We start from the raw sequence: 54652 nt of genomic DNA on the forward strand, positions 1-54652 counted from the left end.
GGCCCGGCGGGGGTGGTGTGCGTGTGGACGCTCAGGGGGTGCACGGCGGCTCTTCACTGGTGGGTCGGGGCACGTGGATGGCCAGGACGGCCGTGTCGTCGTCCACGCCCGTGCCGAAGGTGTCGAGCAGGCGGCGGATCGCCGTGACCGCTGCGTCGGCGGTGGTCGGGGACAGTTCCGCGGCGAAGTCCAGGAGGGCCTCGTCGCCGTAGCGGCCGCCCGCCGCCGCGGTGTGGGCCTCGGTCAGGCCGTCGGTGTAGAGCAGGAGGGTGTCCCCGGGCGCCAGGCGGACGGTGGTCGTGGAGATCTGCGCGTCCTGCAGGACGCCGATGAGCTGCCCGCCGGGCGTGGGCAGGTAGGCGGCCGTGCCGTCGGCCCGCATCAGCAGGGCCGGGGGGTGTCCGCCGCCGGCGAGGGTGATGCGGAAGCCTCCCCGGTCGCCGTCGGGGGTGAGCAGGCCGAAGACGACGGTGCAGAAGCGGGGGTCGCTCTGGTTGTACTCGTGCGTCAGGACGGTGTTGAGGTTGCCGAGCACCGCCGCCGGTTCGGGGTCGTAGACGGCGGCCGCGCGCAGGGTGTAGCGCGTGAGGGAGGTGACGGCAGCGGCTCTGGCGCCCTTTCCGCAGACGTCGCCGAGGAACAGGCCCCAGCGGTCGCGGGCGAGCGGGAAGAGGTCGTAGAAATCACCGCCGACCTCGTCGGCGGAGGCCACGTGGTAGTGGGCGGCGACGTCCAGTCCGGGCACGTTCGACAGGGCCGGGGGCAGCAGGGTCTGCTGGAGGATGACGTTGAGGCGCTTGAGGCGTTCGCGTTCGCCCTCGGCCTCCTGGCGGGCCCGCAGCAGTTCGCTCTCGTAGGCGCGCCGGTCGCGGGCGTCGAAGACGGTGGTGCGGATGAGCAGCGGTGCTCCGTCGCCGCCGGTCTTGACGGTGGAGGTGACCAGGACCGGCAGGCGGCTGCCGTCGGCGGCCTTGAGTTCGAGGGCGATCCCGCTGATCTCGCCCTGCATCGCGAGGAGCGGCGCGAAGTGCGTCTCGTGGTAGATGCGGCCGCCGACCGTGAGCAGGTCGGAGAAGGTCCGCCGGCCCACGAGGTCCTCGCGGCGGTAGCCCAGCCAGCCCAGGAGCCGGGCGTTGATCTTGGCGATCCGGCCGTCGAGGAGGGTGGAGAGGTAGCCGCACGGGGCGTTCTCGTACAGGTCCTCGGCGCTGTCCTCCAGCAGTGCGGAGAAGCGGGCGGAGTCGGGAGTTCCGTCCTGCTGGGGTTCCGGCTCCAGGGCGCCTTCCCGGGGCATCAGGCGACCGAACGCGCAAACGCTCCGATGACCCCGGCGGTCTCGTCGGGGGCGCTGAGCTGGGGGCAGTGTCCCGTCGCGGCCAGCGTGACCAGGCGGCTGCCGGGGATCTGGTCGCGGACGTACGCGCCCACCTCCGGCGGGGCGATGGCGTCGTGCGAGCACTGGGCGACGAGCGTGGGGACGGTCACCTTCGCGAGGTCGGCGCGGTTGTCGGAGAGGAAGGTGACCCGGGCGAAGACGCGGGCGATCTCCGGGTCGGTGCGGCAGAAGCTGTTGGCCAGCTCCTCACCGAGCTCGGGGCGTTCCGGGTTGCCCATGATGACCGGGGCCATCGCGCCCGACCAGCCGAGGTAGTTGGCGTCCAGCGACTCCAGCAGTTCCTCGATGTCCGCGGCGCTGAAGCCGCCCCGGTAGCCGGTGGCGGGGTCGTCGACGAAGCAGGGCGAGGGCGCGAGCAGCAGCAGCCCCGCGAAGAGCTCCGGTTCCCGGGCCGCGGCCAGTACGCCCATCGTCGCGCTCACCGAATGCCCGACGAAGACCACCGGGCCCGGGGCGGCCTCGCGGCAGACCTCCAGCACGTCCTCGACGTACCCGTCCAGCGTCGCGTAGCGCTCGGGGCTCCACGCCGACAGGTCGGACCGGCCGGCCCCCACGTGGTCGAAGAGCACCACCGTGTGGTCGCGTTCCAGGGCCGGGAGGACCGCGCGCCACAGGTTCTGGTCGCAGCCGAAGCCGTGGGCCAGCACCAGCACCGGTCCCCCGGTGCGGCCGGTCACCCTCACGTGGTTCCTGCTCCGGACGTCCATGCGGCTCATCTTCGCAGACGGCGGGCACGCGCGGTCAGCCGAGCCGGAGCGCCACCAGGCAGGTGTCGTCCTCGGCGTCCGCGACGGCGAAGCCCTCCATGACGCGGTCGAGGGTCTCCTGCGCGGTGAGCCCGTCGCAGGAGGCGAGGGCGGCGGTCAGGGCGTCGATGCCCTCGGTGATGTCCTCGCCCCGCCGCTCGACCATGCCGTCGGTGTAGAGGAGCAGGAGGTCCCCGGGCCGAAGCCGTTCGGTCGCGGTGGCGTAGGCGTGTCCGGGGACCAGGCCGAAGAGGGGGCCCCGGTGGGCGGTGCCGAGCGGGCGGGCCCGGCCGTCGCGCAGCAGCAGGGGCGCGGGGTGGCCCGCGCACGCCCAGCGCAGGGTGTGCTCGGCGTCGATGTGCCCGATGATCGCGGTGGCCGTCTGCGACGCCGGGTCGGCGCACAGCAGCTCGTTGAGCCAGGTGGTCAGCTGTCCGGCGTCGGTACCGGGGGCGTGGGCGAGTCCGGCGAGGGCGTGCCGTTGCTGTGCCATGCGGGCCACGGCGTTCAGTCCGTGTCCGCAGGCGTCCCCCACGGCGAGCAGGATCCGGCCGTCGGGCAGCCGGCGGCACTTGTACCAGTCGCCGCCGACGGCTTCGGACTCGGCGGGCAGGTACGCCGTCGCGACGGAGAGCCCGGACTCGGCGAGTTCCGCGGAGAGCGTGGGCAGCAGGGCCTCGCGCAGGACCGTGGCCACCCGGCGCTCCGCGGCGGCCTCCTCCTCCAGCCGCTCCCGCTGGCGGCGGCTGGACGCCAGCCGCTGGCGGCTGCGCACCTGGGCCGTCAGGTCGCGGGCGATGAGGTGCAGGGCCCACGGGAGGCCGTCCGAGGCCGTGACGGGATGGCCCACGAGGTGCAGGGTGCGGATCTCGCCCAGTACGTCGAAGCGGATCTCGACGCCGGGCGGTTCCTCCCCGTCGAGCAGGCCGGTCAGCAGCCGGCCGAAGCGCCAGACGTCCTCCAGGAGCACCGCGTCGCACAGCTCGGTCAGGGACAGGGCCAGCCCGGCCTCCGTCCGGAAGATCGCGGCGAGCCCCTCCGACCAGGTGACGGCTCCGGAGAGCAGGTCCCAGGTGCCCCATCCCATCGAGGCGATGTACTGGGCGTCGAGCGAGAGCAGTTCCGTTCGGTTGCGGGCGGGCCGCCACGTGGCGAGGACGTTGCCCCCGCAGGACGCCGCGTCGTAGAGGAGCTGGGTGCGGTGGAGGCCGTCCGTGCGGTGCTCCGTGTAGTCCAGCACGTAGGCCTTCAGCGCGCGGCCGCTGTCGAGCACCCCCGAGAGCGCGTCGACCAGCCCGCCCGCCGCGGCGCCGGGCTGGACCTCCAGGAGACGGCGTCCGGCGTGCCGGTCGGGGGCTTCGAGCCAGTCGGCGGCCCGGACGTGGTTCCCGGCGCGGACGGTGAAGTCGACGGTGCGGCCCGTGCCGTCCTCCCGTACGGGGACGAGCAGGGCCGCGGAGACCGGGATGGCGGGCAGCGTCGCGCACACGCAGGCCCACGGGTCGTGCTCCTCGCCGGCGTCCGCGCCGCAGGAGTGTGCGTGGTCCCGGCCGCCGTCACAGGCACGGGCCCCGCCGGACGGCCCGGTGTCGTCGGCCGGGTCGGCGCTCGGCACTCCGGCGCTGCGCCGCGCGGCGCTGCGCAGGCCCTCCACCTCACGGGCGATCAGCAGTTTCAGCGTATCGGGGTCCCGCGGGGTGAAGGGCATCGTCCGTCCTCGGCGTCGCGATGGCCCGGGCCCGTGTCGCGGCCACAGGTCCGCCGCGGCCGTGCCCGGTCCCCCCAGGATGGGGGCACCTGCCCGAGATGTTCGGATTTGGGGCGGTTGTCGTTCCGCGCCGGTCGGCGGGACCGGCGCCGCGCCCGAGGTGCAGGCTCGGCCGGAGTGGGCAGGCGGGCAGATGACCTGGCAGCCCTGGGAAAGGACGGACACCGTGGCACGACCGAGGATCCTCGTGGTGGGCGCGGGCTTCGCCGGAGTGGAGTGCGTGCGCCGTCTGGAGCGCAGGCTGCCACCCGGCGAGGCCGACATCAGCGTGGTCACGCCGAACGCCTACCAGCTGTACCTGCCCCTGCTCCCCCAGGTGGCCTCGGGGGTGCTGACGCCCCAGTCCATCGCCGTCTCCCTGCGCCGCAGCAGCCGTCACCGCACCCGGATCGTCCCCGGTACGGCCATCGGCATCGACACCCGGGCGAAGGTCTGCGTCATCCGCAAGATCACCGGCGAGGTGACCGACCAGGCCTACGACCACCTCGTCCTGGCCCCCGGCAGCATCACGCGCACCTTCGACATCCCCGGTCTCCTGGAACACGCGCGGGGCATGAAGACCCTGGCGGAGGCCGCTTACCTGCGCGACCACGTCATCGCCCAGCTCGACCTCGCCGACGCCAGCCACGACGAGGCCGAACGCGCCGCCCGGCTGTGCTTCGTCGTGGTGGGCGGCGGCTACGCGGGCACCGAGACGGCGGCGTGCCTCCAGCGGCTCACCGATCACGCCGTCAAGCGCTACCCCCGGCTGGACCGCCGCCAGATCAGCTGGCACCTGCTGGACATGGCGCCCAAGCTGATGCCCGAACTGGGCGACTCGCTGGGCCGCGCGGCCCTCGACATCCTGCGGCGCCGCGGCATCCAGGTGTCGCTGGGGGTGAGCGTCGCCAAGGCCGGTCCGCGGGAGGTGACGCTGACCGACGGGCGGGTGCTGCCCAGCCGGACGCTGATCTGGACGGCCGGGGTGGCGGCGAGCCCGCTGATCGCCACGATGGACGCGGAGACGGAGCGGGGGCGCCTGGTGGTCACCCCCGAGATGACGGTGCCGGACGCGCCCGGGGTCTTCGCCCTCGGGGACGCGGCGGCCGTACCCGACCTGGCCAAGGGCGGGAGCGGCGCGATCTGCCCGCCGACCGCGCAGCACGCCCTGCGCCAGGGCCGGACCCTGGCCGACAACGTGATCGCCTCGCTGCGCGGCGAGCCCCTGCGGCCGTACGTGCACAAGGACCTCGGCCTCGTGGTCGACCTCGGGGGCACCGACGCCGTGTCGAAGCCGCTGGGCATCCCGCTGCGCGGCCTGCCGGCGCAGGCCGTGGCGCGCGGCTACCACTGGACGGCGCTGCGCACGAACGTCGCCAAGACGCGGGTCATGACCAACTGGCTGCTGAACGCGGTGGCCGGGGACGATTTCGTCCGCACCGGCTTCCAGATGGCGAAGCCGCCCGCACTGCGGGAGTTCGAGCACACCGACGCCTACCTGACGCCGGAGCAGGTACGGGAGCGCACGCGCGGGCTGGACACCACCGGCTGAGGATCCGGCCGTCCGGGGGCGCGGCGGCAGAGGGGCGCCCGGCCGGGGCGGCCGCGCGTGACGGGACCCGGCCGGGGTGCTCCCCCGGCCGGGTCCCGTCGCCGCGGCGGGCGCGCCGCCCGCGCCGCTCAGGCGCCTTCGGCCAGGACGGCCGAGATCAGCTCGCGCTGGTCGCGGGTCAGGGCGCTCTCGTCGAGGTCGATCACGTGGTCGTCGACCGTGATGCGGTAGTGGAAGCCGTCCGCCGTCGCCGGTTCCACGACCCGCCGGGCGAGCCCCTCCCATTGCGCGGCGTCGGGCCGGACCGTGGTGTCGACCTCGCGCGCCTTCTCCACACCGGTGAAGCCGCCCGAGCGGGTGACGCTGATCAGCATGACCGTTCTCCTTCGGAAGCCGGATTCGCGTGCGGGCCGGTTGCCCGGGGCGCGTCTGCCCCGGATCCCGCCGCCGTCCCCGCGCGGCGGCGGCGGCCCGGCGAATGGGCTTGATTGCACCGGCTCTTGGCCGACGGCCGTCGCCCCGCGGCCACCCGTCCGGACCGTTTGCCGCCGGACGGAGCGGGCAGACAGCGGTGCATGGCCGAACCCCCCGCAACGAAGTCAGGCACCGTCACCACCAAGGTGCCCGCCCGCCTGGACCGGCTGCCGTGGTCCCGCTGGCACTGGATGATCGTGATCGGGCTGGGGACCGTATGGATCCTGGACGGCCTCGAGGTCACCATCGTCGGCAACATCGCCAGCCGCCTCTCCGAGGACGACAGCGGCCTGGCCATCTCCGACGCCCAGGTCACGGGCCTGGCCGCCGCCCTCTACGTGGCGGGTGCCTGCTCCGGCGCGCTGTTCTTCGGGCGGCTCACCGACCTCTACGGGCGCAAGCGGCTCTTCCTGGTCACCCTCGCCGTCTACCTCGCGGCGACCGCGCTGACCGCGGTGTCCTTCTCCGCCTGGTGGTTCTTCCTGTTCCGCTTCCTCACCGGCTTCGGCATCGGCGGTGAATACGCCGCCATCAACTCGGCCATCGACGAGCTGATCCCGAGCAAGTACCGCGGCCGCGTCGACCTCGTCATCAACGGCAGCTTCTGGCTGGGCGCCGTCGCCGGGGCCCTGCTCTCCGTCGTCGCCCTGAACACCGACCTCTTCCCGGCGTCGGTGGGCTGGCGCCTGACCTTCGCCCTCGGCGTGGTCCTCGGGCTGGTCATCCTCGTCGTACGGCGCCACGTGCCGGAGAGCCCGCGGTGGATGCTGATCCACGGACGGGCGCAGGAGGCGGAGGAACTGGTCGCGGACGTCGAGCGGCGGGTGGAGGCGGAGAAGGGCCGGCCGCTGCCCGAGGCGGAGCGGTCGATGACGGTGACCCAGCGCGACGGCATCGGCTTCGGCGAGATCGCCCGGACCGTCTTCCGCTCCTACCCGCGCCGGGCCGTCCTCGGCCTCTCCCTCTTCGTGGGCCAGGCCTTCCTCTACAACGCGATCACCTTCGGCTTCGGTTCCATCCTCGTCGCCTTCTTCGACGTGCCCAGCGGCATGACCGGCTACTACTTCGCCGTCATCGCCTTCGGGAACCTGCTCGGCCCGCTGGTCCTCGGCCGCTTCTTCGACACGCTGGGCCGGCGCCCGATGATCGCGGGCACCTACATCCTCTCCGGCCTGCTGCTGTTCGTCACCGCCTGGCTCTTCGGCGCCGGTGTGCTCAGCGCGACGACGATGACCGCCTGCTGGTGCGTGGTGCTGTTCTTCGCCTCCGCCGGGGCCAGTTCGGCCTACCTGACGGTCAGCGAGATCTTCCCGATGGAGACCCGCGCGATGGCCATCGCCTTCTTCTACGCCATCGGCACGGCGGCCGGCGGCATCTCCGGCCCGCTGCTCTTCGCCGGGCTGACCTCCAGCGGGGTCGTCTCCGACGCCGTGATCGCCTTCTGCGTCGGAGCCGGGCTGATGGTCGCGGCCGGGCTGGTCGCCGTCTTCTTCGCCGTCGCCGCGGAGGGCAGGTCCCTGGAGGACATCGCGACCCCGCTCTCCGCCACCCCGGCCGCCGGCGACGCGCCCGCCTGATCCTCTGATCGCCCGGCCGCGCCGCCCGTGTCCGTACGGGGGCTCACGCCCCGGCGCGGGCGGCGAGCACCGTCGGGGACCTGCGCATCAGGACGGCGTAGAGGGCGGCCGCCACGGTCATGCCGGCGGGCAGCGAGAGGTCCACGCCGCCCAGGGCGGAGGCGACGGGGCCCGTGTAGAGGGTGTCGACGCAGAGGGCGGCCGCGCCCACCCCGACCAGGGCCGCGAGGGCGCCGGAGCCGTTGAATCCGCCGGTGTACCAGAAGGGGCCGCCCGGCGTCTCGTCCGCGAGGGCCGCGGCGTCGTAGCGGCCCCGGCGCAAGGCGACGTCGGTGGCGTACACGGCCATCAGGGGACCGAGCAGGACGACGGTCAGCTGGAGGGCGTTGCTGACGGTGTCGAGGAGGCTGGAGGCCAGCAGACCGTACAGGGTCAGGGCGACGGCCGCGGCCCCGTCGACCAGCACGCTGACCGAGCGGCGCACCCGCAGCCCGACCGCCTGGAGGGCGAGGCCCGCGCTGTAGGCGGTCAGGGCGTTGACGGCGATCGTGCCGAGGACGAGGGAGAGCAGGAAGAGCGGGTAGAACCAGCCGGGCAGCAGCTCTTCCAGGCCGGTCTGCGGGTCGGTCATGTCGACGGCGGTCGCGGCGAACGCGCCCAGGGAGCAGACGGCGACGCCCGCCAGGAAGCCGCCGGAGGCGGTCCACCCGACGACGGCCCTGCGGGAGGCCGTGCGGGGCAGGTAGCGGGAGAAGTCGGCGCTGGTGGTGTAGGACAGCGGGCCCGCGGCGATCAGGGTGGTCCCGGCGATCAGCACGGCCCACAGGGCCCGGCCGGACAGCGGTTCGGCGGGGCGGTAGGCGAAGTCGGTCCGCCCGGCCACGCAGACGGCCACGACGGCGAAGGCGGCGGTGAGCACCAGCGTGATCGGCAGGTAGAGCCGCACGATGGCGGCGTGGCCGTAGACGCTGATGGCGAGCGTGAGGACGGCGATGAGCACGACGACGGCCACCTTGACGCCGGTGTTCGCCGTGATGCCCGCCTTCTCGACGAGGGCGAAGGCGGCCGCCGCCGCGGCGGCCAGGTTGAGGGCGAAGTAGCAGACGGAGAGCAGCCAGCCGCCGATCGCGTTGTTCACCCGGTTGCCGATGATCCCGTACATCGTCCGCGTGATCACCTCGCTGGGCGTGCCGGAGGCCGGTCCGGAGACCGCGACGAGGCCGGTGAACAGCCAGAACAGATTGCCCACGACGATCACCGCGAGGGCTTGCCGGAGGGTCAGGCCCATCAGGACCAGGGCGCCGCCGATGACGAGGCTGAGGTAATTGACGTTCGCGGCCGCCCAGACGGAGAACAGCTGGCGGGGACGGCCGTGGCGTTCCCCGTCGGGGACGTGGTCGATGCCGTGGGCCTCGATGCGGGGCGGGCGCGGCGGGGCGGGCTCGGTGGCCCCGGTCGCGGCGACGGCCGCCGGCCGCGGGTCGGGATTCGTGGACGCCATGGGGCCCTCCGGTGCTGGTCGTACCCACCTGCTTGCTTATTGGTCGCACACTCAATAGCATCCTTCCCATGCCGTCAAGCACTGAGCGCACACGTATCCGGAAGTCTCCCGAGGCCCGTCGGGCGGAGATCGTCGGCGCGGCGGCCGCCGTCGCCCTGGCCGAGGGGCTGGAGTGCGTCACGCTGCGCCGGATCGCCGACGAGCTCGCCGTCCGGCCCGGTCTGATCAGCCATTACTTCCCGGTGGTGGAGGACTTGGTGGCGGAGGCGTTCGGCAGCGCCGCGGGCGCGGAACTCGACGCCCTGCTGCCCGATCCGCCGCCCCCGGGCACCGCCACGGAGCACCTCGCCCGGTTCCTCGCCCGCACCTCGGGCACCGCGTACGACACCATCAGCCGGCTCTGGATCAACGCGCGCCACCTCAGCCGCTACCGGCCCGTCCTGCGCGAGCGGGTCGCCGCCCAGGAAGCCGCCTGGCGCGGACGGCTGGAGGCGCTGCTGTCGCGGGGGGTGGCCGGGGGCGAGTTCCGCACGCCGGACCCGTACGTCACCACCATCCAGATCCTGGTCGTCCTCGACGGACTCGGCGCGCACGCCAACACGGACACGCGGGACCGCCCGGCGGCGGTGACCGCCATGGCCGTCTCCACGGCGGAGAACCTGCTCGGCCTGGCGGCCGGCACCCTCACCCGGGCCGCCGGCACTCCTGCCGGGACTCCTGCCGACACCCCTGCCGACGGCGCGGCCTCCCCCGGCGGCGACGGCGGCTCCTCCGCCGGATCGTCCGGCCTCCCCGACTGACCCTCCCGTTCCCCCTTGGAGCCGCCGTGCACCCCCGTCTCGTCCTGCTCTCCGCCCGCCTCCTGGACCCGGCCACCGGCGCCTTCCTGCCGGAGACCGCCCTCGCCGCCTCCGGCGGACGGATCCGCGCCCTGGGCGACGACCGCCGGATCCGCGCCCTCGCGGACCCCTCGACGACGGTGATCGACCTCAAGGGTGCGGTGGTGACCCCCGGCCTGGTCGACGGCCACCTCCACCCCGTGTCGGGCGCCGAACTGACCCACGGCCTCGACCTGTCCGCGTGCACCGGCCTGGAAGAGGTCCGCGCCGCCCTCGCCCGGGCGGTACGGGAGCTCGCGCCCGGCGCGTGGCTGCACGGCTGGGGCCTCGACCCGAACGTGTTCGGCGACCGGCCCGTCGAGACCGCGCCCTTCGACACCGTGCTCGACGGCGTCCCCGCGCTCCTGCTGCTCTTCGACGCCCACTCCATGCTGGCCAGCCGGCGGGCCCTGCAACTGGCCGGCGTGGACGGACCGCGCACCTTCGACCAGGCTTCGTCCGAGGTGGTCTGCGACGCCGACGGCCGTCCCACCGGGCTGCTGCTGGAGGACGCCGCCTGCGCCCTCGTGGAGCGCGCCGCCCCGCAGCCCACCCGGCAGGAGCGGCTCGACCGGCTCGCCGCCACCCTGGACGCCATGGCCGCCGCCGGACTGACCGGCGCGCACGTCATGGACGCGAACGGCGACAGCAGCGCCTTCTTCTCCGAACTCGACGCGGCCGGCGCACTGCCGATGCGGCTGCGGGTGGCGCCCTGGTGCCAGCCCGGCACCGACGCGGAGGGGGTGCGCGCGCTCATCGAGCGGCAAGGCACCGGCGGCATCCTGTGGCGGACCGACGGCATCAAGATCTTCATGGACGGCACCGTCGACAACGGCACCGCCTGGCTGGAACGCCCGGACTGCCACGGCGAGTCCACGCACGCGTTCTGGCCCGACCCCGAGGTCTACACCCGGACCGTCGGCGCGTTCCACCGGGCCGGCGTGCCCACCGCGACCCATGCGATCGGCGACGCGGCCGTCCGCCACGCCCTCGACGCCGTCGAGCGGGCCCGGGCCGGCGGCGGACCCGGAGTGCGGCACCGGATCGAGCACATCGAGACCGTGCCGGACGACACCCTGCGCCGGTTCGCGGAGCTGGACGTCATCGCGTCCATGCAGCCCACCCACTGCTGCGACTTCACCCGGGCGGACCACACCGACAACTGGTCGCGCCGCCTGGGCGAGGAGCGCGCCGCCCGCGCCTGGCGCTGCCGCGACCTGTGGGACTCCGGCGCCACCGTGGTCCTCGGCTCCGACTGGCCCATCGCCCCCTATCCGCCCCTCGGCGTGATGGCGGGCGCCCGTCACCGCCGGCCCTCCCGCGACCTCACGCAGCCGCCGCACGGCCCCGGGCAGGCGCTCACCGCCCTGGAGGCGCTGCAGGGCATCACCGTCAACGCGGCCCGGGCGGCGGGCGAGGAGGGGGTGGCCGGCCGGATCGCCGTCGGGTACCGCGCCGACCTCACGGTCCTCGCCGACAGCCCGCTGACCACGGCCGCCGCCGACCTGGCCGGGCTGCCCGTACTGCTCACCGTCCTCGACGGCCGTCCCACGTACCGCGCCCCGGGCGTGTGACCGGGCCCGGTGGTGGCCTTCCGCCCCTGCTGCTTTGCTGGTGACGTCCGCACCCCCACGAGCCCGAGGACGACTGATCATGAGCGGCGAGAACCAGCCGAGCGAGCGGGTCCGGCACCTGCGGGACAAGGCCCAGGGACTGGAGCAGGCGGCCCAGCACGCCGAGGATCCCGCGGACCGGCAGCGGCTGACGGACGAGGCCCTGCGCATCCGCCAGGAGCTCGAACGGGACGAAGGGCCGGGCACCGGGACCATGGACCCCATGTAGCCCGGCCGGCCGGACCGCGGGTGACGGGGACCCGAGTACCGCCGCCCCGGGGGGTTTACGCGGCGCCGGACCGGTCACACGAGCAGGGACGGGATCCGCGGCCGACGGCCGTACGGGAACCCGTCGAGGCCCCGGGCCGCACGACGCCTTCCCCGTACGGGGCGGCCCGGAGCACCGGCACCATCTGACTGCCGTCCGGGACCGCACGGCAGCCGGGCCGCCCGGACCGCGCCCCCGACGGGGCGGGTCTGCGGCGCCGGGCCCGGCAGACCCCCGGCGACGACGCTCGGACCGCCGCCCCCGGGCAGCGGTACCCGGCGGCAGCCGGCCGCCGGAAGGCCCCCGGGGAGCGGGGATTCAGGCAGTGAAGGGCAGCGCGGACCGCCCGTGGCCCCCGCCGATCAGCCGGCGCCGCTCCCGCTCGGTGAGCCCGCCCCAGACCCCGAACGCCTCCTCGGCCTTCAGCGCGTGCCGCAGGCAGTCGCGCTGGACGGGGCACAGCGCGCACACCTCCTTGGCCGCCGCGTCCCGCCGCGCCCGGTCGGGCCCCCGCTCCCCCGCCGGGTGGAAGAACAGCCGCGAGCCCAGTTCACGGCAGGCGGCCCCCTCCTGCCACAGCCAGTGATGCTCGGCACGACCCGGCAGGCGCGACACGTTTCCCACCTCTGAACCCCCATCGGCTCATCACATGTTCGGACATACGATCACTGCCCGTCTGGCCAGCCGGACGCTCTTGAAACCCCGGACCGCGAAAGTGACGGCCTGGGCCTAGAGCCAGCCGTTGCGGCGGAAGGCGCGGTAGAGGAGGCCGGAGGCGACCGCCATCAGGGCGACGGCGAGCGGATAGCCGTAGCTCCAGTGGAGTTCCGGCATGTGCTCGAAGTTCATTCCGTAGACGCCGGCGACCATCGTGGGGATCGCGAAGATCGCGGCCCAGGCCGAGATGCGCCGCATGTCGTCGTTCTGCCAGGTGCCCACCCGGGCCTGCTGGGCGTCGAGGACCGAATTCAGCAGCTCGTCGAGCGTGCGCACCTCGGTGTCGGTGCGGTGCAGGTGATCGGCGACGTCCCGGAAGTACGGGAGCACCTTCGCCGGCCGCTGCTCCTCGGCCACCCCGCCCAGCAGCCCGGGCAGGACGGGGACCAGCGGCTGCACGGCGTCCCGGAACTCGCGCACCTCCCGCTTGAGGGAGTAGATCTCCTCGGTGTGGTCGACGCGGGAGGAGGAGAAGACCCGGTCCTCCAGCCGGTCGAGCGCGGCGCGCACGGTCTCGGCGGCCTCTCCGTAGGCGTCGACGACGACGTCGAGGACGGCGTGCAGCACGGACAGCGGGCCGAAGCGCAGCATCGCCGGATCGGCGTCCAGGCGGCGGGCCGCCTCCGCGGCCGGGTCCACGGCGCCGTGGCGGACGGTGAGGACGTAGTGCGGCCCGACGAAGACCATCATCTCGCCGGTCTCCACCGCCGCGTCCTCCTCGACGTACCAGAGCGTCTTCAGCGCGATGGCCAGGACCTCGCCGAACCGCTCCCGCTTGGGACGCTGGCGCGCCTGGACGGCGTCCTCGACGGCCAGCGGGTGCAGACCCAGTTCCTGGGCCAGCGAAACGAGCTCGTCCTCGGCCGGGTCGACCAGCCGCACCCAGCCGAATTCGCCGTCGCCCAGCCCGCGCAGCCGCTTCAGCACGAGCCGGCACGCCTCGTCCTCCAGGCCGCACTGGACCGTCTCCGACCTGCCGGACCCCTCTTCGTACAGCACGCATTCCATGGGTCGCGCATGCTTCAAAGCCAGGCGTTCATGCCCCGGCCGCACGCCCCGGATCTCCGGTGGTTTCCGCGTAACGGGTGAAACCGGATATCGGGGGTACCCGCAGGACAGCCGGGACGGTCGTCGTGACGCAGCAGGGGACCTGCTCACCTCCAAGATCGACGGCCGTCCCGGTGCGCGCAGCGTCGATGGCCGCCACGACGGAGCGTGACGGCCCTCCGGACGGCCCTTGACCTCAAGTCCGCTTGAGATCCTACGGTTTCACCCATGACCACTTACGCAGCAGACCCGACCGTCGTCCCCGAGCGCTACCGCAGCGCGGTGGTGGCGCACATCATGGTGCCCGACGCCGACGCCGCGATCTCCTTCTACCGGCAGGCCTTCGGAGCGGTCGAGGAGTTCCGGCTGGCCGGACCCGACGGCCGGATCCCGCACGCCGAGATACGGATCGCCGGATCCGTCCTGATGCTCGGCGACATCTCGGAGGGCCCCTTCGCCGCCCCCGCCGAGCTGGCCGGAACCTCGGTGGCCCTGCACCTCTTCGTGCCCGACGTGGACTCCCTCGTCGAGCGGGCCGTCGCGGCCGGCGCCGAGCTGGTGCGGGAGCCCGCGGACCAGTTCCACGGCGACCGCAACGCCGTCCTCCGCGACCCCTTCGGACACCTGTGGGTCTTCCTGACGCACCTGAAGGACCTCTCCGAGGAGGAAGTGGTGCGCGGCTTCCACGCGGCGACGGCCCCGGAGTCACCCGCTGCATGACCCCGCTCGCGGCCGGGCGGGTCCAGCCTCCCTGGAGCACCGCTCGGCCGGCGGTCGGACCGCGGACACGGGGGTGACGCCCCGTGATCACCGGTTTCGGCCGGGGCCCGCCCCCGGGCGCCCGCCCCGCGTAGGCTTCGCCCAGCACGGACACGGCCGGGGGCGGAGCACATGACAGCAGGAACTGCACGGACGGCGGAGCGCTGGGAGGCGACCCTCGATTCGGTCGTCGTGTACGCGCAGGGCGCGGTCTGCCGGCGCCTGGCCCGGGGCAGCGTGCCGCCCGACGGCCGGGTACGGGTGACGGGCCTGCCGCGCTCACTGGACCCGGGCTCGTTGCGGGCCCGGGTCCTCGGCACGGCGGCCGTGCGCGTCACCGGGGTACGGGTGGAGGTCGAGGCGGCGCCGGCCGGTACGCCCGCGCCCGAGGGGCTGCGGCAGGAGGTGGAGCGGCTGGACGAGGCGTACGCGGCCGCGCAGGCCCGCCGCGCCCGTCAGCTGGGCCTGATCGAGGAGGTCTCCTCCCTCCAGCCGGTGCCTCCGGTCCGCAAACGCGACACGGAGCACCGCCGAACCCCGGCCGACGCCTGGCTGGAGCTCGCGGACTTCGTCGACGGGCGGCTGACCGCCCTCCACGCCCGGCTCGCCGAGCTGGAGGAGGCGCTCCGCGACATCGAGCACGAACGCGCCGTCGCCGCCGACCGGCTCGCCCGCGCCTCCACCGACGCGCCGCAGGCGCACGTACGGACCACGGTCTGCGCGGTCCTCACCCTCGAATCCCGCGGGACGGACGAAGAGCACGAAACGCACGGCGGCGCCGGGGACACGGAGGTGGAACTGGAGCTCGAGTACGGGGTGCCGGGCGCCGTCTGGGTGCCGACGTACCGGCTGGCACACCGTCAGGGCGAGGACGACGGCCGCCTGCTGCTGCGCGCCTCGGTCGCGCAGCGGACCGGTGAGGACTGGACCGGCGTACGCATCGCCCTGGCCACCGCCGATCTGCGGCGCCGCACCGGCCTGCCGGCGCTGCGCTCGGTCCGGATCGGGCGCCGTCAGCCCGCACCGCCGCCGTCCGGCTGGCGCGAGCCCCCGGCGGGGCTGGCCGGCCTGTTCGCCGGGTACGAGGCGGCCGGCCGGCCTCCCGGCGCCGCCCCCGCGCCCCCGGCCGCGGCGTCCGGTCCCGTGCCCCCGCCGCCTCCCCCGGCCGCGGCGGCGCCGCCGGCCCCGCAGGGCTACGGCGCCCCGCAGGGCTACGGAGCGCCCCCCGGTGGCCCGGCTTCCGACGGGTACGCGGGCGCGGTGCCCGCCCCCGCGCCCTCACTGCCGCGTGCCGCCGCCCGCCGCGACCGCTCCCCGTCCTTCGCGGCCGCTCCGGCCGGCGGGGCCCCGGCGCCCGCCCCGGCCGCCGCGCCCGTACCCGTACCCCTGCCCGAACCGGTGTCAGGGCCGCCACGGCCGAGCGGCGCCGAACTCGACTACGCCGGTCTCGTCCTGTCCGGCCCCGATGAGCAGGACGCCCGCCGGGGCCGGCTGTTCCCGGGCGCTCCCTTCGACCCGGCGGCGGCCGGGGAGCGCCGCCGCGCCGAGGCGGTCGCCGCGCTGCCGCCGCCGGCGCGGGCCGTACGGCCGCGCGAGTCGGCGGGTTCCTTCGACCACCGCTACGACGGCGCCGCCCGCGCCGACGTCCCTTCGGACGGCACCTGGCACACCGTCACCGTGGCCGAGGTCCCGGTCGGCCTGCGCACCGAGTACCTGTGCGTGCCCTCCGTGGAGCAGACCGTGTACGCGACGCTGGTGCTCTCCAACGCCACCGGCCAGGCGCTGTTGGCGGGGCCGGTGGAGGTCGTCGTCGACGACGAGTTCCTGCTCACCGCCGACCTGCCCACGCTCGCCCCCGGCGGGGTCCGCCGGGTGGGCCTGGGGCCCGCCGAGGGCATCCGGGTCACCCGCCGGACGAACCTGCACGAGTCGACCGCCGGGCTGCGGGGCAGCACCACCGTGCTCGACCACCGCGTCCACGTGGAGCTCGCCAACCGGCTGGCGCGGCCCGTCACCGTCGAGGTGCGCGAGCGGGTCCCGGTCGCCTCCGAGCCCGAGGTCCGGATCGAGGAGCGGGCGGACTGGACGGTGCCCGAGGAGGGCGCGGGACCCGAACACCCCGCCCCGGGCACCCGCCTGTGGCGGCTGGACCTGCCCGCGGGCGGCACGGCCGTCCTCGACGGCGGTTACGAGATCCGCATCCCGGCCGGCAAGGCCCTGGCCGGCGGCAACCGCAGGAGCTGACCCACCGATGTCCACGCACACCCCGCCGATCCCCTTCCCCGTCACCGCCGTCACCTGCCTGGAGGACCGCGCCCACGTCGAACGGACCCTCGTGCTGGACCTGGCGGCGGGTGTCCAGCGGCTGCGGCTCGGGCCGGTCAGCGCCCTCGCCGTCGACCGGACCCTGCACGCCGAAGTCAGCGCCGGGCACGCCGCGCGGGTGCTCGACGTACGGATCGTCCGGACGTGGACCCCGCGCGCTCCGCTGCCGTCGGCCGCGGACGATTCCGCCCTGCGCCGGCGCGCCCGCGCCGTCGAGGAGGAGCGGATCGCGGCCGGGCGGCAGCGCGACCGGCTGCACGCCCGCCTCGGCCTGCTGACCCGGCTCGCGGCCGACCTGCTGCGGGAGATCGGTGAGGGCGCGGGCCGAGGAGAGGCCGAACGGGAGCGCTGGACCGTCGAACTGGACCGGGTGGACGGCGAGCGGGACACCTGCGGGGAGCAACTGCGCACCGTGGAGGCGCGGCTGACCGCCCTCGCGGCCGAACTCGCCGAGATCCGGGCGGCCGTGCGGCTCTCGGAAGCGGAACCCGCCGAGCTCGTCGGGCACGTCGAACTGACGGTGGAGAGCGGGGCCGCCGGGCCGGCCACCCTGCGGCTGGGCCACCTCGTCCCGTGTGCGCTGTGGCGGCCCGCCTACCGGGCCGTGCTCGACGGCGACGCGCTGACCCTGGAGACCGACGCCGTGGTGTGGCAGCGCACCGGCGAGGACTGGCCGGACGTACGGCTGACGCTGTCGACCGCGCGATCCGCCCTGGCCGGCGATCCGCCCCGGCTGGCCGAGGACCGGCTGACGCTGCGGGACCGGTCCGCGGCGGAGCGGCACACGGTGGACGTCGAGCTGCGCGAGGAGGAGATCGCCGCCCTCGGTCCGGCCCCGGTCGTCGGGCTGCCGGGGGTGGACGACGGGGGCGAGGCGCGCGTGCTGCACGCGCCCGCACCGGTCTCGCTGCCCGGGGACGGGCGCGCCCACCGGGTGCCGCTGTCCGCCTTCAGCACGCCGGTGACCAGTGAGTACGCCTGTTCGCCCGAGCTGTCGCCGCTGGTCGGCCAGGTGGTGCGGGGCGAGAACCGTTCCGGGCACGCGCTGCTCGCCGGTCCGGTGGACCTGGTGCGCGGCAGCGGTTTCGCCGGCCGCGGCACGCTGGACTTCACCGCCCCGGGGGCCGTGGTGGAGCTCGGCTTCGGCAGCAGCGACGACCACCGTGTGGTGCGGGAGACCGAGGAGTCCCGCGAGACGACCGGACTGACCCGGCGGACCGTGGTCACCCGTACGGTCCGGTTGCACCTGTCGCGGTTCTCCGCCCCCGGGGAGCACGGCGAGCGGGTGGTGGTCCTGCGGGAACGGATCCCGGTCTCCGAGGTCTCGGCGGTGCAGGTGCGCCTGCGCGGGGACGCCTGCTCCCCGCCGCCGGGTGCGGTCGACGCCGAGGGGATCGCCCGCTGGGACGTCCCCCTGCCGCCCGGCGGCCGCCGCACGGTCACCCTGGTCTACGAGGTGTCGGCGAGCGACCGGGTCTCCGGGCTCTGAGCCGGGCGGTCCGCCGGCCCGCCCGGCACCGCCCGCCTTTGCGCTCCGCGCGCTTGTTGTGCGGCGGCGCCCTGCGTGTTCCCGTGCGGTGCGCTCCGCGGTGCGCGACCATACGGACGCAGCCAGCGGGGGGATCACCGACAGGAAAGAAGGACGGACGTGTCCGGCAGCGAGAGCGAGAACCCAGCAATCCCCGCCCCGGCCCCCGCGCCGGCCCGCCCCCGCACGAACCGGGACTGGTGGCCGAACCAACTGGACCTCCAGGTCCTCCATCAGCATTCGCCGCTGTCCGATCCGATGGACGCGGACTTCGACTACGCGCGGGAATTCGCCGGCCTGGACGTCGACGCGCTGAAGCGGGACGTCTTCGAGGTGATGACCGCCTCGCAGGACTGGTGGCCGGCCGACTACGGCCACTACGGGCCGCTCTTCATCCGGATGAGCTGGCATTCCGCCGGGACGTACCGCATCGAGGACGGCAGGGGCGGTGGCGGGGCGGGTGCCCAGCGGTTCGCCCCGCTCAACAGCTGGCCGGACAACGCGAGCCTCGACAAGGCCCGGCGCCTGCTGTGGCCGGTCAAGCAGAAGTACGGCCGGAAGATCTCGTGGGCCGACCTGCTGGTGTTCGCCGGGAACTGCGCCATCGAGTCCATGGGGCTCAAGACCTTCGGGTTCGGCTTCGGCCGCGAGGACGTCTGGGAGCCCGGGGAGATCTTCTGGGGACCCGAGGACACCTGGCTCGGGGACGAGCGCTACAGCGGCGACCGGGAGCTCACCGGTCCGTTCGGCGCCGTGCAGATGGGCCTGATCTACGTCAATCCCGAGGGGCCGAACGGCAACCCGGACCCGATCACCGCCGCCCGGGACATCCGCGAGACGTTCCGCCGCATGGCGATGAACGACGAGGAGACGGCCGCGCTGATCATCGGCGGCCACACCTTCGGCAAGTGCCACGGCGCGGTCGACCCCGACTGCATCGGTCCGGAGCCGGAGGCCGGGCCCATCGAGCAGCAGGGCCTGGGGTGGCGCAACACCTGCGGCAGCGGCAAGGGCGTCGACTCGCTCACCAGTGGGCTGGAGGGCGCCTGGACCGCCGAACCGACCACGTGGGACAACGGCTACCTCGACAACCTGTTCCGGTACGAGTGGGAGCTGACCCGCAGCCCCGCCGGGGCGCAGCAGTGGACGCCGACGGACCCGGCGGCGCGGGACACGGTGCCCGACGCCCACGACCCGGCGAAGCGGCACGCCCCCATGATGCTGACGACGGACCTGGCGCTGAAGCTGGATCCGGTCTACGGCCCGATCGCCAAGCGGTTCCACGAGAACCCGGACCAGCTCGCGGACGCCTTCGCCAAGGCCTGGTACAAGCTGCTGCACCGCGACATGGGGCCCCTGTCGCGCTACCTCGGGCCGTGGATCGCCGAGCCGCAGCTGTGGCAGGACCCGGTGCCCGCGGCCGAGGGGTCGCCGCTCTCGGACGCGGACGTCGCCGCCCTCAAGGAGAAGGTCCTCGCCTCGGGGCTGTCCGTGTCCCAACTGGTCACCACCGCCTGGGCGTCGGCGGCGAGCTTCCGGGGCACCGACAAGCGCGGCGGGGCCAACGGGGCCCGGATCCGGCTCGCGCCGCAGAAGGACTGGGAGGCCAACGACCTGCCCGAGGTGGCCGAGACGGTGCGCACCCTGGACGGGATCCGGCAGGACTTCAACAGCGGCCGGTCCGGTGGCGGGCCGGTCTCGCTGGCCGACCTGATCGTCCTGGGCGGGTGCGCGGCCGTCGAACGCGCCGCGAAGGACGCGGGGCACGCCGTCACGGTGCCGTTCGCGCCGGGCCGGACGGACGCCTCGCAGGAGCAGACCGACGTGGAGTCGTTCGCGGTGCTCGAACCGCGGGCGGACGGGTTCCGCAACTACCTGCGGGCGGGCGAGAAGCTCTCGCCGGAGACGCTCCTGCTGGACCGGGCGAACCTGTTGGACCTGACCGCGCCCGAGATGACGGTGCTGACCGGCGGCATGCGGGCCCTGGACACCGGCTTCAAGCAGTCCCCGCACGGGGTCTTCACCGACCGCCCGGGGACGCTGACCAACGACTTCTTCGTCAACCTGCTGGACATGAACACGCAGTGGAAGCCGTCGGCCACGACGGAGAACGTGTTCGAGGGCCGGGACCGGGCGACGGGCGAGGTCAAGTGGACGGCCACGGCCGTCGACCTCGTCTTCGGTTCGCACTCCCAGCTGCGCGCGCTCGCGGAGGTCTACGCGGCCCGGGACGCCGGGGAGAAGTTCGTGCGCGACTTCGTGGCGGCGTGGGACAAGGTGATGAACCTGGACCGGTTCGACCTCGTCTGACGCCGGTTGCGCAGGGTACCGGGGCCCCGCCGTCCCGGTACCCTGCTCCGGCCGGGGCCTCACCCCGGAGGCCGCGTCCGGAATGTGGAACAGAACGGTCCAAGATCCGGACCGTGGTTGCGCCCGCCCGAGGCGCGCGGACAGGATACGGCCATGGCCCCCGTACTCGTATCGCGTCGTCACGTGGATCTGCTGCGTGTCTCGACCATGCTGTGTCGGGCCGAATCCTCCCGTGCGCACGGCTGTTGATCCGCTGACCGGCTGATCCGCCGCTTCCGACACCGCACGGACATCCCCGGGGCGCCCGCCGCCCCCACCTCACCGCGCCGCACCGTTGCGCGGTGCACCGTTCCGTGATGCGCCGCGCCGCGTTCGCGCACGGTCGTCCGCTGCCGTGCTCCGCCGTCCGTCCTCCCGCTCCCCCGCCCGTGCACGCGTGCTCCGCCCGTCGGCGGTGGCACGTGTCATGCCGCTGCCCCGACGAGGTCCGCCCATGCCCGAAAGCCCCCTGCTCCTGCACTGGTTCCTGCCCACCGGCGGGGACGGCCGCGATCCCGGCGGCGTCACCGCCGTACAGGGCCGCACCGGCGCCGCCACCCGGCGGCCCGCCGACATCCCCTACCTGGCCCAGGTGGCCCGCGCGGCCGAGCAGGCCGGTTTCCACTCGCTGCTGACTCCCGTGGGGCTCGGCTGCGTCGACCCCTGGATCCTCAGCGCCGCACTGGCCCAGCACACCACCCGCATCGGCTTCCTCGTGGCGTTCCGGGCCGGTTTCGCCAGTGCGACCCTGATCGCCCAACAGGCCGACGCCTTCCGCCGGTTCGCGGGAGGCCGGATCGCCCTCAATGTGGTGACGGGCGGTGATCCCGCCGAACAGCGCGCCTACGGGGACCAGTTGGAGCACGATGACCGCTACGCCCGTACCGAGGAGGTGATGGCGGTCCTGCGGGCCCTCCTCGACGGGGCGACCGTCGACCACGCGGGAGCCCACCTGCGCGTCGAGGGCGCCCGCCTCACCGGCCCCGAACTGCGCCACCCCGTACCGCTGTACTTCGGCGGGGCCTCGCCCGCCGCCGAGGAGGTCGCCGCACGGCAGGCCGACGTCCAGCTCCTGTGGGGCGAGCCGCCGGCCGCCGTCGCCGTGCGCGTCGCCCGGCTGCGCGAGCGGGCCCGGGCGGCGGGCCGCCGCATGCGCTTCGGCCTGCGGCTGCACGTCATCAGCCGGGACACCGCCGCCGAGGCCTGGTCCGAGGCGGACCGCATCCTCGCCGGGATCGACCCGGAGGCCGTACGCGCGAGCCAGGAACGGTTCGCCGCCATGGACTCCACCGGGCAGGCCCGGATGACGGCCCTGCACGGCGGGGTCGCGGACGCCGCCCGCCTCACGGTGACGCCGAACCTGTGGGCGGGCATCGGCCTGGTCCGCGAGGGCGCCGGCACGGCGCTGGTCGGCTCGCACGACGAGGTGGCCGCCCGGCTGGCCGAGTACCGGGCCCTGGGCATCGACGAGTTCGTGCTCTCCGGCTACCCGCACCTGGAGGAGGCGTACCGGGTCGGCGAGGAAGTGGCCCCGCGGCTGCGCGCCCTGACCGGGGCGGCCGCCGCGTGAGCGCCGTGACCGCGACGGTGGCCGGGCCCGGCCACCGCCCGCCACCGGGCCCCCCGGATCCGGCCGGTTCCGCGTCCCCGGGGCGCCACAGGCTCCGCGAGGCGCTGCGCTGGGGCGCCCTGCGGGCCGTGGCCCTCGTGGTCCTCCTCGGCGGCTGGCAGGCGGTGGTGTCGGCGCAGTGGTGGCCGCGCGTGCTGGTGCCGTCCCCCGGTGACGTGTGGCGCCAGTTCGTCCTCGCCTCCACCGTGCACGACGGGGTCCGCGGCTACGGCGGCCACCTGCTGGTCGAGCACCTGGGCGTGAGCCTCGGCCGGATCGGCACGGGCTGCGCGTACGCCGTGCTCGCCGGGGTGCCGCTGGGCCTGCTGATCGGTACGGTCCGGCCGTTGGCCGTCGTACTGGAGCCCGCGGTGACCTTCCTGCGGACCCTGCCGCCGCTCGCGTACCTCTCGCTGCTCGTCATCTGGTTCGGCATCGACGAGGCCCCGAAGATCTGGCTGCTGGTGATCGCCGCGCTGCCGCCCGTCGCGGCGGCCACCGCGGCGGCCGTCCGCACCGTCCCCGGCCAACTCGTCGAAGCCGCCCGGGCCCTGGGCTCGGGTCCGGTCGCGCTGCTGCTGGCCGTACGGCTGCCGGCCGCCCTGCCGGAGATCCTCACCGGCGTCCGCATCGCCGTCGGGGTCGCGTACACCTCGGTCGTCGCGGCCGAGACCGTCAACGGCGTGCCCGGCATCGGCGGCATGATCCGCGACGCCCAGCGCTACAACCAGACCGCCCTGGTGATCGCGGGCATCCTCGCCATCGGACTGTCCGGCATCGTGCTGGACGCGCTGCTGCGCCTCGTCGAGCGGATCGCCGTGCCGTGGCGCGGCCGGGCCTGAGCCCCTACCGCCGTCCTCCTCCCCCCTCTCGTTCCCCTTCCCCCCTTCCAGACCGGAGACCAGCCATGCCCGCACCCCTGTCCCGCCGCACCCTGCTGCTCGCCGCGGCCCTCACCCTGACGGCCGCCGCGACGTCCGCCTGCGGGGGCGGCGGGGACGGCTCCGGCGGCGGCGCCGGACGGACCACCGTACGGATCGCCTACCAGGCGATACCCAACGCCGACCTGGTGGTGAAGAACCAGCGGCTGCTGGAGGAGTCCCTGCCCGACGTCGATGTGAAATGGGTGAAGTTCGAGTCCGGGGGCGACGTGAACACGGCCGTGATCGCCGGTGCCGTGGACCTCGGCCTGGCTGGGTCGAGCCCGGTCACCAAGGGACTGTCCGCACCGCTGGACATCCCCTACAAGGTGGTGTGGATCCACGACCTGATCGGGGACAACGAGGCGCTCGTCGCCAGGGCCGGGATCGGCTCGGTGAAGGACCTGGCGGGCAAGAAGGTGGCCACGCCCTTCGGTTCGACCGCCCACTACTCGCTGCTCGCCGCGCTGAGCGCCGCCGGGGTGGACCCGTCGGCCGTGCGGACCATCGACCTCCAGCCGCAGGACGCGCTCGCCGCCTGGAAGCGCGGGGACATCGACGCCGCGTACGTGTGGACACCGACCCTGGGCGAACTGGCCAAGGACGGCAAGGTGCTCGTCAGCAGCCGCGAACTGGCCGCGCAGGGCAAGCCGACCGCCGATCTGGGGGTGGTCACGAACGCGTTCGCGGCCCGGCACCCCGAGGTGGTCACCGCCTGGATCAAAGCGCAGGACCGGGCCGTGGCGCAGGCCCGCACCGCGCCGGACCAGGCCGCGCGGTCCATCGGAGCGGAGCTCGGACTGCCGGCCGAGGAGGCGAAGCGGCAGCTGTCGCAGCTGGTGCTGCTGAGCGCGAAGGAACAGACTGCTCCCGAGTACCTGGGTACGCCCGGCGCGCCCGGCAGGCTGGCGGCGAACCTGCACGACGCCGCCGTCTTCCTGAAGGGGCAGAAGGCGGTCGACGCGGTGCCGGACGAGGCCGTGTTCGGGCGGGCGCTCGCGGTGGAGGAGCTCGGCCGTGCCGCGAACTGACGCCCCCGGTACGGACGTCGCCGTCGTGGACCTGACAGGGGTGTCGGTCCGCTACGGCCCGGCCGGACAGCCGGTGACGGCGCTCGAAGGCGTGGACCTGCGGATCCGCGCGGGCGAGTTCGTCGTCCTGGTCGGGCCGTCCGGATGCGGCAAGACCAGCCTGCTGCGCGTGGTGGCGGGCTTCGAGCGGCCCGCCGCGGGCACCGCCCTGGTCCGGGGGGCGGTCCCGCGGCCGGGCGCGGCGGCCGGTGTGGTGTTCCAGCAGCCCCGGCTGTTCCCCTGGCGCACGGTCGGCGGGAACCTCGGCTTCGCGCTGGGCCGGCTCGGGGTGCCGCGCGCCGAGCGGGCGGACCGGATCGCGGAGCTCCTCGACCGGGTGGGGCTGCCGGGCACGGCGGACCGGCGGACGTGGGAGCTGTCGGGCGGTCAGCAGCAGCGGGTGGCGCTGGCCAGGGCGCTGGCGGCGGAACCGGGCCTGCTGCTCATGGACGAGCCGTTCGCCGCGCTCGACGCGCTCACCCGGGAGCGGCTCCAGGAAGAGGTACGGACCCTGGCCGGGCGGCTCGGCACGACGGTGCTGTTCGTGACCCATTCGGCGGAGGAGGCCGTCCTGCTGGGCTCCCGGGTCCTGGTCATGGCGGCGGATCCCGGCAGGGTGGTGGCGGAGCTGCCGATCGGCCTGGACCGTTCCCCGGACACGGACGTCTCCGCGCTGCGGGCCTCCCCCGAGTTCGCCCGGCTGCGCGGCCGGCTGACGCGGACCATGCGCGGCTGAGGCGTCCCACCCGGGGCACGCCGGATGGGCCGGCACGTGGTGCCGGCCCATCTCCCCCGTTCGCATCACCGGACGCGACACCTCCCCGCGGGGAACTGCGGGGAGGTTTGCCGAGGTCCGGGCCTTGCGGCAAGAACCACTCTCGTCGGGCCCGAAGTCTCGAACAAGACCGAGCTGGCCTACGATGCGGTGCGCGAAACTCACCGATCGCGGAGCCGAGGGGGACTGTCGTGGAGCGGCACGAGATGGAGGCGTTCCTGACGCTGGCCGAGGAACTGCACTTCCGGCGCACGTCCGAGCGGCTGGGTCTGGCGCAGGGCAGGGTGAGCCAGACGATCCGGAAACTGGAACGCCGCATCGGCGTACCGCTGTTCGAGCGGACCAGCCGCAAGGTCACGCTGACACCGGTCGGGGCGCGGCTGCGTGATGACCTGTTGCCCGCGTTCCAGCAGATGCAGCGGGCGCTGGCCGACGCCGCGGCCTCGGCCAACGAGATCAACGGCGTCCTGCGGGTGGGCTACTCCAGCCCCATGGCGGCCGCGCTGATCCTCGACGCCGCCGACCGGCTCGCCGCCCGCCACCCCGGCCTGGAGGTGCAGATCCAGGAGGTCCAGCTCGCGGACCCGTTCGGCCCGATCCGCAGCGAGCAGGTCCACGTACAGGTCACCGAACTGCCCGTCGACGAGAGCGACCTCGTCGTCGACCGGATCCTGTTCTCCGAGGAGCGCCGGATCCTGGTCAACCGGGACGACCCCCTCGCCCGGGCCGGTGAACTGACCCTGGAGGACCTCGCCTCCACCACCCTCATCTCCTTCGCGGGCATGCCCCCCTACATGCAGGACTACCACTACCCCCGCTTCACCCCGTCCGGGCGGACGGTTCCGCGCAGGGAGGCATCGTTCTGGCAGGAAGCGCTGGCCATGGTCGGCGCGGGAAGGGGCGTCACCTTCGCCTGCGCGCGCGCCGAGGAGTACTACGCCCGCCAGGACACCGTCTGGCTCCCCTTCCCGCACTTCCCGCGCATCGACTACGGGCTCATCTGGCCCCGCAACGCCCACACGGCCCGCGTCCAGGTGTTCGCCCGCACCATCACCGACGCCGCCGGCGGCTGAGCCCGGCGGGCCGGGCCCGCGTGCGGCGGCCGAACGGCTGAAACGCCCTCCGCGCCACGACCGGCCGCGCGCGGGGTCCGGGGGGCGGCGGGTAGAGCTTGCGTGCGGGGCGGCACCCGTCGTCCGGCGGACGCGGAGAGGACGCAGCCCATGTCGCGCAGTCGCGCCGATGCCCGCACGAGGCACCCCCGGCACGAACGCCGGGGCGAAGCCCGGCTGCCCGCGGTCATCGCGACGCTGGTGGCGATCGGGCTGTACCAGGTGCTGCCGCAGCAGCTGCTGGTGGGACCGCACTACGTCCTGCTCGGGCTGGAGCTGCTGCTCCTCGTTCCGTTGATCGCGATCAATCCGAAGCGGCTCACCCGCCAGACCAGGCTCTCCCGCACCCTGTCGCTGGCACTCGTCCTGATCATCGCCGCGAGCAACCTGGTCGCCCTGGGCATCCTGATCCACGACCTGGTCTCCGCCGGGGTGAAGGACGGGGGCTCCCTGCTGACGGCCGCGTTCCAGGTGTGGCTGACCAACATCATCGTCTTCGGCCTGGCGTACTGGGAGCTGGACCGGGGCGGTCCCGTCAGCCGGACCCAGACGCCTCGCGACGGGCTTCCGCTGGCGGACTTCCGCTTCTCCCAGGACGAGAACCACGACGCGGTCGAGGAGGTCGCGGACGGCTCCAGCGTCAGCTCCGACTGGGTGCCGACCCTGATGGACTACCTGTACGTGTCCGTCACCAATTCGACCGCCTTCAGCCCGACCGACACCATGCCGCTGTCCACCCGCGCCAAGCTGATGATGAGCGTGCAGAGCGTCGCCGCGCTGATGACCTCGCTCCTGGTCATCGCCCGCGCGGTGAGCATCCTGCACTAGCGCCGCTTCCCCCGCCTACTGCGCGTCCGGATCCCCGCCCGCCGGGGCCGACGCGAGGGCGATGCACTCCACGTCGATGCTGTCGGCGAGCTCGTCGAGGACCCCGGCGAGATTGTCCACCGTCTGACGGTCGACCCCCGGATCGGGGGCGTCCTCCGCCGCCCGCACCCAGTCCCCGGCGATGGTGCGCAGCAGGGCGGTGACCTGGGCGGCGGGGATCAGCGGGCCGTCCTGGCCCGCCGGGATCAGCGGAATGGTGACCTTGATCATGGAACCGCCTTCCGGAGTGCCCGTACGTGCGTGCTCGTGCGCTTACCCCGCACGGAGACGGGTAAGCGCCCCGGTGTGGGGCCGTACGGCAGCGGGAGGATCCATGACCCGACGCGTCCACGAGGTGATGACCGGGAACCCGGTGAGCGTGGAGCGGCTGACCACGCTGGCGGAGGCCGCCCGGGTGATGCGCGACGCCGACATCGGTGACGTCCTGGTCGTCGACGACGGGAAGCTCCGCGGGATCCTCACCGACCGGGACATCGTCGTCCGCGCGCTGGCGCAGGACCGTGACCCGGCGGACACGACGGTCCTCGCGGTGTGCACCACGGAGCCGGTCACGGTTCGCCGCGACGACGACGTCGACCTGGCGGTGGACCTCATGCGGCGGCACGCGCTGCGGCGGCTGCCCGTGGAGAGCGAGAACGGCGAGCTCGTCGGCATCGTCAGCCTCGGTGACCTGGAGGTCGAGCGCGATCCCGGCTCCCCGCTGTCGTCCATCGCCGCCGCGGAGCGCGGCTGCTGAGCCCCGGGGGGCGGGGCGTCCGAAGCCCGTGGGGGTGGGAGGTCAGGCGGGCTGCCACAGTTCGATCCGGTTGCCCTCGGGATCCGTGACCCAGCCGAAGCGGCCCACCCCCTCCATCTCCTGTGGTTCCCCGGCCACGTCCGCGCCCTTGGAGCGCAGCTGCGCGAGCATCGCGTCCAGGTCGCGGACGCGGAAGTTGAGCATCGTCTGCTGGGCGCGGGGCCCGAAGTAGTCGGTGCCGGACTCGAAGGCCGCGAACACCGTCGGCCCCGCCTCCTGCCGCCACAGCCCGTTGTCATCGGCGTCCAGCCCCAGGCAGTCGCGGTACCACGCGCCCAGGGCGGCGGGGTCGGCGGCCCGCAGGAAGTATCCGCCGATTCCGAGCACACGTTCCATGCCGCCATCATGCCAGGGCGCCGACCGGGTCGGACGCGGTCGGCGGAGCCGGGGACCGGCCCGCCACCCGCACGAGTGAGCATCCTTGCGCCCCGCCGGGGCAGACGGGTCCCATGTCCGGAGAACACGCACGCCCGACCAGCACGCTGTTCCCTTCCGCCCCGCAGGACGAGACCGCCGCGCCGGCCCATGCGGCGAGGCGTCGGCACGCCTTCAGGAGGCGGCTGCGGCGCCGGATCCTCGCCTACAGCGGCATCGAGTTCCTGGCCCCCGAGCCCTCGGCGCTCCCCGGTACCGGTACCGGAACCGGTCCCGGCGAGGAGTGCCTGCTCCTCCTGCACTCCGGCGGCGTCGTCGGCCGGGTGCGGTACCACCTGTGCGCCGCGTGCGCCGAGGGTGTGATCACCGGCGTCGAGATCGACGCGTCGTTCCGCTCCACCGGCCTCGACACCCGCGCCCTCTCGCACCTGCGCGCCAGCCACCCCGGCGTCGCCTGGCGCAGCACCCTGACCCGGCGCACGACCCGCGACCTGCTGCGCCGCATGCGCATCCCGGCGTCCGTCCCCGGCGCGCCCGGCTCCGTCTGCCCGCACCTGCCGGACACCGCCGCCGGGGCGGCCCGGGCCGCCCGCTGAGCGCTGCTCAGCCCCGTGGGGAGCTGATGCGGTCGGGCTGGATCACGTACAGCACGCGGACCTGGTCGCGTCCCCCGTACCAGGGGTAGGGGCCGCCGAGGTACTTCTGCGCGAGCGCCTCGATGTGGTCGACCGCGCCCTCGGTGGTTACGCGCACCACACGGCCGCGGATCTGGACGTAGGCGGCCGGTTCGGCGGGATCCGCGACGGCGACGGCCACCCGCGGATCGCGCGCGATGTTCCGGGTCTTCTGATGCGACGCGACGCTGTTGATCAGGACGTGCACGCCGTCGGTATCGACCCAGGTCTGGGTGAGCTGGGGCGATCCGTCGGGCATCGTCGTCGCGATGTAGCAGGTGCTGGGGCGGCGCAGCAGCGCCAGCACGTCCTCGCCGAGAGGCACGGGCACGCGGGTCTCCTGGGGGCGGTTCGCGGACGGCGGTGGCCGGGCCACCGTAGTCGCCGCGCGCGGCCGGACCCGCTCCGCCGCCCTGCGCGGCGCACCCCGTCAGCCGGACGGCGGCAGCGGCGCGGCAGGCTCGGCGCGGAGCCGCCGGGACACGACGCCGCCGTGGTCCGGAGCGGGCCCTGGGGCTGCTCCGGACCACGGCGGTCCGGGGAACCGGCTCGCGGACCGGCTCGCGGGTCAGCCCGGCCAGGTGCCCGTCACGCGGCGGGTCGCGACGGCGCCCGAGCGGTCGACCGCAGCCTTGACCACGGCGAAGATCGCGCCCTGGAGGGCGGCGGCTATCAGCACCTCCTGCCACGAGCGGTGCTCGTCCGTGGCGTTGGGCGCGTCACCCTCGCCCTCCACCGCCTTCCAGACCTGCTTGAAGGCGGCGCCCGCGATCATGCCGCTGACCGCGCCCAGGGCCAGCCCGACCGGCTTGTAGGCGATCTTCGCCGCGTTCATCGGCGCCCACGGCCGCGCCGGATCAGCAGGATGACGACGAGAGCGGCGCCGAAGGCGAGCAGCGGCCCCCGGTTCGAGCGGGCCAGCGTCGCGCCCCGGCCCGCGCTGTCGAGCAAGGGGTCCAGCACGGGGTCCGGCGTCCTGTCCTTGACCAGCCGAGCGGCCTGCTGGGCCTTCGTACGGATCTGACCGGCCACCAGAGCGGACTTCTGCGCCGCCTGTTCCTTGACGGCGGCCGTCTTCTCCTTCGCCCGTGCCTTCACGTCGGCCTTGCCGGCCAGTGCCTCGACGGTCGCGCCGAGCTCGTCACGAGTGCGTTCGACCTGCTCGCGCAGCTCCTCGGGGGTGGGGGTGCCGATATGGGTGTGCGGGTCGTCCGTCATCGGTGTGCCTTCTCCTTGATCTCGGCCAGATCGGCCTTGACGCTGTCGATGGTCTGCGCGGGGGCGGGGCCGCCCGCCTCCGCGAACTGCTTCTTCCCCGCCGTTGCCGCAATCGCGGCGGCGACGGCCAGCACCGCCGTGACGATGAGGGCCGAAGCCCACACCGGCAGCACCAGCGCGAGGGCGGCGATGCCCGTCGCGACCAGGGCCTGCGCCGCCAGGACCGCGATCAGGCCCGCCGCGCCGACCAGTCCGCCGCCCTTCCCGAAGCGTTTGCCCTTCCGGGTCATCTCGGCCCGGGCCAGGCTCATCTCCTCGCGGACCAGTTCCGAGATCTGCTGGGAAGCGCGCGAGACCAGCACGCTCACGGACTCATCCGTGCCGCGGGTCTCCTGTCCTACCGTGCTCATGACGTGTCACCTGCCTTCGTCCTCGCCGTCGTCCTCGTCGGCTCTTCGCGTGTCCTGCCCGTTCCGGCCGCCTGTCCCGCGGCTACCCAGCATTCGGGCGGGCACCCGCCGGGTGCCCCGGCGCTCGTGCGGGGGCGGCGGCCGTCACCGCTCCATGCGGTGGCGGTCCTCGTCGCTCCACGCGCGGGTGTCGCGGGGCCGGACGTAGGGCTCCTCGTCCTCGGGCATGCCGCCGGCGATCGCGCGCTGCCGGGCCATCTCGGCGTCGAACTCCAGGCCGAGGAGGATCGCGAGGTTGGTGATCCACAGCCAGACCAGGAAGACGATCACACCGGCGACCGTGCCGTACGTCTTGTTGTACGAGGCGAAGTTGGCCACGTAGAAGGCGAATCCGGCAGAGGCGGCCAGCCAGATCACCACGGCCAGGACGCAGCCCGGCGTCACCCACGCGAACCCGCGGCCCTTGGCGTTCGGCGCGGCCCAGTACAGCAGTGCGATCATGACCGTGACGAGGAGCACCAGGACCGGCCACTTCGCGACCGACCACACCGTGAGGGCGCTGTCCCCGATCCCGAGGGCCTGTCCCGCCTCCCGGGCCAGGCCCCCGGTGAACACGACGATCAGCGCACTGGCGCACGCGAGGACCATCAGGGTCACGGTGAGCGCCAGGCGCAGCGGCAGCACCTTCCACACGGGCCGGCCCTCGGGGACGTCGTAGACGGCGTTCGCGGCGCGGATGAACGCGGCGATGTAGCCGGAGGCGGACCACAGGGCCACCACCAGTCCGACCACCGCCAGCAGCGATCCGACGCCGCTGCGGCCCTGGACCTGCCGCACCGCGTCGGTGATCACGTCCCTGGCGGAACCGGGCGCCAGCTTCCGTACGGTGTCCAGCACCTGTTCCGTCGCCGACTCGCCGGCGATGCCCAGCAGGGAGACGAGCACCAGCAGCGCGGGAAAGACCGCCAGTACGCCGTAGTAGGTCAGGGCCGCGGCGCGGTCGCCGAGCTCGTCGGTGCGGAACTCCCCGACCGTCCCCCGCAGCACGGCCCGCCAGGAACGCGCGGGCAGCTCCTTGAGCCGGTCGGGGGCCCGCTCCTCGACCTGCGCGTCAGGCCCCGCGACGGCCGTCCGCTCGGCGTCGGCACGGTCAGGGCCGCTTGCACGGCCTCGGTTCGGTGGGAGTGTCATACCCTGCGGCTTTCCAGCCTCGCGCCGGTCATGTCCCCGCGGACCGACGGAAACGCGCGGGGGTGCGCACGGCGCGGACGTCCGGCGTAATGGACGGACGGGCGGACGGGCGGACGGGCGGACGGGCGGACGGACCGGCGGACGGCGACGGCGGTCAGCGGGCGGATCGGGAGGGCGCGATGGGAACGAGCCTGGTCGTCGCGGCGATCGTGCTCGCGGCCCTGGTGGTCAGGGCGGCCCTCGCCGAGCTCCGGGAGCCCGGCACCGGCGGGCGCCGGTGGCAGTTCCTCACCGACCCCCGCGCCGTCTCGGCCGGGGCGGTCACCGCGCTCGTACTCGGCCCGCTGGGCTGGTGGCGGGCGGGCGGCGAAGGCGTCGTATGGGCGGCGCTCGCCGCGGTCCTCACCGCGTTCGCCGTGGGGCAGGGCCGCCGGCCCCTCTGATCCGCCGCGGGCGCGGCCGTCACTGCGCGGCGGCGCGGGCCCGCCTGCGCGCACGACGTGCCGCGCGCCGCCGGGGCGCCGACGCGTGCCACGTGCGGACGAGGAAGACCGCCGCGGAGGCGGCGAAGAGCGCGGCCGTGATCAGCAGCCAGCGCGGCAGGAACCCGCCGGCCGGGAGCGCCGTGGTGGCGGTGTAGTGACCGACCTGGCGCAGCACGAGCGGCCACCAGACCAGCAGCAGGAGCCCCGAGACGAACGCCGGGACCCGTACGTAGTTGACGCTCGGCCTCGGCGGCCCGGCGCCCGCGTCCCCGTCCCCGTCCGCGTCCGCATCCGTGTCCGCGGCGGGCCGTCCCCGGAACAGGCGCTGCGCGGCCCGGTCGGTCAGCGAGTAGAGGGGCAGGAGCACGAGGTCGTGCAGGAGCGCGGCACCGACGAACCACAGGGCCACGCCCACGGTGTCGCCGTCGAGCAGGCGCACGCCCGCGTAGGCGGCGAGGGCGAAGGAGGCGAGGACGAGGAGCAGGTGGAGCGGGGAGGCTCCGTAGCGCCTGCGGAAGGCGGCCGCGCCGCCCACGCCGCCCATGCCGCCCATGCCGCCCATGCCGCCCAGGCCCCGCATGCCCCTCATGCCGGTTCCCCGAAGGTGAGGCGGGTGACCCATTTGGTGTTGTGGACGCCGGGGGCGCCGGGGACGATGACGCGGGCCGGATAGCCGTGGTCGGGCGTGAGGACGGCCCCGTTGACGCGGACGGCCAGCAGGGAGCGGCGGTCACGCACCTGGTTGTCCCGCAGGACGACGGAACTGAACGATCCGCCCCGCTGCACCGATTCCACCAGGGCCCGCGGGGTGTCCGCGCCCGCTCCGACGAGGGCCGCCAGGGCCGTGAGCCGGACGCCGCTCCACAGCTGGTCGGGCGTCGACCAGCCCTCCACACAGGCGATGGGCAGGGCGGCCTCGTGCTGCTCCATGGCCAGCAGTTCCTCGCGGGTCAGGACGACCTGACGCCCCGCAGCGCGCACGGTCAGCCGCCAGGCGGCCCCGATGTCGCTCGGCCGGATCCCGACGGACGCCGCCGTCTTGTTGATCTGGAAGCCGTTGGGGCCGGAACCGGGGTCCTGCCCGTGCGGGGCGAGCAGCGCGGTCCGGCGCCACCAGCCGCCCACGCTCTGCCCGGCCGTCACCACGAACAGCGCCAGGGAGCCGAGCCCGACCATGCCGAGGGCGCCCCGGCGGGAGATGGTCGGGGCGGCCGGACGCGGCGAGACCAACCCGGCGGCCTCCGCCGTGCCCGCCGCCGGCTGCGCGGCTCCGGCCCGTACCGCCCGCAGGGCGCGGGGCAGTCGCGAGGCCACGTGGACGACGAAGGCGCCGATGAACACCCACGCCCCGTAGAAGTGCAGGACGTAGAACGAGCCCGGGAAGACGTAGTGCAGCTGGACGTTGAGGATGCCGGTGGCGAACTCGAAGCCGGCGCCGCCCACGAGCAGGAGCAGCGACAGGCGCTCGACGCCGTGGCTGACGGACCGTACGGGCGGCCACTCGAAGAGCTTGGGGATGACCGACCACAGCTTCGCCAGCAGCACGGGGACGAGGACGACGCCCAGGACGACGTGGACGCCCTGGGTCAGCCGGTAGAGCCAGTGCGGCGAGGTGGGCCAGGAGAACAGGTAGAAGCCGAGCCAGCCCTTGTCGGGCGTCTGGTCGTTGACCGGCGCCAGGTCCGGGTTGTAGGCCGCGTACGAGAGCAGGCCCGTGAGGAACAGCAGCGTGACACCGGCCAGCAGGACGAGCCCCAGTACGGCCGTCAGCCAGGGCCCCCGCAGCGGGCTGCGCCAGAACTCCGCGCGGGCCGGCCCCGGCGGGGGCCCGGTCGGCACGACGGAGCGCAGCGCACCGCGCACCCGCTCGACCGGACCCGGCTCGTTCTCACCCTCGGGCGCACCCACCGGAACACCTCCGTACGAAGCAGGCTTCTCGGACATCTTTCGCTGAGGAGAACATGCCGCACCGCGACGCCCGCCGTCCGCACGACACGCATCGAGGCCGGGACGGCGGAAACAGGCCCGAACGGCGCGGCTGGAACTGTGCGTAGCCGTACGCCCTTCGGGCAACGAAATCCGCACCTGACGGCCCGTTCGACCATCGAATCTTAAGTTACCTGCGGGTTGCGCCAATATAAAAGCTGGTCACCACTTGCGGAACCCAGGGTTCCTTCGACAGTATCGGCCGCGTTCCGCCTCGTCGCCCGGACGCGTACCGGTAATCCCGTGCCGTCTCACCCCGGTCTGTGCCGCCTGATCCTCGCGGCCGTCCGTTCGCGCCTTCCCGAGGCCTTCCCCCGCGCCGCCCCCGTGGCGGGGCGCGCGTTCTTCTCATTCACCTACCTCGAAGGCAAGGCAGAGATGGCACCCCGGTCCCCGCGCCGAAGAAGTCCCGTCGCCCCCCATCCCGTGGACGAGGTCCTCCCCCTCTCCCGGCTCTCGCTCTACGGCTTCCAGCACGTCCTGGCGTTCTACGCCGGCGCGGTCCTCGTCCCGATCATCCTGGGCAACAGCCTCGGCCTGTCGCCACAGGAGCTCGTCTACCTGATCAACGCCGACCTGTTCACGGCCGGCCTCGCCACGATCATCCAGGCCTGGGGCTTCTGGCGGATCGGAGCACGGCTCCCGCTCGTCCAGGGCGCGACGTTCACCGCAGTCTCCCCCATGATCGCCATAGGCCAGGGCGCGGGCGGCGGCACCGCCGGGCTGCTGGTGGTCTACGGCGCGGTCATCACCGGCGGCGTCGCCACCTTCCTGTTCGCGCCCTTCGTCGGACGGCTCTCCGCCTACTTCCCGCCGGTCGTCACCGGCACGCTCCTGACCGTCATCGGCATCACGCTGATCCCGGTGGCCCTCCAGGACGTCGGCGGCGGCTCCGACCTGGTGGGCCGGCCCGGCTACGGGGACCCCGTCCACCTCGGCTACGCCGCCGGAACCCTGGCGGTGATCCTGCTCGTGACCCGGTTCGGCGGCCCGTTCCTGCGCAGCATCGCGGTCCTGCTCGGGCTGGCCGGCGGCACGGCGGCCGCCTGGCTGCGGGGCGACGCCGGACTCGACGGGGTCGCGCAGGCGGACTGGATCGGCGTCAGCACCCCGTTCCACTACGGGGTGCCGGAGTTCTCCGTCTTCCCGATGCTGGCGATGGTCGTCGTCATGATGATCACGATGGTGGAGACCACCGGGGACGTGTACGCCATGGGCGAGATCACCGGCCGGGACGTGGACGGCGAGACGGTCGGCCGGGCCCTGCGCGCCGACGGCCTCGCCACCGTGCTCGGCGGGGTGTTCAACTCCTTCCCCTACGTGGCCTTCGCGGAGAACATCGGCCTGGTGCGCATCTCCCGGGTCACCAGCCGGTTCGTGGTGGTCGCCGCGGGCGTCTTCATGATCCTGCTGGGCCTGGTCCCCAAGGCCGGGGCCGTGGTGGCCTCCGTCCCGCATCCGGTGCTGGGCGGCGCGGCCGTCGCCATGTTCGGCATGGTCGCCACGGTCGGCGTGCAGATCCTCGCCAAGGTCGACCTGAAGGAGGAGCGCAACGCGCTGATCCTGGCGCTGAGTCTGGGCGCGGCCATGCTGCCGACCACGGTGCAGCCGCTGTTCGAGCGGATGCCGACCGAGATGCGGGCGGTGCTGGGCAGCGGCATCACCCTCGGCAGCCTCACGGCCGTGCTGCTGAACCTGTTCTTCCACGCCTTCGCCGACCGGCGTACGGGGGACGACATCGACTGGGACGGCCTCGCCGACGCGGACGGCACGACGGGTCCCCGCGGCGGCCCGGACGGCCCGGACGGCCCGGCGGGCTGGAACCCGTGGGAGACCCGGCCGGGGGCCGGAGCGGCGGCCGGGCCGGGGGGTGGGCCGGGGGGCGGCGGCCACGACGGCCGGGCCGGCTGGGACGGGTGGCAGGGCTGGGAGGGACCGGAAGGAGGCACCGGCCGGACGGCCGGGCCCGCCCGCTGATCCGCCCCTCGCCGCGCGGAGGCCACGGTCCCCGCGCGGCCGCTCCCTTGAGGTGATGCGCCCGTGTCCAGACTCCCCTTCTCCCCCTCCGAGGCGAAGGCCGCCCGCCTCCGCGTCGGCATGACGCCCTCCCAGGTCGTCGCCGCCATGGCCCAGTTGGGCATGCACCGGCCGCCCGAAGCGGTCCACGCCTGGGAGTCCGGGGGCGTGGCCCCGACCGAGACCGAACTCTTCGCCCTGGCCGACGCGTTGTGGTGCCCGGTGCCGGTGCTGATGGCCCGGCCGCCGGGCACCCTGTACGAACACCGGCTGGCCCGGCAGTTCACCGCCGAGCGGCTCGCCGAGCGCGCCGGCGTCGACCCGTACACGTACGCCCGGGCCGAGACCGGGCACGACTGGTCCGGCACCGACCACCAGACCCTGCTGCTGGCGGACGCGCTGGGCCTGCGCCCGGAGGAGCTGCTGGAGGTCATCGACCGGGCCGGCGCGTTCACCGGCCTGCTCCAGCAGGCGGTCGAGGGCCGCTGGAAGGCGTACGTCGCCCCCCTCGCGGAACTCGCCCGCGCCGACGAGCGGCGCGTCGCGCACGCCCTGCGGACCCTGCACCGGGAGTACGCGGGGTTCAACGAGCGGTACATGGGCCACCTCGTCGCCCGCAGCGGCGACGCCCGCCTCAAGGAGATCGCCGTCGAACGCGCCCACTGGCTGGCGGAGCTGCCGGAACGGTTCCGCCACCTGACGGGCCGCGTCTGACGGCGGTGCTAGATTGTGCGGCCGCCCGGCACGGGCGGCTCACCCCACGCCGCACGGACGGGCCGACCCGATGAACCTCCCTCCCCTGCCCGGTCCCGTCGCCGACGGGCCGGGGATCCCGGCGCCCGGACGCGGCGCCTGGCTGCGGCGCGGCATCAGCCGCGACGGCGGGCCCCTGGTGGAGGACCGCGAGGTGGTGTGGCTCCAGGCGGGTCCGTACTACGCCGACAGCCGGGGCTTCGCGGGCGTCACGTCCTTCGACGGCTCCCTCGTACGCTTCCACCACCTGGAGGGCGAGCCCGGCGAGGACACGGGCGCCCTGCGGTGGGAGGGCCCGCACCTAGTCGAACGGGGCACCAACACCGACGGCAGCACGTTCCTGGAGGTGTGGACCCCGCTGCCCGACGCCGAGGGCGACACCGGCTGCTGGGCCGGCCAGGGCTACCGCGTGGTGCGCGTGGGCCCGCACGTGGTGCACGTCGACGCGCGGGCGGGCACGTACTGGCGCCTGTGACGCGCCCCGCCCCGTCCACCGGCCCGGGCGGGCGGGGCGCACTGGCCGACGGGGGGCGGATCGTCATTTAAGATTCAAGGCGGCCGTGGGCCGTGGGCCGTCGCCGTGCGCGAGGGCCGCGGAGCGGTCGGGCCCGCCGTCCGGCGCGAGCGGCCCGTGTCGGGGCCCCGGTCCGGACGCGGCCGCAAGACGTCGATCATGAAGATCCCGGGGAATCGCGCCACCACCGGCGCGTGTCTCAGTGGTGTGGGACGCCCAGGCCACCCACCCACGAACAGAAGACCCCCAGGGAGAAGTGAGGTATGCCAGTGATCTGCGTCGGAGGCATGATCGGCATCGGCAAGACGAGCGTCGCCGAACTGCTCGCCAAGGAACTCGGCAGCGAGGTCTTCTACGAGAGCGTGGACGACAACCCGATCCTGCCGCTCTTCTACACGGCGAGCCCCGAAGAGATCCAGGCGAAGCGCTACCCCTTCCTGCTCCAGCTCTACTTCCTCCAGACGCGGTTCGCCGCGATCAAGGAGGCGTACAAGCAGGGCGACAACGTCCTCGACCGGTCCATCTACGAGGACTGGTACTTCGCCAAGGTCAACCACGACCTGGGCCGGATCAGCTCCCTCGAAATGCGGGTGTACGAGGGGCTGCTGGGCGAGATGATGCGCGAGATCGACGGCCTGCCGTACCGCAAGGCACCCGATCTCATGGTCTACCTCAAGGCGGACTTCGAGACGGTGCTGCACCGCATCGGACTGCGGGGCCGTGACTTCGAGCAGGACGAGGGCCTCATCGCGTACTACCGGACGCTGTGGTCCGGCTACGACGCATGGGTGCACGAGCACTACTCGGCGAGCGAGGTCCTCGTCATCGACATGAACCACACCGACGTGGTGCACGAGCCCGAGGACGCCGCCCGTGTGGTGCGGGAGGTCAAGGCCGCCCTCGCGGTGGCGCGCACCTGAGCCGGTGAGGTGAACCTGTCCGCCGGATGGCGGCCGGGCGGGCGACAGCGGTGGCCGTGCGGCGGGGCGCGACCGAGGCTCCTTTCCCGGGACGTCGTCGACGTCGGCTACGAGGAAGGGGCCCCAGCCCATGCCGCACGCCAACGAGGAGGGCGTCGCCGCGCGCCCGGTCGATACGGTGGATACGGTGGATCAGCGCCGGAGCCGGGCCGGCCAACTGCGGAGCACGATCAGACGTACCCATCTGGTGCCGGCCTTCTTGGTGCTCACGGCGATGATGGTGGCCCTGTGGCTGATGGGCATGCCGTTCCTCGAAGCCCTGACGATCTCCACCGGTGTGAAGGCCGCCCTGGCCCTCCTTGAGTTCCGCCGGGACGCCCGCCCCTAGGCCGTCTAGGTCTGCTGCGCCTCAGGCGATGCGCCGGGCCCCGGCGGACGGGGAGACGGGGAACAGGTGCGGAGCCTGGTACCCGGCGGCACCGAACGCGGCGGTGACGGCCGCTCCGAGCGTCCGCGTCGCGGACTCCTCCGCGAGCACGATCACGGACCCGCCGAATCCGCCGCCGGTCATCCGCGCTCCGAGCGCTCCGTGCGCCAGGGCCGTGTCCACCACGAGGTCGCTCTCCGCGCAGGAGATCCGGAAGTCGTCGCGCAGGGAGGCGTGCCCTCGCGAGAGGATCGGCCCGAGCGCCGCCGGATCCCCGGCCCGCAGGTGCGCGACGGCTTCGGCGACCCGCGCGTTCTCCGTCACCACGTGCTGTACCAGGGGCACGAGCCGCGCGGGCAAGGCCCGTGTGGCGCGGGGCAGTTCGGCGGGCGTCAGATCGCGCAGCGCGGCCAGGCCGAGCAGGGCGGCGGCGCGTTCGCACCCGGCGCGCAGGGCCGCGTACGCGCCGTCCCCGAGGTCGTGCTTGACCCGGGTGTCCACGACCAGCAGGGTCATTCCGCCCGCCTCGGGGGCGAACGGGACCTGCTCGTGCACCCCGGCGCGAACGTCCAGGTGCAGGGCCGCACCGACGGTGCAGCAGGCGGAGGCCATCTGGTCCATCACCCCGCACGGCACGCCGGCGAAGCCGTTCTCCGCCCGCTGGGCGAGCAGCGCGAGGGCGGGTGCGTCCAGGGCGAGCCCGTACAGGTCGGCGAGGGCGAAGGCGACCGCGCATTCGAGCGCGGCGGAGGAGGACAGGCCCGCCCCGGTGGGGACGGTGCTGTCGATGTGCAGGTCGGCGCCCCCGACCCGGTGTCCGGCTTCGCGCAGCGCCCAGAGGACCCCCGCCGGGTAGGCGCCCCAGGTGGTGGTGACTCCGGGGACCAGGTCCGCCGGCCGGAGGTCGATGACCGGGCCGCCGGCCTGGGCGCTGTGCAGCCGCAGCCGTCCGTCCCGCCGCCGCCGCGCCGCGACCAGGGTGCGCTGGGGGATGGCGATGGGCAGGGCGAAACCGTCGTTGTAGTCGGTGTGCTCCCCGATCAGGTTGACCCGGCCGGGCGCGGCCCAGATTCCGTCCGGGCGGGCTCCGTAGATCCGGTGGAACGCCTCGTTCACGTGGTCTCCCCGGTGGTGGGGACGGTGCCGGGGAGCCTGTTCATGACGCGACCTCCCGCAGCCGCCGGGCCGCCGCTTCCGGGGCGATGTCGTTGACGAAGGCCTCCATGCCGGATTCGACTCCGGCGAGGTACTTGAGCTTCTCCGCCGAGCGCCGCACGGTGAACAGCTCCAGGTGGAGGGCCAGTTCCCCGCCGCCGGTCGTCGGCGCCTGGTGCCAGGCGGCGATGTACGGGGTGGGGCCCGGCCGCGCGGTCCGCCCCTCGCCCCGGAACAGCCGGTCGAACCTGCGCAGCAGTTCCAGGTACGTGCCGGGCAGCTCGGCCCGCTCGGCCTCCGTCAGGCGGGTGAGGTCGGCCACCCGGCGGTGCGGGTAGAGGTGCACCTCGTAGGGCCAGCGGGCGGCGTAGGGGACGAAGGCCGTCCAGTGCTCCCCCACCAGGACCAGCCGTTCGGTGGCGGAGCGGGCACCGGCCAGCAGGTCCTCGAAGAGGTTCTCGCCGGTGGCCGCGCGGTGCCTGGCCGCGGCGGCGGCCATCTTCGCGGTGCGCGGCGTCACGAAGGGGAAGGCGTAGATCTGCCCGTGCGGATGGGCGAGGGTGACGCCGATCTCGGCGCCCCGGTTCTCGAAGCAGTACACCTGCTCGACCCCGGGCAGCGCCGACAGCTGCCGGGTGCGGTCCGTCCAGGCGTCGAGGACGAGGCGGGCCCGGTCCTCGCTCAGATCGGCGAAGCTCGCCCCGTGTTCGGGCGTGAAGCAGACGACCTCGCAGCGCCCCTCACGGCCCGCGAGGGAGGGGAACCGGTTCTCGAACACGGCCACTTCGTAGTCGGCCGCCGGGATCTCGCCGAGGTGGCCGTCCCGCGAGGGGCACAGCGGGCAGGCGTCCGTCGGCGGGAGGTGGACGCGCCCCTGCCGGTGCGAGGCGATCGTGACCCAGTCGCCGGTCGCCGGGTCCAGGCGCAGCTCGGGGCGGCTGTCGACGGGCTCCAGGGGGCGCGGGTCGGCCGCATCGCGCTCGGCGCCCTCGTCGAGGTCGTAGTAGATCAGCTCGCGGCCGTCCGCGAGCTTCGTCGTGGTTCTCTTCACGGAGCACGCCCGTCCTTGGAAGCCGTCCCTGGAAGCCATCCCTCAGCTCTCGACAAGAATAAACAGAAACCAACTTTAGTCAACGACGCCAGTGGGGCGGTCCGACGGCGCGCTCCCCGCTCCGGCGCTGCTGGATGACGACGACCGCGACCAGGCCGATGAGCGCGTACAGGGCGACCAGTCACCCTCATGGGCGAAGACTGGCCCGAACCGGGAATCGAATGATTTCCGCGCAACGACGGCACCCTCCACTTCTACAGCGGAGGCCGCACCGGGCTGACGGCCCGGCACATCAGCGGGCGGCGCAGGAGGGCCGGGACGGAACGGGTCGGGCACATAGGTCCGGAGGGAACTGTGGTGGTTTCCCACATGGCTGACCGACCTGGGGCTTTCTACGTTGTGGCGACACGGAATCGTCCCCGCAACCACCCCGGAGTGGTACTCATGGCCGCCTCTGCACCCGCTCCCTCCGTTCCCGCCGGCATCAGACGGGTCGTCGCCGCCAGCCTCATCGGCACGACCATCGAGTGGTACGACTTCTTCCTCTACGGCTCCGCCGCCGCGCTCGTGTTCAACAAGCTGTTCTTCCCCTCCAGCGACCCCCTCGTCGGGACCCTGCTGGCCTTCCTCACCTATGCCGTCGGCTTCGCCGCCCGCCCGCTCGGCGGGGTCGTCTTCGGGCACTACGGGGACCGGATCGGGCGCAAGCGGCTGCTGGTGCTCAGCCTGCTGATGATGGGCGGGGCCACCTTCGCGATCGGGCTGCTGCCGACCCACGCGAGCGTCGGGGTCGGGGCGCCCGTGCTGCTGACCGTGCTGCGGCTGGTGCAGGGGTTCGCGCTGGGCGGGGAGTGGGGCGGGGCGGTGCTGCTGGTCGCCGAGCACGGCGACGACCGCAACCGCGGGTTCTGGGCCTCGTGGCCGCAGGCCGGCGCCCCCGGCGGAAACCTGCTGGCCACCGGGGTGCTCGCGCTGCTCGCCGCCGTCCAGTCCGACGAGGCGTTCCTCGCCTGGGGCTGGCGGATCCCGTTCCTGCTGTCCGGGGTGCTGGTGGTGATCGGGCTGTGGATCCGGGTGTCGGTCTCGGAGTCGCCCGCGTTCCTGGAGGCGCGGGCCAGGGCCGAGGCGGAGGAGGCCGCGGGGGCGAAGGCGCGGCCGCCGGTGGTCGAGGTGCTCCGCAGCGGCCGGCGCGGCGTGCTGACGGCCATCGGCGTCCGGCTCGGCGAGAACGTCTCGTACTACATCCTCACCGCCTTCCTCCTGGTGTACGTCACCGCCCACCTCCACCTGCCGAAGTCCGACGCCCTGAACGCCGTACTGATCGGCTCGGCCGTGCACTTCGTGGCGATACCGCTGTGGGGCGCGCTCTCCGACCGGATCGGGCGGCGCGCGGTGACCCTCGTGGGCTCGGTCGGCATGGCGGGCTGGGCCTTCGCGTTCTTCGCCCTGCTCGATTCCCGCTCCTTCCCGGTCATCGCCGCGGCCGTGACCGCCGGACTGCTGCTGCACGGGGCGATGTACGGTCCGCAGGCCGCCTTCATCACGGAGATGTTCGACACCCGGGTGCGGTACTCGGGCGCGTCCATGGGATCGCAGCTCGCCTCCATCGTCGGCGGGGCGCTGGCCCCGATCATCGCCGTCGAGCTGCTGAAGGACTACGCGTCCTCCCTGCCGGTCTCGCTCTACCTGTGCGCGGCGGCCCTGGTGACCACGGTGACCGTGCTGTTCGCCCGGGAGACGCGGGGCCGCAGCCTCACCGGGGCCGGGCCGGCGCCGGCGCCCGTGCGGACGTCCGTCCGCGGCTGACGGCGCCCGTACGCGCGCACGTATGCTCACCCCCGTGACGGACCGCGCCGGCGAAGGGGCCGGCCTTCGGGAGCTGCTCGGCCTGCTCGCGCGGGGCGCGCCGGCCGAGGACTTCGCCCGGCCGGCCGCCGCCGCGCGCGCCGCCGGGGCTCCCGCCGGGGAGGTCGCGGCGCTGGAGGAGGCCGCGCGGGTGGCCCTGGAGGTGCACCGGACGCTGCTGCGCCACCGCTCGCGGGAGGCGGAGCTGACGGCGCTGTTCGACACGGCGGGCGACCTCGCGGCGCTGCGGGACCTCGACGCGGTGCTGCGGGCCATCACCCACCGGGCCAGGCAGCTGCTGCACACGGACGTCACGTACCTCTCCCTCAACGACGAGGTGGCCGGCGACACCTTCATGCGGGTCACCGAGGGGTCGGTGTCGGCCGCCTTCCAGCAGTTGCGGCTCGGCATGGGCGAGGGGCTGGGCGGGCTGGTGGCGCAGACCGCCCGCCCGTACGCGACCGGGGACTACCAGGGCGACCGGCGTTTCCGGCACACGCGCGCCATCGACGGCGCGGTGGCCGAGGAGGACCTGCACGCGATCCTGGGGGTGCCGCTGCGGCTGGGCGCTCGGGTGATCGGGGTGCTGTTCGCCGCCGACCGGCGCTCGCGCGCGTTCTCGGCGCGCGAGGTGGCGCTGCTGTCCTCGCTGGCCGACCACGCGGCCATCGCGATCGACGGGGCCCGGCTGCTGGAGGAGACGCGTCGGGCGCTCGCGGAGCTGAACGCCGCGTCGCGCACCATCCAGGAGAACAGCGACGCGCTGCGGCGGGCCGAGGAGGCGCACGACCGGCTGACCGGCCTCGTGCTGCGCGGCGGGGACATCACCGAGGTCGCCGCGGCGATCGGCACGCTCCTGGACGGCGGCACGCTGATCCACGACGCGGACGGCGTGGAGCTGGCCCGCGTACGATCGCACCCGCTGACGCCGGCCGCCCCGGCGGTGGCGGCGTCCCGGGGCAGCGGGCGGGCGGTGCCCCGGGAGGGGGCCTGGGTGTGCGCGGTGCTGGCCGGGCCAGAGTTGCTGGGCAGCGTCACCCTGACCGGCCGGGCGGACCTCGACGACGCGGGGCGGCGCCTGTTCGAGCGGGCGGCGACGGTGACGGCGCTGCTGTTGCTGCTGCGCCGGCAGGTCGCGGAGACCGAGGACCGGATACGCGGGGAGCTGCTGGGCGACCTGCTGAGCCCGTCGGCGGATCCCGCGGGGCTGGCGGTACGGGCCAGGCGGCTCGGCGTGGACCTGGGGCTGCCGCACGCCCTGTTCGTCCTGCACGGCGGGGGCGCCCCGCGCCCGCGGCTGCTCGCCGCGGCGGCGCACCAGGCCCGCGAGCGGGGTGGCCTGGCGGGGGTGCACCACGACCACGTCGTCCTGCTGGCCCCCTCGCGGTCCGCCGGCGCGGACGCGTCGGGTCTGGCCGGCGCGCTCGCCCGGGCGGTGGGCGGCCCGGTCACGGTCGGGGCGGCGGGCGCCGAGGGCAGTCCCGCCGTACTGCCGGGCGCGCACGCGGAGGCCCTGCGCTGCCTGTCCACGCTGCGTGCGCTGGGGCGGGACGGGGACGGCGGCACGCTCGCGGAACTCGGTTTCCTCGGGATGCTCCTGGGCGACCGGGCGGACCTGCCCGCGTACGTCCGGGAGACGCTCGGACCGCTGCTGGAGTACGACGAGCGGCGCGGCAGCGACCTCGTGGGCACGCTGCGCGCGTACTTCGCGTCGGGCATGAGCCAGGCCAGGGCCAAGGAGGCCCTGCACGTCCACGTGAACACGGTGGTGCAGCGGCTGGAGCGGATCGGGCGGCTGCTGGGGCCCGACTGGCAGTCGCCGGACCGGGCGCTGGAACTGCAACTGGCCCTGCGGCTGCACCGGGCGTCGGGCGGGGCCGCTCCGGGGCCCACCGCTCCCTGAACCCCGAACCCTGAACCCCGAACCCGAACCCCGAACCCATACCCCCCACCCCGCGGCCGCGCGTCGCCGGGGCGCGTTGACAGGGATCTCCGTCGAGTCCATGATTCCACTAGTCATCTAGTGGACTGATGGAAAGATCGACGGAAAGGAGGGCTGCCGTGCGAGACACGACCACCGCCGGCGCGGCGGACGACCGGTGGGCCCTGGAGGCTCGCGGGCTCGGCAGGAAGTACGGCCGGCGCTGGGCCCTGAAGGACTGTTCCTTCCGGATTCCGGCGGGCCGCATCGCCGCCCTCGTCGGACCGAACGGTGCCGGCAAGAGCACCCTGCTGAACCTGGCGACCCGCCTGACCGAGCCATCGGCCGGCGAGCTGCGGGTTTTCGGCGCTCCCGCCGACGACCCCGCCGCCATGACCCGCTGGGCCTATCTGGGCCAGGACAAGCCGCTGTTCAAGCGGTTCACCGTCGAGCAGACCCTGAGGATGGGCCGGGAGCTGAACCCGGGCTGGGACCAGGCGGCGGCCGAGCGGATCGTACGGGCCGGCCAGGTGCCGCTGCGGGCCAGGGCCGCCGACCTGTCGGGCGGCCAGCGCACCCGCCTGGCCCTCGCGCTCGCCTTCGGGAAGCGGCCCGAACTGCTCCTGCTGGACGAGCCGATGTCCGATCTGGACCCCGTCGCACGGGACGAGATCGGGGGGCTGCTGCTGTCCGAGGCCGCCGAACACGGCACCACCGTCCTGATGTCCTCCCACCTGCTCAGCGAGATCGAGGACATGTGCGACTACCTGCTCGTCCTCGCCGACGGCCGGGTTCGCATGGCCGGCGAGGCGGACGAGCTGGTCCCCATGCACACCCTGGTCACCGGCGTGTGCGCGGACGACGCCCTGCCCCCGGCGCTCGCCACCCACACGGTGGTCGAAGTGCGCACCTCGGGGCGCCACTTCACGGCCCTGGTGCGGCGCCAGGGACCGCTGGAGGGCGACTGGCAGCTCGCCGAGCCCAGCATGGAGGAAGTGCTGCTCGGCTACCTGCGCTCCCCCGGCGCCCCCGCCCTGCTCTCCCCGACCGCCGTCCCCGGCCACCGAGAGGAGCGCGCCGCATGAGCACGCTCACCCAGACCGGCCCCGGCCGGCGCACCGCCACCGTCCCGGCCCGCCGGCTGCGCGGACTCGCCTGGCTCATGGCCCGCCAGCACCGTACGGCCCTCATCGCCTGCGCCGCGGCCGTCGTGCTCGGCACGGCCTGGATCGCGTACCAGCGGGGTGCGATGCTCGACTCCCTGCACGCCGCCGGCTGGCCCGGGAAGAACGGCGCGGACCTCGACGGCAGCCTCACCAACAGGATCGCCAACGACCTGAACTCGGCCGGCGCCTCGCTGGCCTTCCTGCCGACGCTGCTGGGCGTCTTCCTGGGTGCCCCGCTGATCTCGGCCGACCTGGAGAACGGAACCGCCCGGCTCGCCACCACCCAGTCGGTGTCCCGCACCCGGTGGCTGGCGTGGAAGCTGGGCTTCGCGCTGGCGCTCGCCGCGGTGACGGCCGGCGTCCTCGGCCTCGCGTACGCCTGGTGGTGGCGCGCCGCCGGTCCGTTCACCGGCAGGGACTGGCTGACCGGCCCGGTGTTCGAGGTCACCGGCCCCACCGGAGTCGCCACGGCCCTGTTCACCACCTCCCTCGGCATCCTGGCCGGCGCGCTGCTGCGCCGCACGGTGGCGTCCATGGCCTGTACGTTCGTGGTCAGCGGTCTCGCCCTGATCGCGGCCGAGGAGTTCCGTACGCTGCTCGCCACCCCGAGGCGGCTCACCTACCCCTTCGGGGGCGTCCGGCCCGCCCTGCTCGACCAGGTGCCGGTGGTCGACGAGTGGATCGCCACCGCCTCCGGGAAGCTCTACGGCTGGGGCACCTGCGTGCACGACAGCGCGCCGGAGAGCTGCCGCGCCTCGCTCGGCATCGTCAACTCGGTCGCGGACTACTACGGCAAGGACCAGATGGCGGGGATGCAGTGGGGTGCCGCGGCGGTGTTCACGGCGCTCGCCGGCGCCCTGATCGGCCTGCTGCTGTGGCGGGCCCGGCGCCGGGCCCTGTAGCCATCGCGCTTCCGGCGTACCCCTAGGCTGAAACTCCCACCGAAGACCGAGGAGGCGGGCACCGTGGTCGTGTTTCGCATCGAACGCCGCAGCGGCATGCCCGCCTACCTCCAGATCGTCCACCAGGTGGAGCAGGCGCTCCGGATGGGCGCCCTGGAGGAGGGGGACAAGCTCCCGACGGCGGCTCAGGTCGCCGCCACCACCAAGGTGAACCCCAACACCACCCTCAAGGCGTACCGCGAACTGGAGCGGCTGGGGCTGGTGGAGGTCCGGCAGGGTTCGGGCACCTTCATCACCCGCACCCTGGCCACGGCGCAGACGGCGCCGGAGTCGCCGCTGCGGGGGCGCCTCGGGGAGTGGATGCGCGAGGCGCGGGAACAGGGGCTGAGCGTCGAGGACGTGACGACGCTGTTCGACGCGGCGCTGGGTGAGACCTACCCCGAACGCCCCGCAGACCTTTCATTCATTGCAAGATCGTGAATACGATCTTTCATATCAAGCCAAGACCGGGATGCATGCCTACTGTTCAGAGGTACCTCGCTTGACGCGTTCCTCTGATCACTGGATCCCACGATGATTGCCGCATCACCGCGCCGCCGCACCGCGCTCACCCTCGCCACCTCCCTCACCTCGCTCTGCGCCCTCACCCTGCTCGCCTCCGGCTGCGGGTTCGGCGGCGACGACGGCAAGCACATCCGGGTGGGCGTCTCGGGCGACTCCCCGGAGTGGGAGGTCCTCGCCAAGGAGGCGAAGAAGGAGGGCCTGACGGTGGAGACGGTCGTCTTCGACGACTACTCGCTGCCCAACAAGGCCCTCAGCGCGGGCGACATCGAGCTCAACGCGTTCCAGCACCTGGTCTTCCTCGCACAGTCCAACACCGAGAACAAGACCGACATCGCCCCCATCGCCGCCACCACGGTCGTACCGCTCGGCCTCTACTCCGCCAAGCACCAGCGGCTCGCGGACCTCCCCGACGGCGCCGAGATCACCCTGCCCAACGACCCCGCCAACCAGGGCCGCGGACTGCGCGTGCTGGAGCAGGCCAAGGTCATCGAACTGAAGAAGGAGGCGGGGCTGTTCGCCACCCCCGACGACATCACCGCCAATCCCCGGCACGTCAAGCTCACCCCGGTGAACGCCCAGCAGACGCCCCGCACCCTGAAGGACGCGGACGCCGCCGTCATCAACGACGGGGTCGCCGAACTCGCCGGCATCAAGGCCACAACCGCCCTGTTCAAGGACGATCCGGCCGCCCCGCAGGCCGTCCCCTACCTGAACGTCATCGCCGCCCGCGCGGACCACAAGGACGACCCCGACTACCAGAAGATCATCGAGCTGTACGCCTCCCGAGCCGTCCAGGACGAGGTCCGCCGCACCAGCAACGGCACCGCGCACCACGTCGAGCTGCCCGCCGCCGAGCTCCAGGCCGAACTGGCCCGCGTACAGAAGCAGCTGGCGCGATGACCGCCGCCGTCGAACTGCGCTCCGTGCGCAAGGAGTTCCCCGGCGGAGCCGTCGCCGTGGACGACGTCAGCCTGTCCGTCGCACCGGGCACCGTCTTCGGGGTCATCGGACACAGCGGCGCGGGCAAGTCCACCCTGCTGCGGCTGGTCAACGGACTGGAGGAACCGACCTCGGGCAGCGTCCTGCTCGACGGCCGGGACATCGCGGCGCTCGGCGAACGCCGCATGCGCCCGGTCCGCCGCGACATCGGCATGATCTTCCAGCAGTTCAACCTCTTCCGCTCGCGCACCGTCCTCGGCAACGTCCTGTACCCGCTGCGGCTGGCCGGTCTGGACCGCGCGGCCGCTCGGGCCCGGGCCGAGGAGACGCTCGACTTCGTCGGCCTGCGCGGCCACGGCGGGCGCTACCCGGAACAGCTCTCCGGCGGGCAGCGCCAGCGCGTCGGCATCGCCCGCGCCCTGGCCACCCGCCCGAAGGTGCTGCTGTGCGACGAGGCCACCTCCGCCCTCGATCCGCAGACCACCGGCGAGGTGCTGGCCCTGCTGCGCCGCGTCCACCGCGAGCTGGGCGTCACCATCCTGCTGATCACCCACGAGATGGAGGTCGTCCGCACCCTCTGCGACCGGGTGGCCGTCATGGAGGACGGCCGGGTGGTCGAGAGCGGAGAGGTCTACGAGGTCTTCGCGCGCCCGGCACACGCCACCACGGCCGCCTTCGTCCGCTCCGCCCTGCACGGCGCGCCCGACGGCCCGCTCCTGGAGCGGCTGCGGACCCGCCATCCGGGACGGCTGGTCACGGTGCCGGTCGTCGACGGGGCTCCGGCCCTGGAGACCCTCTCGCCGCTGCTGCGCGAGCACGGCGTCGACTTCGCCTTCGTCCACGGCGGAGTCGGCGAGGTGCACGGCCGGCCGCTCGGCAGCGTGACCCTGGCGCTGCGCGGGCGGGACGCGGCGGTCGAGGCGGTCGTGCGCGGCCTCGCCTCCCCCGCGGCGCGGGAAGCGGGCGTACGGTGAAGGCCGACTGGAGCACCTTCTGGCCCAAGGTCCTCGACGCCACCGGCGAGACCGTCTACATGGTCCTGGTGACGCTGGCCCTGTCCACCGTGCTGGGGCTCGCGACCGGCCTCGCCCTCTACGCCACCCGCAAGGGCGGCGTGCTGCCCAACCGGGCGGTGCACGCGGTCCTCGGAACGTTCATCAACGTCATCCGGCCCGTGCCGTTCATCATCGCGATCGTGGCCCTGGCCCCGGTCACCCGGGCGGTGGTGGGCACGATGATCGGTACCGACGCCGCGATCTTCCCGATGACGGTCGTGGCCACCTTCGGGATCGCGCGGATCGTGGAGTCGAACCTGCTCTCCGTCGAACCGGGCGTCATCGAGGCGGCCCGGTCCATGGGCGCCGGCCCGCTGCGCGTCCTGCTGACGGTCCTGGTGCCGGAGGCGCTCGGGCCGCTCGTCCTCGGCCTGACCTTCATGCTCGTCGCGCTGATCGACTTCTCCGCCGTCGCGGGCACCGTCGGCGGGGGCGGCGTCGGCAATCTGGCCATGACGTACGGGTACCTGCGCTTCGACACCTCCGTGATGGTGGTGACCGTACTCGTGCTGATCGTGCTGGTGCAGTCCGCGCAGTTCCTCGGCGACCGGGTCTCGCGCCGGATCCTCAGGCGCTGACCCCGGGGGCTCTGCCGCCCTGCGCCCCACCACCCCGGCGTGTCAGTAGGTGTAGCTCAGACCGGACTTGTACGGGGTGAGGGCCCGCTGGCCGACCACGCCGCGGTAGGTGTACCAGCCCCACTTCTTGCACATCGTCTGATAGCTCAGGGTGTTGTAGGACCCCGAACCCACCCGCACCCGGGGGTAGATGACGTTGTCGCCCCAGTCCCCTTCCGCCGGACCGCTGGAATAGGCGTCCACCGCCCAGTAGACGCCGACCACGGAACCTCCGCCCGGGCAGTTCCAACTGCCGAAGTTGACCCAGACGTTGCCCCCCGACCAGGCGCTGGCCGGCCCCGCGCCGAGCGCGACCGCGCTCAAGGTCAGGGCCGAACCCACCAGCACGGCACGGGACTTGCGGAGCAATGATCCACGCATGAGACCTCCCCGGTGACGACTGCGCGCACGTTCTCGTCGCGCGTGCGGAGCAGACTCCCACACGATCCGGCCGATTGTCTGACTTTCGACGGGATGACTCCGAAGTCGAACTATTGTGTGTCATGTATATGTTCGGGCGATCTGTGTTCCCCCTGGTCAGCGGAGCGTGAGCGGCGCCGCCCGGGTCACGGGGGCGCCCGCCCGACCTGCCGGAGCCGCCGTCCCGCGCGACCATGGATCCATGGAGGCCCCTCTGGGCGGGATCAGCACCCCGGGACGGATCGCGGCGCGGGGCGAGGACATCGGGACGCAGGAGCTGGCGCTCGCCGCCCGCAACCACGGGCTGCCCCTGGAGGCCCTGCGCTACGAGGTCACCCCGGCCGGGCTGCACTACGTACTGGTCCACTACGACATCCCCGCCGCCGACCCCGGAAGCTGGCGGCTGACCGTCGGCGGCCGGGTCCGCAGGCCCCTGACGCTGGACCTGGCTGCCCTGCGGGCCCTGCCCGCGGTCACCCGCCGGGTGACGATGGAGTGCGCGGGCAACGGACGGGCGCGGCTGACCCCCCGGCCGGTCAGCCAGCCCTGGCTGGTCGAGGCGGTGGGCACGGCCGACTGGACGGGGGCACCGCTGCGGGCGGTGCTCGCCGAGGCCGGACTGGCGCCGGAGGCCGTCGAGGCGGTGTTCACGGGCGCCGACCACGGGGTGGAGCGCGGGGTCGAGCAGGACTACCGGCGCAGCCTGCCGGTCACCGTCGCCACCGGCGCGGATCCGCAGGTGCTGATCGCCTACGCGATGAACGGAGAGCCACTGCCGCCGCAGCACGGGTTCCCGCTGCGGCTGGTGGTCCCGGGCTGGTACGGGATGGCGCACGTGAAGTGGCTGCGGGAGATCACGCTGACCGACGTCCCCTTCGACGGGTTCCAGCAGACGGTGGCCTACCGCTACCGGCTGACCCCGGACGACCCCGGCGAGCCGGTGACCCTGATCGCGCCGCGCGCCCTGATGGTTCCGCCGGGCTTCCCCGACTTCATGTCCCGGGTGCGCGTCGTGCGCGCGGGGGACGTGACGCTGGAGGGCAGGGCCTGGTCGGGCCGCGGGCCGGTGGTACGCGTCGAGGTGAGCGGCGACGACGGCCGGACCTGGACGGAGGCCGTGGTGGCGGCGCGGACGGGGGACGCCCTGGCCTGGCAGGCCTGGCACGGCACGTGGACGGCGACGCCGGGCCGGCACGTCCTGGTGGCGCGGGCCACGGACGCGACGGGTGGCACCCAGCCACTGGAACAGGCTTGGAACCGCGGGGGGTTCGGCAACAACGCGGTCCAGCGGGTGCCCGTCCTGTGCCGCGACTGACCGCGCCGCCCGGCGTTGCCCGGCCGGCGCCCGGGCCCGCGCTGCGGCCCGCGCGCGGTTCAGGCTCCGGGGCCGTCGAGCATCCAGGCGGAGTCGTGCGCGGTGAAACCGACCCGGGGGTAGTAGGCGCGGGCCTTCGGGGCGGCGAGCAGGACGATCGTGGCCTGCGGGGCCGCCTCCGCGGTGACGCGGATCAGCTCGCGGCCCACGCCCTCGCCCTGGTGGGCGGCGTCGACGGCCAGGTCGCTGAGGTAGGTCGCGTACGCACCGTCGGTGATCGACCGCGCGATGCCGATGAGGCGGCCGTCATCGTCCCGGGCGGTGACGACCAGGTTGGCACCGGACAGCATCCGGGCGAAACGCTCCGCGTCGTCCACGGGACGGCGCTCGGCGAGCGTGGAGGCGCGGTAGAGGGCGAGCACCTCCTCGACGTCGAGATCCGCTCCGACGACGCGTTCACAGGACCACATGCGGTGCCACTCTCCTCGGGCCCGGGCGGGAGGGGCCGCCCCGCCCGTCCGGCGGGCGCCCCACAGGTACCTGCCGGCTTTCGGCCATGATCGCACGGCAGGGGCGGCCTAGACCGGAGCCAGGAGTTCGGGACCGTTGTTGCGGACGCTGTTGACGGCGGTGCCAACCGCGCGGACCTCCAAGAGGCCCTCGGCGGGTGTCGCGAGCAGGGCGCGCAGGCCGTGCGGGTCCTGGTGCGCGGGATCCAGCCAGGCGTCGTAGTCGGCGGGGGCGAGCGCGAGGGGCATGCGGGGGTGGACGCGGCCGGCGGCGTCGGTGGCCTCGGTGGTGATCACCGTGCAGGTGGCCCACCAGGCGGCCGGGTCCTCGGGGTCGGCGACGGAGGGGTCGCGCCAGAACTCGTACAGGCCCGCCATCGCCAGCACCGTGCCGTCCCGGGGGGTGATGAAGTACGGCTGCTTGTAGGCCTTGGCGGTGGCGGTCGCGGGGACCGGTTCCCACTCGTAGAAGCCGTCGGCGGGCAACAGGCAGCGGCGCTTGGCGTAGGCGCGGCGGTAAGCGGGCTTCTCGGCCACCGTCTCGACGCGGGCGTTGATCATCTTGGCGCCGCCGCCGGGACCCTTCGACCAGGACGGCACCAGACCCCAGCGCAGGGCCCGCAACTGCCGCTCCACCGCCCCGCTCTCCCCGTCGACGCGCTCCAGCACCGCCCACACGGGGTCCGTCGGGGCGACGTTCCAGCTCGGCGGGACCAGCAGGCCGGGATCCGGGGGTTCGGCCCCGAAGAGACCGGTGAGGTCCTCGGGACTACGACTGGAGGCGTATCGACCGCACATGACCCCAGCGTGCCACGCTCCCCGGCGATACGGGGTCTGGCGCGGGCGGGGAAGGGAGGGCCGTCTACAGCGAACGGCAGGTGGCAGGGAGGTGGAACCACTCCTTGCCACTCTCAACTTATAGCGCACGGGGGGTCTTGCGGCAAGGCCCCGGGGGTGGGGCAGAATCGCGGGCCGAGGTCAGAAGCTGCTGGATTGGGTGATTCACGAAGTGTGTGCATTTTTGTCGGCAGAAGGAACCACGGACCGTCCCGCCACGAGCGCGTTCGACCTGCCCGAGCGTCTGTCCGCCAAGGCCGACCCGGCGCTGACCGGCCGCGACGAGCGGCACTTCGCGGCCATCGCGCGGAGCCTCGAGGAGTCCGTCGCCGAACTCTCCGGCCGTCTGGCCGCGGCGCGCAGGGCGCCCGGCGGCATCGGCCGGGAGGCGATGGACCGGGACGCGGAGATCCACCGCCTGACCGCCCGCCTGCGCACCCTGCGCCGCTTCGGACTGGACCTGTGCCTGGGACACGTCGTTCCCGCGGCCGGTTCCGAACCCCTCTACATCGGCCGCCTGGGCCTCACCGACAGCACGGGGCGGCGGCTCCTGCTCGACTGGCGCTCTCCCGCCGCCGAGCCGTTCTTCGCGGCGACCCACGCCGACCCGATGGGGCTCGCGAGCCGCCGCAGGTACCGCTGGAGCGGCGGCCGGATCGGGGACTACTGGGACGAGGTGTTCACGGCCGACGGCCTGGAGGGGCACGCCGCGCTCGACGACCAGTCCGCCTTCATCGCCAGCCTGGGCGGCAACCGGTCGGCCCGCATGCGCGACGTGCTCGCCACCATTCAGGCGGACCAGGACGCGATCATCCGCGCCGGCTCGCGCGGTTCCCTCGTCGTCGACGGCGGGCCCGGCACCGGCAAGACCGTCGTCGCCCTGCACCGCGCCGCCCACCTGCTGTACTCCGACCCGCGCCTGGGTCACCGTCGCGGGGGCGTGCTGTTCGTCGGCCCGCACCAGCCCTACCTGGCCTACGTCGCGGACGTGCTGCCGAGCCTCGGCGAGGAGGGCGTACAGACCTGCACCGTGCGCGACCTGGTCGCCGAGGGCGCCACGGCGCGGCCCGAGGCCGACCCGCGGGTGGCCCGGCTGAAGTCGTCCGCCGAGCTGGTGAAGGCGGTCGAGGCGGCCGTCGCCCTCTACGAGGAGCCGCCCACCGAGGCGCTGACGGTCACGACCCACTGGTCCGACCTCCGGCTGGGCCCCGAGGACTGGGCGGCCGCGTTCGACGCGGTGGAACCGGGAACCCCGCACAACGAGGCGCGCGAGCAGATCCTGGAGGAACTGCTCACGATCCTGATGGACCAGGACGACGGCGAAGCCCCCGCGCACCTGCTGCGCAGGTCACTGCTGCGCGACCGCGAGCTGATCGGCACGCTCGAACGGGCCTGGCCCATGCTGGAGGCGACCGACCTGGTGGGGGACCTGTGGTCAATGCCCGCCTACCTGCGCCGGTGCGCGCCCTGGCTCGGCCCCGAGGACGTCCGCGCGCTGCGGCGCGCGGACCCCCAGGCCTGGACGGTGTCCGACCTGCCGTTCCTGGACGCGGCGCGGCAGCGGCTCGGTGACCCGCGGGCGTCCGCGCGCGAGCGCCGCCGGGAGGCCGCCGTCGCCGCCGAGCGGGCCCGGCGGGCGGACGCCATCGAGAGCCTGCTGCAGAACGTCGTGATCGACGAGAGCGAAGGCGCGATGGGCATGCTGCGCGGTCAGGACCTGCAGGAATCCCTGATCGACGA

The 54652-nt window shown here is 74.0% G+C and carries 55 protein-coding genes (2 of these 55 only partly in view); 33 read left to right on the forward strand and 22 right to left on the reverse strand.

From position 1 onward, the window contains the following. The 4 genes in view from ACGFXC_RS06620 to ACGFXC_RS06635 are tightly spaced (at most 34 nt apart) and all read right to left on the reverse strand, a layout consistent with a single transcriptional unit that may run on beyond the window. Window positions 1–44, reverse strand: partial view of an STAS domain-containing protein gene (locus ACGFXC_RS06620; RefSeq protein WP_393710160.1) — the start only. The gene continues 316 nt to the left of window position 1, outside the view; only the first 44 of its 360 coding nucleotides appear in the window; it begins with the start codon at window positions 42–44; the stop codon falls past the left edge of the window. Then, window positions 32–1294, reverse strand: coding sequence for a PP2C family protein-serine/threonine phosphatase (locus ACGFXC_RS06625; protein ID WP_393710162.1), 1263 nt, complete (start codon window positions 1292–1294; stop codon window positions 32–34). The genes ACGFXC_RS06620 and ACGFXC_RS06625 overlap by 13 nt, the downstream gene beginning before the upstream one ends. After that, window positions 1294–2103 (reverse strand): alpha/beta fold hydrolase, encoded by an 810-nt coding sequence (locus ACGFXC_RS06630; RefSeq protein WP_393710164.1) that lies wholly within the window; start codon window positions 2101–2103, stop codon window positions 1294–1296. The genes ACGFXC_RS06625 and ACGFXC_RS06630 overlap by 1 nt, the downstream gene beginning before the upstream one ends. A 34-nt stretch (window positions 2104–2137) precedes the next feature. Further along, a complete protein-coding gene (locus ACGFXC_RS06635; RefSeq protein ID WP_393710166.1) occupies window positions 2138–3850 on the reverse strand; it encodes a PP2C family protein-serine/threonine phosphatase in 1713 nt (570 codons plus the stop codon). A 226-nt stretch (window positions 3851–4076) separates the two neighbouring features. Here ACGFXC_RS06635 and ACGFXC_RS06640 point away from each other — a divergent pair, with 226 nt between their 5' ends. Beyond that, window positions 4077–5441, forward strand: a complete 1365-nt coding sequence (locus ACGFXC_RS06640; protein WP_393710167.1) for an NAD(P)/FAD-dependent oxidoreductase — start codon at window positions 4077–4079, stop codon at window positions 5439–5441. A gap of 128 nt (window positions 5442–5569) precedes the next feature. Here ACGFXC_RS06640 and ACGFXC_RS06645 read toward each other — a convergent pair whose 3' ends face one another. Then, window positions 5570–5815 carry a protealysin inhibitor emfourin gene (locus ACGFXC_RS06645; protein ID WP_393710168.1) on the reverse strand — a complete coding sequence of 82 codons (246 nt, stop codon included), beginning with the start codon at window positions 5813–5815 and terminating at the stop codon, window positions 5570–5572. Between the two features lie 201 nt (window positions 5816–6016). Here ACGFXC_RS06645 and ACGFXC_RS06650 point away from each other — a divergent pair, with 201 nt between their 5' ends. Further along, entirely contained in the window at window positions 6017–7492 is a 1476-nt protein-coding gene (locus tag ACGFXC_RS06650; RefSeq protein ID WP_393710170.1) for an MFS transporter, read from the forward strand. Between the two features lie 43 nt (window positions 7493–7535). Here ACGFXC_RS06650 and ACGFXC_RS06655 read toward each other — a convergent pair whose 3' ends face one another. Beyond that, window positions 7536–8993 carry a purine-cytosine permease family protein gene (locus ACGFXC_RS06655; protein WP_393710172.1) on the reverse strand — a complete coding sequence of 486 codons (1458 nt, stop codon included), beginning with the start codon at window positions 8991–8993 and terminating at the stop codon, window positions 7536–7538. A 68-nt stretch (window positions 8994–9061) separates the two neighbouring features. On the opposite strand from ACGFXC_RS06655, the gene ACGFXC_RS06660 reads away from it, so the two are divergent. From ACGFXC_RS06660 to ACGFXC_RS06670, 3 genes are all read left to right on the forward strand, one after another. Further along, window positions 9062–9793, forward strand: a complete 732-nt coding sequence (locus tag ACGFXC_RS06660) for a TetR/AcrR family transcriptional regulator (protein WP_393710174.1) — start codon at window positions 9062–9064, stop codon at window positions 9791–9793. A 26-nt stretch (window positions 9794–9819) separates the two neighbouring features. Next, on the forward strand, window positions 9820–11445 hold the full coding sequence (locus ACGFXC_RS06665) for an amidohydrolase (RefSeq protein WP_393710176.1): 1626 nt from the start codon (window positions 9820–9822) through the stop codon (window positions 11443–11445). Window positions 11446–11524: 79 nt separating this feature from the next. Beyond that, on the forward strand, window positions 11525–11713 hold the full coding sequence (locus ACGFXC_RS06670) for a DUF6381 family protein (RefSeq protein ID WP_393710177.1): 189 nt from the start codon (window positions 11525–11527) through the stop codon (window positions 11711–11713). Between the two features lie 357 nt (window positions 11714–12070). On the opposite strand, the gene ACGFXC_RS06675 is transcribed toward ACGFXC_RS06670, so the two are convergent. Then, complete coding sequence (locus ACGFXC_RS06675) at window positions 12071–12367, reverse strand: WhiB family transcriptional regulator (RefSeq protein WP_393710179.1); 297 nt, start codon at window positions 12365–12367, stop codon at window positions 12071–12073. Window positions 12368–12481: 114 nt separating this feature from the next. Beyond that, window positions 12482–13477 (reverse strand): magnesium and cobalt transport protein CorA, encoded by a 996-nt coding sequence (locus tag ACGFXC_RS06680; RefSeq protein ID WP_393710181.1) that lies wholly within the window; start codon window positions 13475–13477, stop codon window positions 12482–12484. A gap of 267 nt (window positions 13478–13744) precedes the next feature. Here ACGFXC_RS06680 and ACGFXC_RS06685 point away from each other — a divergent pair, with 267 nt between their 5' ends. The 10 genes from ACGFXC_RS06685 (at window position 13745) to ACGFXC_RS06730 (ending at window position 26791) form a co-directional block, all read left to right on the forward strand. Then, window positions 13745–14236, forward strand: a complete 492-nt coding sequence (locus ACGFXC_RS06685; protein ID WP_393710183.1) for a VOC family protein — start codon at window positions 13745–13747, stop codon at window positions 14234–14236. 171 nt (window positions 14237–14407) lie between these two features. Continuing rightward, window positions 14408–16519: a DUF4139 domain-containing protein gene (locus tag ACGFXC_RS06690; RefSeq protein WP_393710185.1), complete on the forward strand. Its 2112-nt coding sequence runs from the start codon at window positions 14408–14410 to the stop codon at window positions 16517–16519. A 7-nt stretch (window positions 16520–16526) separates the two neighbouring features. Beyond that, a complete protein-coding gene (locus tag ACGFXC_RS06695; protein ID WP_393710187.1) occupies window positions 16527–18089 on the forward strand; it encodes a mucoidy inhibitor MuiA family protein in 1563 nt (520 codons plus the stop codon). Between the two features lie 159 nt (window positions 18090–18248). After that, complete coding sequence (gene katG / locus ACGFXC_RS06700; protein WP_393710189.1) at window positions 18249–20438, forward strand: catalase/peroxidase HPI; 2190 nt, start codon at window positions 18249–18251, stop codon at window positions 20436–20438. A gap of 493 nt (window positions 20439–20931) precedes the next feature. Beyond that, the gene (locus ACGFXC_RS06705; RefSeq protein WP_393710191.1) at window positions 20932–22047 is read left to right on the forward strand and encodes an LLM class flavin-dependent oxidoreductase; all 1116 of its coding nucleotides are present in this window, start codon (window positions 20932–20934) and stop codon (window positions 22045–22047) included. Continuing rightward, a complete protein-coding gene (locus ACGFXC_RS06710) occupies window positions 22044–22928 on the forward strand; it encodes an ABC transporter permease (protein WP_393710192.1) in 885 nt (294 codons plus the stop codon). Before ACGFXC_RS06705 ends, ACGFXC_RS06710 begins: the two co-directional genes overlap by 4 nt. A gap of 65 nt (window positions 22929–22993) precedes the next feature. Continuing rightward, window positions 22994–24037 carry an ABC transporter substrate-binding protein gene (locus tag ACGFXC_RS06715; protein WP_393710194.1) on the forward strand — a complete coding sequence of 348 codons (1044 nt, stop codon included), beginning with the start codon at window positions 22994–22996 and terminating at the stop codon, window positions 24035–24037. Beyond that, a complete protein-coding gene (locus ACGFXC_RS06720) occupies window positions 24024–24812 on the forward strand; it encodes an ABC transporter ATP-binding protein (RefSeq protein ID WP_393710196.1) in 789 nt (262 codons plus the stop codon). Before ACGFXC_RS06715 ends, ACGFXC_RS06720 begins: the two co-directional genes overlap by 14 nt. 230 nt (window positions 24813–25042) lie before the next feature. Further along, window positions 25043–25924 (forward strand): LysR family transcriptional regulator, encoded by an 882-nt coding sequence (locus ACGFXC_RS06725; protein WP_393710198.1) that lies wholly within the window; start codon window positions 25043–25045, stop codon window positions 25922–25924. A 150-nt stretch (window positions 25925–26074) separates the two neighbouring features. Beyond that, window positions 26075–26791 (forward strand): hypothetical protein, encoded by a 717-nt coding sequence (locus ACGFXC_RS06730; RefSeq protein WP_393710200.1) that lies wholly within the window; start codon window positions 26075–26077, stop codon window positions 26789–26791. Between the two features lie 15 nt (window positions 26792–26806). Here ACGFXC_RS06730 and ACGFXC_RS06735 read toward each other — a convergent pair whose 3' ends face one another. Next, window positions 26807–27061: a DUF6213 family protein gene (locus tag ACGFXC_RS06735; protein WP_393710202.1), complete on the reverse strand. Its 255-nt coding sequence runs from the start codon at window positions 27059–27061 to the stop codon at window positions 26807–26809. A gap of 103 nt (window positions 27062–27164) precedes the next feature. Between ACGFXC_RS06735 and ACGFXC_RS06740 the strand changes: the two genes are divergently transcribed. Further along, window positions 27165–27587, forward strand: a complete 423-nt coding sequence (locus tag ACGFXC_RS06740; RefSeq protein WP_393710204.1) for a CBS domain-containing protein — start codon at window positions 27165–27167, stop codon at window positions 27585–27587. A gap of 42 nt (window positions 27588–27629) precedes the next feature. Here the strand turns inward: ACGFXC_RS06740 and ACGFXC_RS06745 are convergent, their stop codons facing one another. Beyond that, entirely contained in the window at window positions 27630–27983 is a 354-nt protein-coding gene (locus ACGFXC_RS06745; protein ID WP_393710205.1) for a VOC family protein, read from the reverse strand. A 113-nt stretch (window positions 27984–28096) separates the two neighbouring features. Between ACGFXC_RS06745 and ACGFXC_RS06750 the strand changes: the two genes are divergently transcribed. Further along, the gene (locus ACGFXC_RS06750; RefSeq protein ID WP_393710207.1) at window positions 28097–28618 is read left to right on the forward strand and encodes a hypothetical protein; all 522 of its coding nucleotides are present in this window, start codon (window positions 28097–28099) and stop codon (window positions 28616–28618) included. Window positions 28619–28625: 7 nt separating this feature from the next. Here the strand turns inward: ACGFXC_RS06750 and ACGFXC_RS06755 are convergent, their stop codons facing one another. The 5 genes from ACGFXC_RS06755 to ACGFXC_RS06775 all read right to left on the reverse strand — a co-directional run bounded on the left by ACGFXC_RS06755 (window position 28626) and on the right by ACGFXC_RS06775 (window position 31515). Further along, window positions 28626–29027, reverse strand: coding sequence for a PPOX class F420-dependent oxidoreductase (locus ACGFXC_RS06755; protein WP_393710208.1), 402 nt, complete (start codon window positions 29025–29027; stop codon window positions 28626–28628). A 237-nt stretch (window positions 29028–29264) separates the two neighbouring features. Beyond that, on the reverse strand, window positions 29265–29531 hold the full coding sequence (locus ACGFXC_RS06760; RefSeq protein WP_393710210.1) for a DUF4235 domain-containing protein: 267 nt from the start codon (window positions 29529–29531) through the stop codon (window positions 29265–29267). Continuing rightward, window positions 29528–29914, reverse strand: coding sequence for a DUF3618 domain-containing protein (locus tag ACGFXC_RS06765; RefSeq protein WP_393710212.1), 387 nt, complete (start codon window positions 29912–29914; stop codon window positions 29528–29530). Before ACGFXC_RS06765 ends, ACGFXC_RS06760 begins: the two co-directional genes overlap by 4 nt. Next, window positions 29911–30324, reverse strand: a complete 414-nt coding sequence (locus ACGFXC_RS06770) for a phage holin family protein (protein WP_393710214.1) — start codon at window positions 30322–30324, stop codon at window positions 29911–29913. Before ACGFXC_RS06770 ends, ACGFXC_RS06765 begins: the two co-directional genes overlap by 4 nt. A gap of 144 nt (window positions 30325–30468) precedes the next feature. Beyond that, window positions 30469–31515 carry a YihY/virulence factor BrkB family protein gene (locus tag ACGFXC_RS06775; RefSeq protein ID WP_393710216.1) on the reverse strand — a complete coding sequence of 349 codons (1047 nt, stop codon included), beginning with the start codon at window positions 31513–31515 and terminating at the stop codon, window positions 30469–30471. Between the two features lie 179 nt (window positions 31516–31694). Between ACGFXC_RS06775 and ACGFXC_RS06780 the strand changes: the two genes are divergently transcribed. Beyond that, complete coding sequence (locus ACGFXC_RS06780; protein ID WP_393710218.1) at window positions 31695–31958, forward strand: hypothetical protein; 264 nt, start codon at window positions 31695–31697, stop codon at window positions 31956–31958. A 19-nt stretch (window positions 31959–31977) separates the two neighbouring features. On the opposite strand, the gene ACGFXC_RS06785 is transcribed toward ACGFXC_RS06780, so the two are convergent. Then, complete coding sequence (locus tag ACGFXC_RS06785; RefSeq protein ID WP_393710916.1) at window positions 31978–32580, reverse strand: hypothetical protein; 603 nt, start codon at window positions 32578–32580, stop codon at window positions 31978–31980. Between the two features lie 5 nt (window positions 32581–32585). After that, window positions 32586–33908 (reverse strand): molybdopterin-dependent oxidoreductase, encoded by a 1323-nt coding sequence (locus tag ACGFXC_RS06790; RefSeq protein ID WP_393710220.1) that lies wholly within the window; start codon window positions 33906–33908, stop codon window positions 32586–32588. Window positions 33909–34229: 321 nt separating this feature from the next. Between ACGFXC_RS06790 and ACGFXC_RS06795 the strand changes: the two genes are divergently transcribed. The 5 genes from ACGFXC_RS06795 to ACGFXC_RS06815 all read left to right on the forward strand — a co-directional run bounded on the left by ACGFXC_RS06795 (window position 34230) and on the right by ACGFXC_RS06815 (window position 38577). Continuing rightward, a complete protein-coding gene (locus tag ACGFXC_RS06795) occupies window positions 34230–35963 on the forward strand; it encodes a nucleobase:cation symporter-2 family protein (protein WP_393710222.1) in 1734 nt (577 codons plus the stop codon). Window positions 35964–36026: 63 nt separating this feature from the next. Further along, window positions 36027–36716: a helix-turn-helix transcriptional regulator gene (locus ACGFXC_RS06800; protein WP_393710224.1), complete on the forward strand. Its 690-nt coding sequence runs from the start codon at window positions 36027–36029 to the stop codon at window positions 36714–36716. A gap of 70 nt (window positions 36717–36786) precedes the next feature. Continuing rightward, the gene (locus ACGFXC_RS06805) at window positions 36787–37230 is read left to right on the forward strand and encodes a hypothetical protein (RefSeq protein ID WP_393710226.1); all 444 of its coding nucleotides are present in this window, start codon (window positions 36787–36789) and stop codon (window positions 37228–37230) included. 302 nt (window positions 37231–37532) lie between these two features. Then, window positions 37533–38189, forward strand: a complete 657-nt coding sequence (locus tag ACGFXC_RS06810) for a deoxynucleoside kinase (protein ID WP_393710227.1) — start codon at window positions 37533–37535, stop codon at window positions 38187–38189. Window positions 38190–38319: 130 nt separating this feature from the next. Then, window positions 38320–38577, forward strand: coding sequence for a hypothetical protein (locus ACGFXC_RS06815; protein ID WP_393710228.1), 258 nt, complete (start codon window positions 38320–38322; stop codon window positions 38575–38577). Between the two features lie 21 nt (window positions 38578–38598). Here ACGFXC_RS06815 and galK read toward each other — a convergent pair whose 3' ends face one another. Together galK and galT are read right to left on the reverse strand one after the other, a co-directional pair. Then, the gene (galK, locus tag ACGFXC_RS06820; RefSeq protein ID WP_393710229.1) at window positions 38599–39732 is read right to left on the reverse strand and encodes a galactokinase; all 1134 of its coding nucleotides are present in this window, start codon (window positions 39730–39732) and stop codon (window positions 38599–38601) included. A 40-nt stretch (window positions 39733–39772) separates the two neighbouring features. Next, a complete protein-coding gene (galT, locus tag ACGFXC_RS06825) occupies window positions 39773–40822 on the reverse strand; it encodes a galactose-1-phosphate uridylyltransferase (protein WP_393710231.1) in 1050 nt (349 codons plus the stop codon). Between the two features lie 444 nt (window positions 40823–41266). Between galT and ACGFXC_RS06830 the strand changes: the two genes are divergently transcribed. The 8 genes from ACGFXC_RS06830 (at window position 41267) to ACGFXC_RS06865 (ending at window position 49792) form a co-directional block, all read left to right on the forward strand. After that, window positions 41267–42628, forward strand: coding sequence for an MFS transporter (locus ACGFXC_RS06830; protein ID WP_393710233.1), 1362 nt, complete (start codon window positions 41267–41269; stop codon window positions 42626–42628). Window positions 42629–42650: 22 nt separating this feature from the next. After that, complete coding sequence (locus ACGFXC_RS06835; protein ID WP_393710235.1) at window positions 42651–44570, forward strand: helix-turn-helix domain-containing protein; 1920 nt, start codon at window positions 42651–42653, stop codon at window positions 44568–44570. A 158-nt stretch (window positions 44571–44728) separates the two neighbouring features. Then, entirely contained in the window at window positions 44729–45673 is a 945-nt protein-coding gene (locus tag ACGFXC_RS06840; protein WP_393710237.1) for an ABC transporter ATP-binding protein, read from the forward strand. Beyond that, entirely contained in the window at window positions 45670–46656 is a 987-nt protein-coding gene (locus ACGFXC_RS06845) for an ABC transporter permease (RefSeq protein WP_393710238.1), read from the forward strand. Before ACGFXC_RS06840 ends, ACGFXC_RS06845 begins: the two co-directional genes overlap by 4 nt. Before the next feature lie 96 nt (window positions 46657–46752). Continuing rightward, window positions 46753–47136, forward strand: coding sequence for a GntR family transcriptional regulator (locus ACGFXC_RS06850; RefSeq protein WP_393710918.1), 384 nt, complete (start codon window positions 46753–46755; stop codon window positions 47134–47136). Window positions 47137–47229: 93 nt separating this feature from the next. Further along, window positions 47230–48120 (forward strand): MetQ/NlpA family ABC transporter substrate-binding protein, encoded by an 891-nt coding sequence (locus ACGFXC_RS06855; protein WP_393710240.1) that lies wholly within the window; start codon window positions 47230–47232, stop codon window positions 48118–48120. Further along, window positions 48117–49133 carry a methionine ABC transporter ATP-binding protein gene (locus ACGFXC_RS06860; protein ID WP_393710242.1) on the forward strand — a complete coding sequence of 339 codons (1017 nt, stop codon included), beginning with the start codon at window positions 48117–48119 and terminating at the stop codon, window positions 49131–49133. Before ACGFXC_RS06855 ends, ACGFXC_RS06860 begins: the two co-directional genes overlap by 4 nt. Then, window positions 49130–49792, forward strand: a complete 663-nt coding sequence (locus ACGFXC_RS06865) for a methionine ABC transporter permease (RefSeq protein WP_393710244.1) — start codon at window positions 49130–49132, stop codon at window positions 49790–49792. The genes ACGFXC_RS06860 and ACGFXC_RS06865 overlap by 4 nt, the downstream gene beginning before the upstream one ends. Window positions 49793–49834: 42 nt before the next feature. Here ACGFXC_RS06865 and ACGFXC_RS06870 read toward each other — a convergent pair whose 3' ends face one another. Then, window positions 49835–50212, reverse strand: a complete 378-nt coding sequence (locus tag ACGFXC_RS06870; protein WP_393710246.1) for a hypothetical protein — start codon at window positions 50210–50212, stop codon at window positions 49835–49837. 241 nt (window positions 50213–50453) lie between these two features. Here ACGFXC_RS06870 and ACGFXC_RS06875 point away from each other — a divergent pair, with 241 nt between their 5' ends. After that, entirely contained in the window at window positions 50454–51566 is a 1113-nt protein-coding gene (locus ACGFXC_RS06875) for a sulfite oxidase (RefSeq protein ID WP_393710248.1), read from the forward strand. Between the two features lie 59 nt (window positions 51567–51625). Here ACGFXC_RS06875 and ACGFXC_RS06880 read toward each other — a convergent pair whose 3' ends face one another. Beyond that, on the reverse strand, window positions 51626–52036 hold the full coding sequence (locus ACGFXC_RS06880; RefSeq protein ID WP_393710250.1) for a GNAT family N-acetyltransferase: 411 nt from the start codon (window positions 52034–52036) through the stop codon (window positions 51626–51628). A 108-nt stretch (window positions 52037–52144) separates the two neighbouring features. Continuing rightward, on the reverse strand, window positions 52145–52873 hold the full coding sequence (locus ACGFXC_RS06885) for an SOS response-associated peptidase (RefSeq protein WP_393710252.1): 729 nt from the start codon (window positions 52871–52873) through the stop codon (window positions 52145–52147). A 223-nt stretch (window positions 52874–53096) separates the two neighbouring features. On the opposite strand from ACGFXC_RS06885, the gene helR reads away from it, so the two are divergent. Beyond that, a protein-coding gene (gene helR / locus ACGFXC_RS06890) for an RNA polymerase recycling motor ATPase HelR (RefSeq protein ID WP_393710254.1) crosses the window boundary here: on the forward strand, window positions 53097–54652 show its 5' portion. 616 nt of this gene lie beyond the right edge of the window; the window shows 1556 of its 2172 coding nt (coding positions 1–1556); its start codon is at window positions 53097–53099; its stop codon lies beyond the right edge, outside the window.

The organism is Streptomyces sp. NPDC048507 (assembly GCF_043199995.1).
Lineage (GTDB): Bacteria > Actinomycetota > Actinomycetes > Streptomycetales > Streptomycetaceae > Streptomyces.

Coding starts and splice junctions, on each gene's coding strand:
- ACGFXC_RS06705 (WP_393710191.1), top strand. CDS start 20,932: ATGCCCGAAAGCCCCCTGCTCCTGCACTGGTTCCTGCCCACCGGCGGG.
- ACGFXC_RS06805 (WP_393710226.1), top strand. CDS start 36,787: ATGAACCTCCCTCCCCTGCCCGGTCCCGTCGCCGACGGGCCGGGGATC.
- ACGFXC_RS06835 (WP_393710235.1), top strand. CDS start 42,651: ATGCTCACCCCCGTGACGGACCGCGCCGGCGAAGGGGCCGGCCTTCGG.
- ACGFXC_RS06875 (WP_393710248.1), top strand. CDS start 50,454: ATGGAGGCCCCTCTGGGCGGGATCAGCACCCCGGGACGGATCGCGGCG.
- ACGFXC_RS06785 (WP_393710916.1), bottom strand. CDS start 32,580: ATGCGGGGCCTGGGCGGCATGGGCGGCATGGGCGGCATGGGCGGCGTG.
- ACGFXC_RS06645 (WP_393710168.1), bottom strand. CDS start 5,815: ATGCTGATCAGCGTCACCCGCTCGGGCGGCTTCACCGGTGTGGAGAAG.
- ACGFXC_RS06775 (WP_393710216.1), bottom strand. CDS start 31,515: ATGACACTCCCACCGAACCGAGGCCGTGCAAGCGGCCCTGACCGTGCC.
- ACGFXC_RS06625 (WP_393710162.1), bottom strand. CDS start 1,294: ATGCCCCGGGAAGGCGCCCTGGAGCCGGAACCCCAGCAGGACGGAACT.
- ACGFXC_RS06860 (WP_393710242.1), top strand. CDS start 48,117: ATGACCGCCGCCGTCGAACTGCGCTCCGTGCGCAAGGAGTTCCCCGGC.
- ACGFXC_RS06765 (WP_393710212.1), bottom strand. CDS start 29,914: ATGACGGACGACCCGCACACCCATATCGGCACCCCCACCCCCGAGGAG.
- ACGFXC_RS06750 (WP_393710207.1), top strand. CDS start 28,097: ATGTCCGGAGAACACGCACGCCCGACCAGCACGCTGTTCCCTTCCGCC.
- ACGFXC_RS06655 (WP_393710172.1), bottom strand. CDS start 8,993: ATGGCGTCCACGAATCCCGACCCGCGGCCGGCGGCCGTCGCCGCGACC.
- ACGFXC_RS06690 (WP_393710185.1), top strand. CDS start 14,408: ATGACAGCAGGAACTGCACGGACGGCGGAGCGCTGGGAGGCGACCCTC.
- ACGFXC_RS06810 (WP_393710227.1), top strand. CDS start 37,533: ATGCCAGTGATCTGCGTCGGAGGCATGATCGGCATCGGCAAGACGAGC.
- ACGFXC_RS06650 (WP_393710170.1), top strand. CDS start 6,017: ATGGCCGAACCCCCCGCAACGAAGTCAGGCACCGTCACCACCAAGGTG.
- ACGFXC_RS06695 (WP_393710187.1), top strand. CDS start 16,527: ATGTCCACGCACACCCCGCCGATCCCCTTCCCCGTCACCGCCGTCACC.
- ACGFXC_RS06880 (WP_393710250.1), bottom strand. CDS start 52,036: ATGTGGTCCTGTGAACGCGTCGTCGGAGCGGATCTCGACGTCGAGGAG.
- ACGFXC_RS06830 (WP_393710233.1), top strand. CDS start 41,267: ATGGCCGCCTCTGCACCCGCTCCCTCCGTTCCCGCCGGCATCAGACGG.
- ACGFXC_RS06770 (WP_393710214.1), bottom strand. CDS start 30,324: ATGAGCACGGTAGGACAGGAGACCCGCGGCACGGATGAGTCCGTGAGC.
- ACGFXC_RS06630 (WP_393710164.1), bottom strand. CDS start 2,103: ATGGACGTCCGGAGCAGGAACCACGTGAGGGTGACCGGCCGCACCGGG.
- ACGFXC_RS06780 (WP_393710218.1), top strand. CDS start 31,695: ATGGGAACGAGCCTGGTCGTCGCGGCGATCGTGCTCGCGGCCCTGGTG.
- ACGFXC_RS06635 (WP_393710166.1), bottom strand. CDS start 3,850: ATGCCCTTCACCCCGCGGGACCCCGATACGCTGAAACTGCTGATCGCC.
- ACGFXC_RS06660 (WP_393710174.1), top strand. CDS start 9,062: ATGCCGTCAAGCACTGAGCGCACACGTATCCGGAAGTCTCCCGAGGCC.
- ACGFXC_RS06715 (WP_393710194.1), top strand. CDS start 22,994: ATGCCCGCACCCCTGTCCCGCCGCACCCTGCTGCTCGCCGCGGCCCTC.
- ACGFXC_RS06670 (WP_393710177.1), top strand. CDS start 11,525: ATGAGCGGCGAGAACCAGCCGAGCGAGCGGGTCCGGCACCTGCGGGAC.
- ACGFXC_RS06870 (WP_393710246.1), bottom strand. CDS start 50,212: ATGCGTGGATCATTGCTCCGCAAGTCCCGTGCCGTGCTGGTGGGTTCG.
- ACGFXC_RS06760 (WP_393710210.1), bottom strand. CDS start 29,531: ATGAACGCGGCGAAGATCGCCTACAAGCCGGTCGGGCTGGCCCTGGGC.
- ACGFXC_RS06680 (WP_393710181.1), bottom strand. CDS start 13,477: ATGGAATGCGTGCTGTACGAAGAGGGGTCCGGCAGGTCGGAGACGGTC.
- ACGFXC_RS06855 (WP_393710240.1), top strand. CDS start 47,230: ATGATTGCCGCATCACCGCGCCGCCGCACCGCGCTCACCCTCGCCACC.
- ACGFXC_RS06740 (WP_393710204.1), top strand. CDS start 27,165: ATGACCCGACGCGTCCACGAGGTGATGACCGGGAACCCGGTGAGCGTG.
- ACGFXC_RS06850 (WP_393710918.1), top strand. CDS start 46,753: ATGCCCGCCTACCTCCAGATCGTCCACCAGGTGGAGCAGGCGCTCCGG.
- ACGFXC_RS06815 (WP_393710228.1), top strand. CDS start 38,320: ATGCCGCACGCCAACGAGGAGGGCGTCGCCGCGCGCCCGGTCGATACG.
- ACGFXC_RS06730 (WP_393710200.1), top strand. CDS start 26,075: ATGTCGCGCAGTCGCGCCGATGCCCGCACGAGGCACCCCCGGCACGAA.
- ACGFXC_RS06845 (WP_393710238.1), top strand. CDS start 45,670: ATGAGCACGCTCACCCAGACCGGCCCCGGCCGGCGCACCGCCACCGTC.
- ACGFXC_RS06745 (WP_393710205.1), bottom strand. CDS start 27,983: ATGGAACGTGTGCTCGGAATCGGCGGATACTTCCTGCGGGCCGCCGAC.
- ACGFXC_RS06885 (WP_393710252.1), bottom strand. CDS start 52,873: ATGTGCGGTCGATACGCCTCCAGTCGTAGTCCCGAGGACCTCACCGGT.
- ACGFXC_RS06735 (WP_393710202.1), bottom strand. CDS start 27,061: ATGATCAAGGTCACCATTCCGCTGATCCCGGCGGGCCAGGACGGCCCG.
- ACGFXC_RS06685 (WP_393710183.1), top strand. CDS start 13,745: ATGACCACTTACGCAGCAGACCCGACCGTCGTCCCCGAGCGCTACCGC.